Origin of the sequence: Microbacterium sp. ZOR0019, from assembly GCF_000800925.1 — a bacterium.
GTDB classification, from domain to species: domain Bacteria; phylum Actinomycetota; class Actinomycetes; order Actinomycetales; family Microbacteriaceae; genus Microbacterium; species Microbacterium aurugineum.
The window spans coordinates 1-57,671 of the sequence record NZ_JRKC01000050.1 but is presented as its reverse complement, the minus strand read 5'-3'; the positions used below and the strand labels follow the sequence as shown (position 1 = coordinate 57,671).

The following is a 57,671-nucleotide window of genomic DNA, read 5'->3' as shown; positions in this document are numbered from 1 at the left end:
GCCAGCCGCGTCCAGCTCTCCCGGGGCCAGTAGGTGACGGACAGGTCGGGATCGAACCAGACGCGGTGACCGGCCTGTCGGATGCGGAGGTTGAGCTCCCAGTCCTCGCCGCGCCGGATCGTCTCGTCGAAGAGACCCACCTCATCGAGAACCTCACGGCGCATGACGCCGAGGTAGGCCGACTCGGCCTCGCCCTCCTGCGAGCTTCCGTGGTAGGCGCCTCCGCCGAGTCCGACCGGGGAGTTGTAGAGGCGTGCGACGGACTTCTGGAACGGCGTACGCCCTTCGGCGTGCATGACACCGCCGACGTTGGCCGACGCCGTGCGTTCCAGCGTGGCCAGCGCTCGGGCGGCGTAGCCGGGGGAGAGTTCGGAGTGCGCGTCGACGCGGACGATCGTCGCGTAGCGGCTGGCGCGGATGGCGGCGTTCAGCCCCACGGGGATGTGCGCAGCCGGGTTGCCGACGAGCCGGATGCGCTCGTCCGTCTCTGCGAGCCGCTGGGCCAGCTCCGTCGTCCCATCGGTGGAGGGGCCGAGAGCCAGCACGAGCTCCGTGGGCACATCGACGTCTTGAGCGAGCACGGACTCGACCGCGTGCTCCAGGTAGGCGTGTTCGTTGAGCACCGGCATCACGAAGGACACCCCGGGCAGGGGAGCGGCTGACTCGTCGGCTGGCACATGACGATCATGTCACGGCGGCTTCCGGCTTTGCCTGAGGGGAAGCCGTCATGCGCGTCGCAGCCCGGATCGTTCACCGGCCGGGGCACCCCGCGTGGACGAACTACTCTGGAGGGATGGGTGCACTGTCTGACGCGAAGAAGGCGTACCGTCTGCTGAAGCGGGCGCTCGCATCCCGAACCGCCGTCCAGCGGGTGCGTCGTCGCCTCGCCGAAACCGAGCCGTATCCGACGGGGCACTTCAAAGTGGCGGTGTACTTCGCCGACGGTGCGGTCAACATGTACCAGATGCGGCAGTGGTACCGTCCGCTCGCGGAGCTCGCCCGCCGCTGGCCGGTCGTCGTGCTCTCGCGGCAGGCGACGGGCACCGAGAAGCTCCTGGACGAGGCCTCGCCTCCGGTCGCGTTCGTGCCGAAGGTCCGCGATCTCGAGCGCTTCATCGCGACGCAGGACATCCGCATCGTGCTGTACGTCAACCAGAACACCCGCAACTTCCAGATGTTCCGTTACGGGCGGCGGTGGCACGTGTTCATCAACCACGGCGAGTCCGACAAGATGTACATGACCACGAACCAGTACAAGGCGTACGACTATGCGTTCGTGGCCGGCCAGGCCGCGCGGGACCGCCTCTCGCGGACGCTCTGGGACTACGACGTGGATCGCCGCACGATCGAGATCGGGCGCCCTCAGGCCGATCACTACTCCGGCACGCTGCCCTTCGTCCCCGATGACCGTACGGTCGTGCTGTACGCCCCCACGTGGGAGGGCGACCGGCCCAGCGCGCACTACGGATCGATCGCATCGCACGGCGAAACGCTCGTGGCCCGCCTGCTCGCCACCGGACAGCACCGGGTGATCTATCGTCCGCATCCCCGCAGTGGCGTCGTCGATGAGGCCTACGGCGCCGCGCATCGACGGGTCATCGCGGCTATCGCTGCGGCGAACGCCGCGGACCCGCGCGCCCAGCACGTCTACGACGACGGCCCTGAGCTCGGCTGGCAGCTCACCGCCGCGGACGTCGCGATCGTCGACATCTCCGCCATGGTTTACGACCGGCTCGCGGCGGGGAAGCCGCTGATGATCACGCGCCCCACGGATGACCAGGCCTCCGTCGACACGCAGGGCTATCTGTCCGACTGCGAGTGGCTGACCGCCGAGTCGGCGGCGGACGTCGTCGCTGAGATAGAGCGGGTGCGGGACGACGAGGCGGCGATCGCCCGACTGCGGATGTGGGTGCAGCACTACTTCGGCGACACCACACAGGGGGTGGCGACCGCGAAGTTCCATGCCGCCGTGGACGGGCTGATGCAGGAATGGGAACGGTGGCAGGCCCACGAGGTCGGGGCGGTCCGCGAAGATGAGGATGACGACGACGAAGAAGCCGACGAAGAGGACGCATGAGCATCAGGTTCCCGCGCTCCACCGCGATCGTGCCGCGCCTGGAACTGGTGGCGCGAACGGGGTCGACCAACGCCGACCTTCGCGGGCATGCGCACGACGCGGACGGCTGGCCGCACCTCTCGATCCTGGCGACGCACGACCAGACCGCGGGTCGCGGGCGGCTCGATCGGACCTGGGTGGCGCCGGACGGTTCAGCCCTTGCGGTTTCCGTGCTGTTGCGCGCTCTTCCGGCGGAACCGGCGTCGCGGGGCTGGATACCGCTGCTCGCGGGACTGGCGATGGCGGAGGCCGTGGCCGCGCAGCTCCCGGACGAAGAGGTCGCGGTGAAGTGGCCGAACGACGTGCTCGTCGACGGTCGGAAGATCTGCGGAATCCTGGCTGAGGCGGCGTCGGACGCCATCATCGTCGGCGCCGGAGTGAACACGGCGATGACGGTGGAGCAGCTCCCCGTCCCGACGGCGACATCGTTCGCGGCGCAGGGCGTCGACGTCGACGAGGATCAGCTGCTCGCGACCTACGTGACGGCGCTCGACACCCGGCTCACGGACCTCGCCGCCGCCGCCGGAGACGCCGTCGCGAGCGGCGCCCACGGTGCCGTCACCGAACGATGCGCGACTGTGGGGCAGACGATCCGGGTGTCGATGCCGGGCGATCGCACACAGGAGGGCACGGCCGTCGGCCTCGACGCGGAAGGGCGGCTGCTGGTCGTCTCCGAAGGCGTGGAGCACGCGATATCCGCGGGTGACGTCGTGCACGTGCGTCCTGCGGGAAGCTGACACGCCGAGACACACACGGGCTTGTCGGGGATCACAGGCACAATGGTGGGGTGACCCAGCCTGTGACGCTCGGCGGACGGCCTCTGATGCCGCCGCCCGGCACGCCTTCGGAGGAGTTGCTGATCGCACGCTTCCGGGGCCATGCCCGTCGACTGTTCTGGTCTGCACTCGTCCTCATCGCGACATTCGGCGCGACGGCCTACTTCTACGGCAACCTCCCGGCGGGGTATGAGGACTGGATGCTGCTCTCCGCGGCGGGCGCGCTGGTGCTTCTCGCCGTGGTGCTGCCGTTCATCGTCTGGTACTCGCGGAGCACGACGGTCACCACGCGACGTGTCATCGCCCACCACGGCGTCGGCGCCCGTCGGCGCCGGGAGATGTCCCACGCTCGCGGCTACACGATCGCCGTCCGACGCGGGCCGCTGCAGCGCGTGTGGGGCGCGGGCACGATCACCCTGTCGAACGGCGTCGACGCGCCGATGCGTCTCGCGAACGTACCGAACGTGACGCTGGTCCATGAGACTCTCGCCGACCAGATCGAGGTCGGGCAGATCCTGGCGCATCGCGACGCGCAGGCGGGCGGAGACGAGTTCGACCCGGCGTGACCACGATCCGTCCTGTGGGCGATCGACGATCGCGCAGGGGAGACGTGTCCGATCCTCCTGTGCAGGTGCGGGAGAATGGGGGCGGACGAAGGGAGACGGCACATGGCTTTGCGTGTTGGCGTGATCGGTGGAGGGCAGCTGGCCCGGATGATGATCGCTCCGGCGGTCGAACTCGGGCTGGAGATCCGGGTGCTCGCCGAAGACGAAGGGATGTCCGCCGGACTCGCCGCGACGGCGGTCGGCGACTATCGCGATATCGACGTGGTGCGTGCGTTCGCCGCAGGAGTCGACGTCGTCACGTTCGATCACGAGCACGTGCCGCAGTCCGTGCTGCGTGCCCTCGTCGCCGATGGTGTGGTCGTGCACCCGGGCCCCGACGCTCTCCAGTTCGCGCAGGACAAGCTGGTCATGCGCGCCCGCCTCGCCGAGCTCGGCGTCCCTCAGCCGGACTGGGCCGCGGTGCGCGACGTCGCTGAGCTGCAGGCGTTCCTCGATGCCCACGCGGGCGCCGGTGTCGTGAAGACGCCTCGGGGCGGCTACGACGGCAAGGGTGTGCGCGTCGTCCGCGCGGCGGAAGAGGCGCAGGACTGGCTCGATGCGCTGGCCGAAGACGATGCACTCCTCGTAGAGGAACTCGTCCCCTTCGTCCGCGAGCTCGCCCAGCAGGTGGCGCGTCGCCCCAGCGGCGACACTGTCGCGTACCCCGTGGTGGAGACGGTGCAGCGCGACGGCGTGTGCGCGGAGGTCATCGCGCCGGCACCCGCGGCAGCCGAGCGCCTCGTGCAGGTCGCTGAGGAGATCGGACGCACCATCGCGGAGGGACTCGGTGTGACGGGCATGCTCGCCGTGGAGCTGTTCGAGACCGACGATGAGCGGATCCTCGTCAACGAGCTGGCCATGCGACCGCACAACAGTGGTCACTGGAGCCAGGACGGCGCCGTCACCGGACAGTTCGAGCAGCATCTGCGCGCGGTCGTCGATCTGCCGTTGGGGAGCACGGCTCCTCGTGCAGCCTGGTCGGTGATGGTGAACATCCTCGGCGGTCCGGCGGAGGGCACGCTCGAGGAGCGCTTCCCCGCGGCGATGGTCGAGCACCCGCAGGCGAAGATCCACACGTACGGCAAGGCGCCACGACCCGGTCGCAAGGTCGGTCACGTGAACGTCGCGGATGACGATCTCGACGACGCCGTGTACGTCGCGCGTGCGGCCGCCGCACATTTCGCCTGAATCCTGCACGCCGGCGCACCTCTCACGGTCGGACATGCGGGACAAGACGCGCGCCGTTCGGGGTTTCTCACAGCGGTAGACCGTAGCCTGATCTGGTGACTGAGCCACTGCACTCCTCCGCTGCCCCTCTGGTCGGCGTCGTGATGGGATCCGATTCCGATTGGCGCGTGATGAGCGATGCGTCTCAGGCGCTCACCGACTTCGGCATCCCGCATGAGGTCGAGGTCGTCTCGGCCCACCGCACACCGGACAAGCTCATGTCGTATGCGCGGGAGGCCCGGTCCCGCGGTATCCGGGTGATCATCGCCGGCGCCGGGGGAGCGGCCCACCTTCCGGGCATGCTCGCCTCGATGACGCCGCTTCCCGTGGTCGGCGTTCCCGTGCCGCTCGCCTACCTCGACGGCATGGACTCCCTGCTCTCGATCGTGCAGATGCCCGCCGGCATCCCCGTCGCGACCGTGTCCATCGGCGGCGCCCGCAACGCGGGGCTCCTGGCGGCCCGCATCCTGGGGACGGCGGATGCGGATCTCGCCGACCGGGTGGACGCATACGCCCGCGATCTCGAGACACAGGTCGAGGAGAAGAACGAACGGTTGAAGGGGTCGCTGTGACCCTTGCGCCTCCGCGCGCAACACAGCGCCCGCTCATCGAGACACGCCCTCTGCGGCACCCGGATGTCGCTGACCCGGGGATGATGGCCAAGCGCGGGTGGTGGCTCGTCGCCCTCAATCTCCTGGTCCCCGGATCTGCGCAGGTGCTCGCGGGCAACCGCAGGCTCGGCCGCTTCGGGCTCGGCGCGACTCTGCTGGCGTGGCTGCTCGTGGTGGCGGCGCTCGGCCTCGCCCTCTTCGCCCGCCCGGCCCTGCTGTGGCTCACGATCGGAGGCGGGCTGTTCTCCGCCGCGATCCTCACCGTCGTCCAGGTGCTCCTCGTCGGCTACATCGTGCTCTGGGTCGTGTTGACTTTCGATGCCCTGCGGCTGGTGCGACTCGTGAAGGTTCCCGGACCCTCTCGCCTCGCCATCCCGGTCGTCGCGCTGGTGCTGCTGGGGCTCGTGAGCGGTGGCGTCGGGTATGCCGCGACCGCGGTGGGGTCGGTGCGCAGCACGATCGGGGCGATCTTCGGACAGAGCGGACCGAGCGTCGAGCCGAGTGACGGCTACTACAACATCCTGCTCCTGGGTGCGGACAGCGGCGACGGGCGTGACTCGATGCGCTTCGACAGCATCTCGGTCGTCTCGGTGAACGCCGATACCGGGGCCGTGACGATCACCGGCATCCCGCGTGAACTCCCGAACGCGCCGTTCAGCGAGGGGAGCCCGATGCAGGAGCTCTACCCGAACGGCTTCGAAGGGCACGGATCTTCCACCTGCGGGTGGAACGGATGGATGAACCACATCCGCAACGCCGCGGAGGTCTGTCGAGAAGACGGCGGCACCGGGCTCTATCCTGACGCGAAGGCCAACGGCTCCGAGCCGGGTATCGAGGCGACGAAGGACGCGGCGGAGGGTGTTCTCGGAATCGAGATCCCTTACTACGTCTTCGTCGACATGCACGGGTTCGCCGAGCTCGTCGATGCGCTCGGTGGAGTGCAGATCAACGTCACCGAGCGTCTGCCCAAGGGCGGACCGCCGGAGGGCTGGACCGGCACCGATGTGAACGAGTGGGCTATCGGCTGGATCGAGCCGGGGGAGCAGCGGATGGACGGTGACACCGCCCAGTGGTATGCCCGTTCGCGCTACACGACGAGTGACTGGGATCGGATGAAGCGTCAGCGGGAGCTGCAGGAGGCGATCCTCGCGCAGTTCACCCCGCAGACGGTGCTCACGAGGTTCAACGAGGTGGCGGCGGCGGGGACGGCTCTGATCAGCACGGATCTCCCGTCGGACAAGCTGCCGGAGTTCTTCGATCTGATGCTCAAGGCGAAGGAACAGCCCGTCACGACGATCGAGCTCACCCCCGATTCCGGAGTGGATGAGCACCAGCCGGACTACGCGTACATCCACGATCTGATCCGGCAGACGTTGCACCCCCCGACGGAGACGCCGACCCCTGCGCCCTGACACGGTGCCTTCCAGTCATCGGGTGCACTCCGTCGCGGCGGGAACGGGCGAGGTGGGCGCCGGGTGCGCGACGAAGCCCACGGTCACCACCTTCGAGGAGGAGGAGGAGCCGTGGGCTGGCGGTGCGCCGGCCGGACGCACCAGACGACGGTGATCGGAGGGGGAGGGATCACCGTCGTCCAGTCGACCACCGCGCGAGGCGGCAGCCGGACCTAGGCGCGCTTGCGGCGAGATGCTCCGACGGCGACCAGGGCGCCACCGGCGACCAGCGCTGCGGCGCCACCGCCGAGGAACCACGGCGAAACGCTGCCGCCGGTGAGGGCGAGTTCGAACCCGCCGGCAGACGCCGCGTTGTCTCCGCCCGTGAGCGGCAGCTCGGTACCCGCCGGAGCCACACCAGGATCGTGGTCGCAGGACGTGGCCGCGTCGTGGCCGTGCGAAACCGTGATGGTGGCGGTGTACGAACGCGATCCGTTGAAGGAGACGGCGTACGAGCCCTCACCATCGGCCGGGGGTCGGAACGTGTAGGTCAGTCCGCCGTCTGCGCCAGCGGTGCTGCCCGAGCCCGCGGCCCGAGCGGCCTCGAGTCCGGAGATGGAGACGCTCACGTTCTCGGAAGGCAGGAAGTATCCTGCTCCGAAAACGATGGTCGAGACCTCGCAGGTGTCGATGATCGGGTCGCTGACCTTGACTCCCGGAGGCGTCGGGTAGTCGTTGGACGACGCGGTCGGAGCGAGCGTCGGCGCCGCCGTCGCTACGGCCGGCGCAGCGAGTACGAGCGCGCCAGCGGTGAGGCTGATGGCAGCCAGTTTCTTCAGCATGATTTCTCCCCAGAATTTCACGCGGAATCGCCTCCGGATACACCCCTGCATCCGACTGCGTGGAGCCTTCCTGCCCCCACGGCAGGTTTGCAGACCCCAGATATTCCCCAGTGAGTCGACAGTACCCTATCGAGCCAGGAAAGTCACGATGCGCAGGTCAGTGGTCTGCGTGTCGCATCCGGCTCGTCGACCAGCGGTGTGTGCAGGATCTCCGTGAGCCGCTCTCCGGCGCCGGTTCCCTGGTACTCCACGGTGATCGTCGTCGATTCGCCCGGCGCGAGCGAGACCTCGTGCTGCACCACGGAGCGGCCATCGAGCATGGCTGTCTGCACGCCCTCTTCTTCGCCGTCCCGGTCGATGTGGGAGGGCGTCGCGCCGGCAGGGCCGTAGACCGCGATGAGTGTGCGCACCGTGCCGGCGGGGACCCCGTAGTAGCCGTCCCCGGTGACGTAGGCGGGGAGGGACGTCGCGGCGTCCGCGGGCGCGGCGTTGGTCCACGTCACTTGCACCTGAGTCGTCGGCGCGCCGTTGCAGGTGCCCACGGAAGTCGAGAAGGCGCCGCGGGCGTAGTAGTCCATCTTCCCGCCGGTGCTGTCGTTGATCAGCACGCCCACGTAGGTGGCGTCCGCATCGTCCTCGGGGATCGTCCCTCCCAGCGCGGACGAGGCGAGGAACTCCTCTTCGTCCGCGTGCGCACTCCAGATGCGGATCCGGCCCTCCTCGGCGGATTCGGCCAGGGCTCCGATCAGCGCCTTCGGGTCCCCACCGGACAAGGCTGCGCTGAAGAGCGCACCGGCCGCTTGGGCGAAGATCTCATCCTGTACGGCGGGGTCGGGGACGGCCGCGTAGATCTCCGAGAGCAGGATGCCGGTGATGTTCTCGGCGGTCGCGGTGAACGGCCCGAACGTGAGGTCTCCCGTCACGGCCATCAGGTTCTCCGCGACGATGGCGTCGACGGCGATGACGCCATCGACCGTTCCACCGAATCGTCCCGTCCACCGCGCGGCGATGGTCTCTCCGGCCTCGGTGAAGTCCGGGATGCTGGTGATGTTCTGCAGGAAGCGGCCCGGCCGATCCTCGAACAGGGCGACCGTCGAGTCGCTGAGCGGCAGGGGGGTGTCGAGGGCGGGGAAGTCCCGTGTCGAAGCCTGCTTCTGGAGGGTGATCTTCCCGTTCTCCGCATGGAGCAGGGCGACTGAGCCGATGATCCCGCCGGACGAGCGCAGTTCTGCGTTGTTCTGCATCGCCAGCACGTAGTTGCGGGGGCCTTCCCCTCCGAGCATCGTCGGCAGGAGGACGGCGGCGCCGTGGAGTGCACCGACCGCGGTGGCAGCCTCGGTGACGGCGGACCGCATCTGATCGATGGCCTCTGCGAGCGGCGGCAGGGTGGCGTCGGCGTCGATCCGTCTGGCCTGCAGCTCCGCAGTTCCGAGCGCGGTGCTGGCCGTGCGGAGCGGCTTCTCGATCTCGGCGAACGGGGCGAGGTCGATGGTGCCGCCCACGAACCCGAGGCTTGCGAGATCGAGGCCGTCCGCCACCTCCAGTAGAGGGGCGAGAGCATCCGTTGAGACGCTGTCGGCGATGTCGGCGATCTCGCTCACGGCACGGAAGTTCGGCCCGAGCCAGGGGACGAGGCCGAACGCCTGCCACACCGGGTCCGAGGTCAGGTCGGCGGCTGAGGCTGCGCTGCGTGCGACGCTCCGGGCGACCGGCTCCGCGCCGTCGAGGTCTCCCGCCGCGATCGTCTTCTTCAGCTGCGTCGCCCCGTCTGCGACGTCCTGGAGGTCGTTCACCGCCCCGATCCCCCGAACGGTGACCCACCCGATCGCGATGAGGAGAAACGCGAGGAACGCGCCGATGGTCCACCCGATCCATCGGCGTCTGACGGGAAGCCGGCCATCGCTCACCCGAGCATTCAAGCATGAACGGTGGTGCCGGTGGTGGCCGGAAACTGTGGGAACGCTGATATTCATGCGCCACGGGTGGTGCGCTCCACGGGGGCGTCGCGGCCCGAGGATAGCCTGAGCGCATGGGAGCTCGGCTGCGTTTCGTTCTGGATCAACTCGGCCAGATCGTCGACCCCGATCTCGCCTCCGCTGCGGTGGATCTGGCCCACGGAGTGATTGCGACAGCACCCTCCGGTTGCACGGTGGACCTCATCGTTCCGGCGGGCTCCGAGGCGACGATCCGCGGAGTGGGAGAGGTGCGCACCCTCGGTCTGGCGCGTCGTGAGCTGGCGGCCTCCTGGCAGCTCGGCATCGCTCCCGGGGTCGGGGGCGGCATGATCCATTCGCCGAGCCTGTTCGCTCCTCTCGTGAAGCACGATCGCGTCCACGACGATGACCAGACGACGGTCACCCTGTGGGACCTGCGCGCGTGGGATGCACCGGAGCTGCTGCCGAAGAACCAGGTCTCCTGGCAGCGAGGGATGCTCCGCCGGGCGGTCAAGCATGCCGATGCCGTCGTGGTGCCCTCCCACGCGGTCGCTGCGCGGCTCTCCGAACTCGCGCGTCTGGGTGATCGCGTGCGTGTGATCGCGGGGGCGCCGCCTCGAGGGTTCGTCGTCCCGGATGACGCCGATCGGCGCCGGAGTGCGCTGTCGCTGCCGGGCGAGTACATGGTGCTCACCGGGTCGGAGTCGTCCTTGCGGGACGGTTTCCGCGGGGCCGTGGCGGCGGGGATCGAGGCTGTCGTGCTCGATGCTCCGGACGGGGCGGAGCCTCGCTACGTCGAGATCGCATCCGCAGCGGGCCTCCCGGAGCGTCGCACCCATGTGCGGGGTGTGCTGACGGTCGAGGATCGTGCGGCCGTGCTCGCCGGTGCGTCTGTCTTCGCCACGACTCACGAGTTCGCGGGCTGGCCGTGGCGGGCCGTCGAGGCGATGACGCTCGGCGTTCCCGTCGTAGCGGTCGACAGCGGCTCCCATCGCGACGTCATCGCCGACGGCGGCACTCTCGTCACGGGGGACGAGATCGCTGATGCGATCGAGCAGGCGGCGGGACCGGCGGCCGAGCGCCTCCGGATTCTCGCGTCCGACCGGTCGAGGGCGTTCTCCTGGGCCAGCTCGGGGGAGCGCCTCTGGAGCCTGCACGCCGACCTGTGATCCGCTGAGAACCACCTGCGCATCAGGGCGACACGCCGAAAACTTGCGTCGCGAACGGCGCAACAGTGGCATCATCGCGCAACTTCCGTCACACTGGTCACATGTCTCGACGTGCCCCACGCTCGCGAAACACCCTGAGGACCTACCCACTCCTCACCTGTTTCCTCGCTGTCTCCGCTCTGGTGATCGGCACGGTGGTCCCCGCCACCGCCGCCCAGGCCTCCGTCTCCGCGCCCACGGCGAGTGTCTCGAGTGCCGTGGCCGATCCGGCCGCGACCGGAATCGCGAAGAGCACGCTCGTCGGCTTCACGCCGGGCAACATCATCAGCGACGCCGTGTTCACGAACAAGAGCACGATGACCGAGGCGCAGATTCAGAGCTTCTTCAACAGCAAGGTCTCGCGCTGCCTCGGCGGGCGGGATGAGAACAACGAGCCGATCGTCTGTCTCAAGGACTTCCGGATGAACACCGTCACGCGTCCCGCGGACGCGTACTGCTCCGGCTACTCCGGCGCCGCGAACGAATCCGCGGCCCGCATCATCTATCGCGTCTCCCAGGCCTGCAACATCAACCCACAGGTGTTGATCGTGATGTTGCAGAAGGAGCAAGGGCTGATCACTCACGTCTGGCCGAGCGCGTGGCGCTACCGGATCGCTCTGGGGCAGGGCTGCCCTGACACAGCGCCGTGCGACCCGAACTACATCGGCTTCTTCCACCAGATCTACGGCGCGGCGCGCCAGATGCAGATCTACATGGAGGGCAAGTGGTTCCAGTGGTACGCGCCGGGCAAGACCTGGAACATCCTCTACAACCCGAAGGCGTCTTGCGGGTCGGCCCCGGTGTATGTCGCGAACAAGGCGACCTCGGCGCTCTATTACTACACGCCGTACCAGCCCAATGCCGCCGCGATGCGCGCGGGCTACGGCGAGGGCGACGGATGCTCGGCGTACGGCAACCGCAACTTCTACAACTACTTCACCGACTGGTTCGGCTCCACGCAGGGCAAGCCGACCGCGGCTCCGCCGACGCTCGCCTCGGCCAACACTTCTCCCTACGTCCTCGCCACGTCCGCTGATGGCACGGTTTGGGGGTACCCCTTCGCCCGAGGGGTCTGGGGCAAGGCGGTCTCGCTGTCGACGGGCCTGACTGATGTCTCCTCGGTTCACCTCGTGGGCGATACGAACGGTGACGGTAACCGTGACATCCTTGCGGTCGGCAACGACAAGCGCGCATGGTCCCTGCTGGGCGCGGGCGACAAGACTTTCTCCGCCCGCACCCAGATCGCCGTCGACTGGTCGGGGAGCGTCATGGTGACGCCCGCGGGAGACTTCGATGGCGACGGTGTTCCCGACATGTTTACCACCGACAAAGCCGGAGCCCTGTTGCTCTGGCGCGGGGACGACCGTGGGGGCTTCCGCGCGCCGGTGACCGTCGGCTCGGGGTGGAACGGGATGAACATGCTCATCGGCGGCTTCGACTTCAACGGCGATGGCCGGCCGGATCTCGTTGGGCGCGACTCCGGGGGGCGGCTCACTCTCTACAAGGGGGACGGCCGCGGAAAGTGGGGCGGATCGTTCCGGATCGGAACCGGCTGGCAGAACATGACCGCGATCATGAGCCCGGGCGATTTCGATGGGGACGGGCGTCCTGATCTGCTCGCCCGCGACGCCGCAGGGACATTATGGCAGTACGCCGGCGACGGCCAAGGAGCACTGAAGGACGGCAAGAAGGTCGGGACCGGATGGCAGTCGATGGTCTCGATTCAGGGACCGGGAGTTCCCGTGACGAAGGCTCGCCCCATGAAGCCGGGAGCTGGCGACGTCGACAACGACGGGAAGGTGGATGTCGTCGCCACGGCAGCCAACGGCTCCGCGATGCTGTACTCGGGGAACGGGGCGGGCGGGTGGCTGAGCTCGCGGACGATCGCGAGCGGCTGGGGCACTAACGACAGGGTTCTGCCCCTGGGGGACTTCACGGGCGACAGCAAGCGTGACATCGGGCGCATCGACGAGTCCGGGCGGTTCCTCCTTCATAGCCAGGTGGGCGTCAACGGAGATGCGCAGCAGATAGGCCAAGGCTGGGCGGGTCTCGATCTCCTGATCGGGGCGGGCGATTTCGACGGTGATCGGCTCCCTGACGTCCTGGCCCGCGACGTATCGGGAAATCTCATTCTCTACTCCGGCAACGGCAAGGGGGGCTGGCTGGGTTCCAGCGTCGTCGGCAAGGGGTGGTCGAGTATGGACGCTGCCTTCTACGCGGGAGACTTCGACGGCGACGGCAAAGCGGGCGACATCATTGCTCGTCGAACGGATGGGACCCTGTGGCTGTACTCGCTCACTGGTAAGGGGACGTGGGGTGATTCGCGCCAGATCGGCAAGGGCTGGGGCGCGATGGCTCAGATCCTCTCCCCTGGTGACTTCGATGGCGACGGAAAGATCGATGTCCTTGCGCGCACAGTTACCGGCCAACTCCTGCTCTACAGCGGTGACGGCCGCGGTGGATGGCTGTCCTCGCGGGCTGTGGGCAGGGGCTGGGTATCGGTCGCGCCGATCGGGTAAGCACACAGGACACCGGCGCGCGTGTGGCATAGGATGGGGAAGTTCTGAGCGGCAACCGTCGCCGTCGCCGAATGAGTGGGCCTGTGACTGATACCCGAGATCTTTTCGCCGCCGTCCCGCGTTCCGAGTTCGACACCCCTGGCAAGAGCCGGGGACTGATCGATGTCGTGCGCTGGCGCTATCTGCTGAACCTGCTGGTGCGCACGGGAGTGACCACCCGGTACCGCAACTCGGTGCTCGGATGGACGTGGTCGTACGTGCGGCCCGCTGCCCAGTTCCTGGTGTTCTGGGTCGTGCTGGGCATCTTCATGGATCTCGATCGAGGTCTGCCCAACTACGCGGTCTACCTGTTCTCGGGGATCGTGGTGATCAACCTCTTCTCCGAGGGGTTCAAGAACGCCACGACATCGATCGTCGGCAACGCGGCTCTCGTGCGCAAGGTGTTCCTGCCGCGCCAGTTGTTCGCCGTTTCGGCGGTGATCGTCGCGTTCGTGCACTTCCTCCCGCAGGTGGGGCTTCTTCTCGTCGTGTGTCTGTTGATGGGATGGGTCGCCCACATCTCCCTCCTGTCGGTCCTGGCGATCTTCGCCGGGATGATCATCGTGATGGTGTTCAGCCTGGGCCTCGGGCTCTTCTTCGGTGCAGTCAACGTGCGATTCCGGGACGCTGAGAACATCGTCGAGCTGATGCTCCTCCTCGCCACCTGGGCATCGCCGGTGCTCTACGGCTGGACGCAGGTGCAGGACGCGATCGTGGATCGTCTCGGGTGGCCCCAGTGGATCGTCGAGGTCTACATGCTCAACCCGATCACGCAGGGCGTGGAGCTGTTCCACTACGCGTTCTGGCGGCCGGCCACGGAGGGAATGGTCTCCGCCTCCGGCATGATCGACATCCCGCCCGGTCTCGCCTGGAACACGCTCTGGACGTTCCTGATCGCCGTGGGAACCCTCCTGTTCGGCCAGTTCGTCTTCCGACGCCTCGAGGGAAGGTTCGCACAAGACCTATGAGCGAGCAGACCATCATCAAGCCCAGCATCATCATCGACGGGGTGCGCAAGCGGTTCACGCTGAACCACGCGTTCTCCCTCAAGGACACCGTCGTGGCCTGGATCAAGCGGCGCAAGCTGACGAGCCAGTTCGAAGCGCTCAAGGGCGTCGACGTCACGATCGGCGAGGGCGAGTCCGTCGCGATCCTCGGCTTCAACGGATCGGGCAAGTCCACCCTGCTCAAGCTCATCTCCGGCGTGATGGAGCCCGACGTCGGCGAGGTCCTCACCCGTGGCCGTGTCGCCGGGCTCATCGAAGTCGGCGCGGGGTTCCATCCAGAACTCTCCGGCCGCGAGAACGTCTTCCTCAACGCAGCGATCCTCGGTATGAAGCGACACGAGATCGAGGCCCGCTACGACGAGATCGTCGCCTTCAGCGAGATCGAGCAGTTCATCGACCAGGAGGTGAAGCACTACTCCTCGGGGATGTTCATGCGCCTCGCCTTCTCCGTCGCGATCCACGTCGAACTCGATGTCCTCCTGGTCGACGAGATCCTCTCCGTCGGCGACGCGCCCTTCCGTGAGAAGTGCCGCCTCAAGTTCGAGGAGCTGATCGCCGAGGGCAAGACACTCGTCGTCGTCAGCCACGACATGGAAATGGTGCGTGAGCTGTGTACCCGTGGCATCGTGATCAACAAGGGCGAAGTCGTGTATGACGGCGAGGTGGGGGGCGCAATCGCGCTGGTGGACGTATGATCCTGCATTGGCTGGCAGAGACCCCGGCGCTTCTCGTCGCGACAGCGGTCGTGTTCGTGCCGGGGATACTCGGGCTCTACACGATCGGGCTGCGCGGCCTCGCGCTGCTGGCAGCAGCTCCGGTCTTCGGCGTCGCCGCGACAGCCGTGCTCGCCCTGGTCTTCGGCGCTGTCGGCGTGCCGTGGTCTCCGCTGAGCTGGACGATCGGCGTTCTCGTGCTCGTCGGAGCCTCATGGGGGGTGGGGCGCTTTCTGGGGGCTGAATCGCATAGGACGAAGGCCGAGTGCCCGGCATGGTTCCTGCCCGCCGCGATCGGGGGAGGAATCCTGATCGGCATGTCGCGCCTCATCGCGTACATCGTCGATCCCGCCGGTATCTCGCAGACGAATGACGCCGTGTTCCACATGAACGCCGTGCGGTTCATCGTCGAGACGGCTGACGCGTCCTCCCTCCATGTCAGTGAGGTCGTGGGCGGGTCCGGCTTCTACCCGGCGGCCTGGCACGCTCTGGTCTCGCTGATCGTTGGTTTCACCGGGACCAGCATCCCGATCGCAGCGAACATGCTCACCGTCGTCATCGGCGCACTGATCTGGCCACTGGGAATCGCGTGGCTCTCGCAAACGATCACAAGTTCGCGTGCGGTCGCGGCATATGCCGCAGTGCTGTCGTCCGCCCTGCAGACCTTCCCGCTGCTCATGTTCCAGTGGGGCGTGCTCTTCCCTAACGCTCTCTCTACCGCACTCGTGCCCGCCGCCGTGGCCTGGGTGATCCTGCTGGCTCAATGGCCGAGTTCGGACCGCGTCCGGGGATTCATCCGCGCGACCCTCGTGGTCGCGGTCGTCGTCGCGGCGCTCGCGCTCTCGCAACCCGCAGCTCTGCTCGTCTGGGTGGCCATCTGCGTCGTCTGGGCGACATCCCAGCTGCTCAGTGTCGTGTCGAGAGAGGGGCTCGCTCTGCGCATCGGACTCGTCGTCGTGTTGTGGGCTACCCTCGGAACGGTATGGTTTGTGCTCGCCAAGGGCACCAGCGGGTCTCACTGGCCCCCGTTCCGAGGCAAGCTCGAGGCGTTCGTCGATGTTCTCCTCAACGGCCAGGTGCTGATCCCGTTCGCGTGGACGATCAGCGTCCTCGCGCTCCTCGGCGTGGTCGTGGTCGTGCGCGACACAAGTAGTCGCTGGCTCGTCGGCATCTGGGCCGGGGTGTCAGCGCTCTACGTCCTGGTGGCATCCGTCGGCCATCCACTCGTCCGTGATGTCCTTCTCGCCCCGTGGTACGCAGACCCCTACCGGCTGGCGGCGCTCGCTCCGATCGCAGTCGTTCCACTGGCGGCGATCGGAGCGGATGCCTCGACCAGATGGATCACCGGGCGGATTCGTCCCCGCATCGCCGATGTGAGGATCGCGCCGATCGGTGTGGCGGCCGCTGTCGTCCTCATGCTGATCCTCGTGCTGGTGCGGCCCGTCGCGATGCCGGCGTTCCTGGATGGCACCTATGATCGCGAGTCGCGCTATGTGCTGACATCCGACACGTTCCTCGACTCCGACGAGCGCGAGCTGCTCGAGTCGCTTCCGACGCGCGTCGACCCCGGTTCGCGCGTGATCGGAAACCCGTCGACGGGCACCGGATTCGGGTACATGCTGAGCGGTGTCGATGTCTACCCCCGCACGTGGTCGCAGCCCACATCTGCGGCATGGGTTGTGCTCTCCGAGCGACTCCGCGATGCGGGCGGTGACCCCGAAGTCTGCGACGCGCTCGCGACCCTCGGGGATGCGCGGTATGTGCTCGATTTCGGCTTGGGTGAGGTTGGTCCAGGACGTTATGAGCTGCCCGGAATGACCGACTTCGAGGGTCAGGACGGCTTCGAAATCGTCGCTGCCGAGGGGGACGCGTCACTGTGGCGGATCACAGCGTGCGGACCGTAGGCCTTCCGTGCGCCCGGCTAGGATCGAGATGATGGGTGCGACAGAACAGCGTGTCCTCGTCGTCATACCGGCGTGGAACGAAGAAGAGTCCGTCGCGGACGTGGTCGGCGACGTCGTGGCTGCGGTTCCCCGCGCCGTCTGCGTCGTCGTGGACGACGGGTCGGCGGACTCCACGTCGGAGGCCGCCCGCAACGCGGGAGCCGTCGTTCTGACGCTGCCATTCAACCTCGGCGTCGGCGGCGCGATGAGGACCGGCTTCCGCTATGCACGAGCCAACGGCTTCGAGGTCGTCGTGCAGGTGGACGCGGACGGTCAGCACGACCCGGCCGCCATCCCGGCACTGATCGACGGTCTGAAGGACGCGGATCTCGTGATTGGGGCACGCTTCGCGGGAATCGGCGACTACAGTGTCGCGGGACCGCGACGCTGGGCGATGAGGATGCTCGCCGGGGTGCTGAGTCGAGTCACCCGTGGACGGCTGACCGACGTGACGAGCGGATTCAAGGCCTCGGGACCGCGAGCAGTGCGGTTGTTCGCCGACAACTTCCCGGCCGAGTATCTCGGCGACACGATCGAAGCGCTGGTGATCGCCGCGCGCGCGGGTCTGAGCATCCGCCAGGTGCCGGTGGAGATGCGCGTCCGGCAGGGCGGCGAGCCCTCGCATCATCCTGTCAAGGCAGCGATCTATCTGATCAGGGCCTGCGCGGCGTTTGGGCTGGCGATGATGAGGCCGCGCACTCGTCTGGAGGGGATCTCGTGAACGGTGTGACCTATACCTTCGGCATCGTCGCCGCGCTCGTCGCGCTGTTCGCGATCGTCGAGCTCATGCGCAAAGGCACGCTGCGCGAGCGTCATGCGGTGTGGTGGTTCTTCGGCGGCCTGTTCGCCCTCGTTATCGCGGTGTTCCCCCAGACTCTCACCTGGGCGGCCAAGCTACTCGGTGTCGCGGTACCTTCCAACCTCGTCTTCTTCGTCGCGATCGGACTTCTTTTCCTGGTGAGCCTCCAGTACGGAGCCGAACTCACGAGGATTGAAGCGCGGATGCGAAACCTCAGTGAGCACGCGGCATTCGTAGACCATCGTCTGCGCGTGCTCGAGCGGTCGAACCCGAGAATCGACGCCGTGAGGGGCGATGCTGATGCGGAGTCGCACGGCAGTAGTTCCGCCGCGCGCCCTGACGGCGACGACCCTGAGGATGTGGAGCGGTGAACGTTCAGAACTCGGAGCAGCCGATGCGGGTGACCATCGTCACCCGCATCTTCACGCCGGAGCCCTCCGCCGGTTCCCTGAGGTTGCAGGCGCTCACGGACGAGCTGGTCCGACGCGGTCATGACGTGCGGGTGATCACGACCAGGCCTCCCCACTGGATCCCTCTCAAACCGTATACGGGGGAGACGATCTCGCGCTGGCCCGTCCTCCGGGATCGCGACGGCTACGTGCGCGGATACCTTCAGTACTTGAGCTTCGACGTTCCGCTCGCTTTCCGGCTTTTGTTCGGGCGGCGAACGGATGTCTATGTCATCGAGCCACCTCCGACCACCGGCGCTGTCGCACGGGTGCTCGCGTGGGTCCGCCGCCGTCCCTATGTTTATTACGCGGCGGACATCTGGTCCGATGCCGCTCATATGACGGGGGCCGCATCCTGGGTCATCGGCGCCGTGCGGATGGTCGAGAAGCTGGCTATCCGGCGCGCCGCGGACAATCTGGTCGTCTCGGAGGGGGTCTCTCGGCGGATCGAGGAGCTCGTTCCCGGCGCAGCGATGACGCTGGTGGGGCACGGGGTCGACACGGACCTGTTCTCCCCTGACGGCGACAGGGTGACCTCGCCGTCAGATGTGGTCTACGTGGGGACTATGAGCGAGTGGCATGGTGCCGGAGTGGCGATCGACGCGCTGGCCATAGTGATGGCTGAGGACCGTTCGATCACCGCGACGTTCATCGGACAGGGAGCAGACCGCCAGTCGCTCAAGGACACAGCAGCTCGACACGGCATTGCCGATCGTGTGCAGTTCCTCCCGCCTCTGCCTGCTGGGGAGGCGGCCCGGTGGGTGCGGTCTGCGAGGGTCGCCCTTGCGACCCTCAAACCGGGTGCAGGGTATGACTTCGCCGTGCCGACGAAGCTCTACGCGGCGATGGCCGTCGGAACGCCGGTCGCGTTCAGCGGGCCGGAGCATCTGCAGGCTCTCGTGACGACGGAGCGGCTCGGCGAGGCAGCGTCCTTCGATGCCGCAGACTACGCACGTGCGATCTCGGCTGTGCTCGCACGCAGTGACGGCTCACCCGTCGAGCACCTGACCGATTGGGCCGTCCGTAACGTGTCGGCGCGATTGGTGGCCGAGAGGTGTGCGGATGCTGTGAGTCGCGTCGTAATCGATGATCCGGATCGACGAGTGTGATCGCGCCCCAGCGGGCTCGCAGACACCCACAGATAGAATCTCAGATTGTCGTCCACGCGATCCGACGATGCCGACCCGAGGAGTTCCATTGACACTGCGCAGCCACGTGCGGATCTTAGACTCCGCTGATGTCTCGCCCGACGCCACCATCGGTCAAGGGTCTGCGATCTGGCACCTCGCGCAGGTGCGTGAGAAGGCGCAACTGGGCGAGAACTGCATCGTCGGACGCGGAGCATACATCGGCACCGGCGTCGTCATGGGCGACAACTGCAAGGTGCAGAACTATGCGCTCGTCTACGAGCCGGCGAAGCTGGGCGACGGCGTGTTTATCGGACCGGCCGTCGTTCTCACCAACGACACCTACCCCCGGGCGATCAACGCCGACGGCTCGATCAAGAGCGCTCACGATTGGGAGCCGGTCGGCGTCACGATCGAGCGCGGTGCGGCGATCGGCGCCCGCGCCACCTGCGTCGCCCCCGTCACGATCGGTGCATGGGCCACGGTCGCCGCCGGTGCCGTGGTGGTCAAGGACGTTCCGGCATACGCGCTGGTCGCGGGCGTGCCGGCTCGCCGTCTCGGGTGGGTGGGCGAGGCTGGTGTGCCCCTCACTGCCGGCGGCGACGAGAACACCTGGGTGTGCCCTTCGACGGGCGCGCGCTACATCGAGACTGACGGAACACTGACCAAGGAGATCGTGTGAGCGAGTTCATTCCCCCGGCAAAGCCCATCATCGGCGACGAGGAGCGCGAGGCCGTCGACCGCGTGCTGCACAGCGGCATGGTCGCGCAGGGGCCGGAGGTCGCCGCCTTCGAGCAGGAGTTCTCGGCGCATTTCGTGCCCGGTCGGCCGTCCGTCGCGGTGAACTCGGGCACGGCGGGCCTGCACCTCGGCCTCCTGGCTGCGGGTGTCGGTCCGGGCGACGAGGTCATCGTGCCCTCGTTCACGTTCGCCGCGACCGGCAACTCGGTCGCGCTCACGGGCGGAACGCCGGTGTTCGTCGACATCGAGCCGGAGACGTTCACGCTCGACCCTGCGGCGGTCGCAGCCGCGATCACCCCGAAGACCAAGGGGATCCTCCCGGTGCACCTTTACGGGCACCCCGCGCGGATGCGTGAGCTCGAGGCGTTGGCGGCGGAGCGCGGCGTCGCTCTCTATGAGGACGCGGCGCAGGCGCACGGTGCGTCGCTCGACGGTCGTCCGGTCGGCTCGTTCGGCGAGTTCGCGATGTTCAGTCTCTACCCGACGAAGAACATGACCAGCGGCGAGGGCGGGATGGTGACGACCGCGACCGATGAGCTCGCGCGCCAGGTGAAGCTCCTGCGCAACCAGGGCATGGAGCGCCAGTACGAGAACGAGGTCATCGGCTTCAACGCACGCATGACCGACATCCACGCCGCCATCGGTCGCGTGCAGCTGACCAAGGTCGACGCCTGGACGAAGACCCGCCAGTCCAACGCCGCGTTCCTCGACGCGAATCTGGAGGGCGTCGTCGTCCCGCCGGTCGCCGATGGAGCGGTGCACGTGTACCACCAGTACACGATCCGGGTCCCCGAGGACCGCGATGGATTCGTCGCCGCGCTCAAGAGCGAGTACAACGTGGGTGCGGGCGTGTATTACCCGATCCCGAATCACCGCCTGCCGTCCCTGACGCACTTCGCGCCGGGTCTCGACCTGCCGGAGACGGAGCGTGCCGCGCGCGAGGTCGCATCGCTGCCCGTGCACCCGTCGCTGAGCAGTGACGACCTCGAGCGCATCGTCGCCGCGGTGAACGCCGTCGCGAAGGCGGGCGCCTGATGGCTCTGCGCGCGGGACTCCTCGGCGTCGGGATGATGGGACGCCACCACGCACGTGTGCTCAGGGAGATCGATGGCGTCGACCTCGTCGCGATCGCCGATCCGGGCGGAGATCCGCACGGTGTGGCCGGTGACCTGGAGATCCTGCCCGATATCGATGCACTGATCGCTGCCGGCATCGACATCGCCGTGGTCGCGGTGCCGACACGCTTCCACGAGGATGCTGCACTGAAGTTGGCCGCGGCCGGGGTGCACACTCTCGTCGAGAAGCCGATTGCACACAGTGTCGAGGCAGGCCAGCGGATGGTGGACGCCTTCGCTGCCGCCGGGCTGGTCGGAGCGGTGGGGCACATCGAGCGTTTCAACCCGGCTGTGCAGGAGCTGCGCCGCCGGATCGAGGCCGGGGAGCTGGGAGCGGTCTACCAGGTGGCCACCCGCCGTCAAGGGCCCTTCCCCTCGCGCATCGCCGATGTGGGGGTCGCGAAGGATCTGGCCTCCCACGATGTCGACCTCACAGCCTGGGTCGTGCAGAGCGACTACGAGCGTGTCTTCGCGCAGACGGCGTTCAAGAGCGGCCGCGAGCACGAGGACATGATCACCATCACGGGCCGCACGGCCTCGGGCGTCATCGTGAACAACATCGTCAATTGGCTGAGTCCGATGAAGGAGCGCGTCACCGTGGTCACGGGAGAGAAGGGTGCTTTCGTCGCCGACACCTCGACCGGAGACCTGACGTTCTACGCCAATGGCACGATCCCTCTGGAGTGGGAATCCGTGTCGTCATTCCGCGGGGTCTCGGAAGGAGACGTCACGCGCTACGCGTTCGCCAAGCGCGAGCCGCTGCGCGTCGAGCACGAGGCCTTCCGCGATGCCGTGCTCGGGCAGAAGACCGACGTCGTGACCATGGAGCAGGGCCAGCGGACACTCGCGGTCATCGAGGCAGCCCTCGAGTCCGCGCACAGTGGCGCTGTGATCCACCCAGAAATGGCGCTGTGATTCTCCTCGCGAGTTCAGAAGTGGGGTGCCGCTCGTGAAAGCGCTCTGGTCGACGCTCAAGGAACTACTCGAGCTGCTTCCCGGGGATGCCCGCGCGTTCCTCATCCGATACTCCGTGTCGTCGTCAGCGCTTGCGCTGATCGACATCCTCGCGCTCGGACTCCTCGCTCTGATGATGGCGCCGCTCGCCTCGAACCAGCCTGTCCGGCTTCCGATCATCGGGGTGGTCCCACCGGACAACGTGATCTGGGTGCTCGCAGGCGCCTGCGCGCTCATGGTGCTGAAGTCGCTGATCGCACTCGCGCAGCAGTGGTACGTCACTCGGCGGATGGCCCACTTCGAACTGGCGATCGGCGATCGTCTTTTCAGCGCATACATCCGTGCGCCGTGGCTCGAGCGTATGAAGCGCAACTCGGCCGAACTCGTTCGCATGGCCGATGTTGGCATCGCTAACACCACGTCAGGGCTGCTCCTGCCCGTCGCTTCGCTGCCGTCGCAGGTCGTGACGTTCTTCTCCGTATTGGTGGTGCTGTTCGTCGCTCAGCCGATGATCGCAGTCGCCACCATCGTGTACCTCGGCATCGTGGCTGCACTGCTCTACGGATGGGTGTCGCGACGAGCTGTCAAGAATGGCCGAATGAACCGTGATTTCTCCTTCCGCACGGCGACGCTTATGACCGAGATGGTGCAAGCCCTGAAGGAGATCACGCTCCGGGACAAGGCCAGCGAGGTGGCGGCGTTGGTTAACCAGAACCGAGCGGTGGCGGTAAGAGCCCGAGCGACGATCGGCTTCCTCGGGGCGATTCCGAAGTTCGTGATCGATTCAGCCGTCATCATCGGCTTCCTGATCATCGGTGGCGTCGGTTTCCTGACCGGTGGACTCAGTGGCGCGTTCTCGTCCATCGCGCTGTTCGGTATCGCGAGCTTCCGAATGGTACCGTCGATGTTGCAGTTCCAGGGCGTGATGACGTCCACTGCATCGACCCTCCCGCACGCGAGGGCGGTGATCCGCGATATCAAGGCCGCCGAGGGTTACATCCACAAGGCAGAGGTGATCGGAGACGGAGCGCTGCAGGAGCATCCTGTGGAACTGGTCTTCGAGGACGTCGCCTTCACTTACCCTGGGTCTGATCAGCCCGCTCTGCGGGATGTGAATCTGCGCATCCCGTTGGGCTCGCACGTCGCGTTCGTCGGAGCATCCGGGGCCGGGAAGTCGACGATGGTGGATCTGATCCTCGGGCTGTTGACCACGAAATCGGGCCGGATCCGCGTGGACGACACGGATCTTGCCGACGTCCTCGGCGCTTGGCGCAGACGCGTGGGCTACGTCCCGCAGGACGTGGCGCTCTTCGACGGGACAGTCGGACAGAACATCGCGCTCACGTGGAGCGAGGAGTACGACAGGGACGCAGCATGGCGAGCGGCCAACGGGGCGCAGCTCGACGCCGTGGTGCGCGCTCGCACCGGCGAATTGGACGCTCAGATCGGTGAGCGCGGACTCGCTCTCTCCGGTGGCCAGCGTCAGCGGCTCGGAATCGCACGTGCGCTCTACACCGACCCCGTGGTTCTCGTCATGGACGAGGCGACGTCTGCACTCGACACGCAGACAGAGGACGCGGTGACATCGGCGATTCGCGAGCTCCGTGGTGCAGTCACAGTGATCACCGTGGCGCATCGACTGGCCACAGTGCGGGACGCGGACATCGTTTGCTTCTTCGCCGGCGGCAGGATCGTGGCTCAGGGAACGTTCGACGAGGTTGTGGCGGCGGAGCCGGAGTTCGCTGCGCAGGCTCGGCTCGCCGGTCTTGCGTGAGAGCAGGTCAGCGGGAGATTCGCCGATAGGTCTCCTGGATTCCGGTGATCTGTCCGCGGGCCGTATGGTTCTCCAGAGTCCAGCGCTGGGAACCGAGTTCCCGTGCTGCGGACTCGGGGTCTGCGAGGTCGTCCATGATCGCCGAGAAGACGGCGTCCACGTCCCCGTTCCGGATGGGCAGAGGTCTTCCGTCCGGGCCGGGGTAGTGGTCGCCCACGGCCGCGAGGGGAGCGCCAATCGCCATCGCCTCCAGTTCGGAGACGGACAAGATGCGCGTGGCCTGTCCGACGACGACGGATGCGTTGGCGAGGAACTGCAGGTAGTCGGCGTGGGGTGCCTTCGGGATGAGCTTTACACCGAGACGCGCTGCGTCGCCGGCACCCGGACCCCAATCGAGGCCTTGTACGGGGACGCCTGCCGCGATCAACCTCGATGCGACCTGGAGCATGCCCTCCAGACCCTTGACGGCTTCCCAGCGGGATGCGAACGCGACGTAGCCCTGAGGATCCCATGAGGGCAGCGAGGTCGGGTCGAACACCACCGGAAGATATTCGGCATCGGGGCGAGCGGTCGTCGCGTCCTCCGCGTTGTCCGGTGTCGAGTAGTAGACGTGCGCGGCACCATCGATGTAGCTCTGCAACCGGGCATGCCTCTCGGGCTGGTGCCAGAGGGTGCGAATGTCAGTGCCGTGCAGGTGTAGCGCATAGGGCCTTGTTGGGATGTAGCGGGGCGCGATGCGCGCGACTGTCGTGGCGTAGTGGACATGGATGACGTCGGCTCGCGCGGCGGCGACGCCGATACGCGCGAGCGTCCGATAGGTCTCGAAGCGCGTCGGGCGAGACTTCCCAGGACGAACGGGGGGCCAAGTGAGCTCGGGAGGCAGGAGACGCCACTGCAGTCCTTGCGCTTGCGCGGCCCTGACGAGGTTGGCGCCCACGAAGGCGCAGTCGTTCAGGTGCAGCACGCGTGGGTTGGTTGGCATGCACCCATGCTAGAGGGCGGGGGCGTCCACCCGGACCAGGTCGATCGCGAAGGGAACAGCGCTCGGCTTGATAGTCTTCGTGGGTGCAGATCGTCGTAGTGACCACTTGGTTCCCTACGGACCGCAATCCCGGCGCCGGTTCGTTCATCGCCCGTGATGTCGCCGCTCTCTCCCAAGACCATGACGTGCGCGTCGTGCACCTGGTGCCACCGGAACTCGATGATGGTTCTCGAGAGCGTCGGATCGGCTCGGTCGGAGTGCGATCGGTCCCGGTCGACGTGCGCACTCCGCGCGGGCTCGTGTCTTCGACGCGCGGGCTTCCGGCTCTGCTGGCGGGCAGCGACGTGGTTCACACCATGGCAGCACCTGGTCTACTGCCCTTCGTGGTGCGAAAGCCGTCGCAGCCCTGGGTCCACACCGAGCATTGGAGCGGAATCGCGAATCTGCGAGCAACGCCGAAGGGCCGTGCGGTCGGACCCCTCATCCGCCGGACATTCAACGCTCCAGGCCGTGTGGTCGCAGTGAGCGACTACCTCGCTGATGCGATCCGTTCCTATCGGACGGCGCCCGTCGACGTCGTCGGCAACATCGTCGATCTGCCAGATGCGGTCTCGGCTGACGGTGTCCCGTTCTTCCGAGGCGACCGCCTGAAGGTCCTCGGTGTCGGCACGGTGAACTCCAACAAAGGGTGGCGCTTCGCCGTGGAGGCGATCAGGGAGCTTCAGGCCTCTGGAGTGCCCGCAGAGCTCGTCTGGCTCGGCGGAGGCGCCGAGTACGACGAGCTCGCCGCCGCTGATCCCGAGCACGTGCGTGCGCCGGGACATGTTCCTGCCGGTGCGGTGGCATCGGCGATGGCTGAAGCGGATGTCTTCCTGCTCCCGACCGTCTCGGAGACCTTCTCGCTCGCCACCGTCGAGGCGCTCACCGCAGGTCTGCCCGTCGTCGCGACCGGCGTCGGAGCGCACGGGGCTTTCCTCACTCCTGATTCCGGGAGGCTCGTACGGAGGGAACCACGCGCGATCGCAGAAGCACTGCGGGCCGCATCCGTACTCGATCGCACCGGCGTGCGAGCTCGCGGACGGGAACTGGCGGAAAGGTTCGACGAGTCGAGCTTCCGACGTCGCTACAGCACGATCTATGAAGAGGTGGTTCGATGAGTGACTCACGACGCGAGAACGCGGCGGCCCCGACCGTGGACATGATCGTGGCCGTGCACGACACGCGGCGGAACATCCGCCGCGCCGTGGGCTCGATCGTCGATGTCGAGGATCCCACGATCCGGGCTTTCGTCGTCTGCCACAACCTCACGCGTGCGGAGGTCGAGAAAGAACTCGCGCCACTGATTGATGCGCGCCCAGGGCGCATCCGGATCGAGGTGCTTGCTGATGGCATCCCGAGTCCGTCGGGGCCCTTCAACTTCGGCATGGCCGCCTCAGACGCCACCTACGTCGGAATCATGGGTTCGGACGACGAGCTCGACAGCGACGCGATCTCGCAGTGGCGCTCGCGGGCCGAGGCGACGCAAGCGGACGCCGTGATCGCCAAGGTCGTGCGAGGACCCTTGCGGAATCTCGTCCGCTCACCCCCCAAGCGGTTGTGGCGGACAGGCACGCTCGACTTCGCGCGGGATCGCCTCTCCTATCGAAGTGCTCCGCTCGGACTGATGCGGCGAGATGCGATCTCGCGCCTCGATCTGCGGCTGCTGGACGGCGCCCGCAACGGTGGCGACCTGCCTTTCGTTACTCGTCTGTGGTTGGGCGGCAAGATCGTTCCTGCGTCGGGTCTCGCGGCGTACGTCGAACATGCCGACGCGCCGGTGCGGGTGACGCACGTCGCGAAGCCGGTGGCTGAGGAGCTGACCGCGATCAGGGCGACCCTCGACGATGTTGTCGTGCAGAGGATGGGTGTCTCCGAACGGACGGCGCTGGCCACCAAGATGCTTCGACGCAACCTCACCGACTCCGTTCGCAAGCGCAACGGGGGGAGCGCGTTCACCGTGGAGGACTGCGCGGCGATGGCGGAGTTCATCGGCCGCATCGATGCGTTCTCGCCGTCGGCGCGACACATGCTGTCACGCGCTCAGGCTCGGATGTTCGAGGAGCTCACCCGACCCGAGCCCGATCTCGCCGTGGTCGCAGAGCACGATGCGGCATCGAATCGGTACCGAACCCTCGATGCGATCCTGCCCGCCCGGACGAAGTACCTCTTGCATCCGCAGGGGCAGCCTCGTTTCATGGCGGCGACGGCGCTCATCAAGGTCGGCTCGTCCCGGTACTTTCCCGCCGCCCGTGCCGTGTTCGTCGCTCTCGTCTCAGCCGCCATCGTCGGCGTTCTGGCTCTGGCCTTCTGGCGCAGCTGAGCCGGTGCCGCGCCCGGGCGCAAGCCGCCAAGAATAGGATCCATGCGTATCGCCGTCGTGGCCCTCGGAAAGATCTGGCTCCCTCTCGCCGTCCAGTTCGCCTCCTCCGGTCACGATGTGATCGGCGTCGCCGTCAACCAGAAGGCGGTCGACTCAGTTCCGAAGACAGGACTCGCTGATCTCGAGATCACGCGCGGTCTCGCCGACAGAGTTTCCCTGGGCGACCAGGTCCAGGGCTCGACGCCGGAATTCCGGCGAGTGGGCAGCAGGCATCTCACGGACTACTCTCTGAGACGATCATCGCCTCAGAGAGGAGTCCGGGAAACCGGGTCAAGCTCCGAGGCTCTCGGATGCGCGGTCGATGCGGGAAGGCATCATCTACCGGTATCGGCGTGGGATCGCGTGGCGCAACCTGCTGGATGTATTCGGTCCTTGGCAGACGGTATGGACCTGGCATCGGCGTCGCGCCACCGCGGGGCGTGGGACGCCATCGTGTCGATGCTAATCGTGCAGGCCGATGCCGAAGGGCTGGTGGACCGGTCCGTGTCAGCGGACTCCACGATCGCCCATGCGCATCAGTACGCGACGAACACGACGCGACCCACAGGGGCCTGGATCGAACTACACGAATCCGGAAGTCGAGCCGCCTGATCACGGCATCGGCCGCTCGAAGGGCGGCTTGTCGTCGAAGAGCCATCAGCTCGTCGACGGCAACGGCCTCCCGCTGGTCACCGTTATCACGCTGGGCCAGGCTGGCGATTCACCGATGCTGATCCCGATGTTCGAGCATCTGCGCGTGGCGCGCGACATCGGCCTCCCCCGCACCCGCCCGGATGCCGTCCGGGGCGACAAGGCGTATTCGTCTCGCGTGATCCGGGCGCACCTGCGCGGCCGCGGGACCCAGGCCGCGATCACGGACCCACGCTACCAACACGATCACCGCAAGGCGTCTGCTGCGCGAATAGGTGTCAAGATGTCACCTATTCATGCAACAGACCCCCTCGAGATAGTCGCCGCGCGACTTCCGTACAGTGATGCCGGCGAGGTACACCTCAGCGTTGTCGGGGGTGCGGAAGACGGTAGGCGACTGACTCGAGGGGGGCAGAATCCACTTCCAAGGCCGTTGCGCGGGCGCGCCGTAGATCTGAGCGCACCGAACGCGTACGAACGCCCCCACCTCGCCATGGCGCATGGGGGCGTCCATGGGCCTCCCGAACCATCCCGGATCTAAATGTTCCCGAAGTTCAGACTCATCTTTGCAACGCGTGTTTGGTTTACCCCGCCTTGCGGGCAGCGGGCTGCGACGAACAGGTGATTTCCGGCCGGGACCGCGATCATGGTGCTGAACTCGACGGAAGAAGCTCCTCCGACGACTCCGGGGAAGGTTGCGCTGAATCCACCTGAATAAACACTCGTCGTCGCGTTCAAGAGGAAGTACTGAAGCATCAGTACTTTCTCGGGCGTGTGTCCGGCGAAGCCAGCGTGTGTTGTGATCTGATAGAGGCCCGATCCGCCGGCACCCGCCGCCATGTCGAACGACCCATCCGCGAAGTAGAGGCGAGTATTGGCGCTCGTACCGATCGGTACGTTGTAGTTTCCTTGACGGCGGTGGTAGATGGGCACAGAATCATCCTCCGATGGTGGTGTGGTGGCGTTGGCCAGCGGCGCATTGTGAAGTAGTGGATAGGGATCGATGCAGGCGCCGGGGTAGCTCATGCTGCCCCGGCGGATCTCCATGTGGAGGTGCGGACCGGAAGATCGTCCGGTCCTTCCGACCTCGCCGAGCAGCTCCCCGCGCGGGATGTAGGTTCCCACGCTCGCGCGAGTGTTGCTGCCTTCGAGCATGTGGCCGTAGATGGAGTAATACCCATCTGCGTGGCTCAAAATGACATGTTGGCCGTACGGCCCTTGGAACATGTTCGTGTGCACGTAGCCATCTGCGACCGCATGGATAGGGGTTCCGAGCCCGGGGGTGTAATCGATGCCGTAGTGCGGTGCCCCGGGATTGAACCCGCGGCTTTGGGAGGAGCGAAAAGTGAAAGGATACCCCCAGGTAACTGCCGCTTGCGCAGTCAGCGGGCCACCAAGCGTCCCGACTGCGGTAGCGACGAGGGATACACCGGTAGCGGTCATGAAGGTTCGTCGGGTGAACCGGGTGTGCGAAACAGGGATCTCGCTCATTGATGATGTCGCTCTCATTGCGGGGGTTTCGGGGTGCGTTCCGGATGCCATGGATTCACTCCGTCGGCCCGGGTATCCCGGCAATCCATTCGGCGATCTCAGCATCAGAGAGGGGCTGAGTGGCACCGTACGCATCGAAAACGGGCTCTTCGCGCGTGCCACCGATGACGCAAAGGGAAACGGCGTCCCGCTCCATCGACCGAGACGGCACAATCACCAGCCAAGATCCCTCTACGGCTCGGGGTTCAACTCGACCCGATGCTCGGTCGTACTCGACATCCAGCTCGTAGGACTCAACGCTTCGATCAATGCACAGATCGACGAGGCCCTCGTTCGTAAATCCGTTCCCGAGCTCTCCTGACCCGATGGGGCTGGTTGTCGAGGTCGGGATCGGAGCGGTACCGATCGATGTGCACCCCGAGAGCATGACGCTGATGATCGCTGCTGCGCCTAGTGCCGTTGTCTTGATCTTGCGTGGCGGACTCATGACGCAACCGTATTGAGTAACCGACGCCGCGCGCTGTCCTCACTTTGGTCTACAGACAACCTCGCAACGAGTCGTTACAGTGCGGCCCGACATTCGTTCCGTTCTTCAAGTAAGGCTGGAACATCATGAACAGGAAGCGCTCGGCGCGGCCCGTGGCGGACCATCGAGCAGGTCGAACTCGCGACCCTCGAATACGCTTGGTGGTGGAACGACTCTCGCCTTCACGGTGAGCTCGACATGCGCACCCCACTCGAGGTCGAGAACGCGTACTACACTGACTTCCAATCAGCCCAAACGCCAACTGCTGGACAAGGTTCCCGATACGAACCAAAGCCAGGCCGATTCAGCAGGTTGACTGAGCGAGAGCCGGTGTGAGTACCCTGTACCTCGAGCCGAACCGACTGCCGGCGTGGCAGGGAACCGGGGAGGACGGCCTAGACTAGAAACCATGCGTATCGCCGTCGTCGCCCTCGGAAAGATCGGGCTTCCCCTCGCCGTCCAGTTCGCTTCGTCCGGTCACGAGGTGATCGGTGTCGACGTGAACCAGAAGGCCGTCGACACGATCAACGCCGCGCAGGAGCCCTTCCCGGGCGAAGCCGAACTCCAGGAACGACTCAGCGAGCTGGTCCCGTCCGGACGGCTGCGGGCCACCACCGACTACGGCGACGCGATCCCCGGTGCGGACGCCGTCGTGCTCGTCGCACCGGTCTTCGTCGACGACGCGACCTGGGAACCGGACTTCCGGTACATGGACTCGGCGACGACCTCTCTCGCCGAGCACTTGACCCCCGGTACCCTCATCTCCTACGAGACGACATTGCCCGTGGGCACCACGCGCGAGCGTTTCACGCCGATGCTCGAAGCCGGCTCCGGACTCACGGAGGGCAAGGACTTCCACGTCGCGTACTCGCCCGAGCGGGTGCTCACCGGTCGGGTGTTCGCAGACCTCCGCAAGTACCCGAAGCTCATCGGCGCGCTCTCCGACGAGGGCAACCGTCGCGCACGCGAGTTCTATGAGGCGGTGCTGCAGTTCGATGAGCGCCCCGACCTCCCGCGTCCGAACGGGGTCTGGGACCTCGGCACGACCGAGGCCTCCGAGATGGCCAAGCTCGCCGAGACGACCTACCGTGATGTGAACATCGGCCTCGCGAATCAGTTCGGGCTCTTCGCAGCGTCCCACGGAATCGATGTCTACAAGGTCATCGAAGCCTGCAACTCGCAGCCGTACAGCCACATCCACCGACCCGGTATCGCCGTCGGCGGGCACTGCATCCCCGTCTACCCGCGTCTGTACCTGTCGACCGACCCCGATGCCGACATCGTCCGTGTCGCGCGTCAGTTGAACGCCTCCATGCCGGAGCGGCTCGTCGCGCAGGCCGAGGGCATTCTGGGCGACCTGAGCGGTCAGCGCGCGGTCGTGCTCGGCGCGGCCTATCGCGGTGGCGTCAAGGAGACGGCTTTCTCCGGCGTCTTCCCGACGGTGAAGGCCCTCGAGGATCGCGGAGCCGAGGTTGTCGTGCACGACCCGCTGTACACCGACGAGGAGTTGCGGGGCCTCGGCTTCGAGCCTTACGCGATCGGCGGAGAAGTCGACCTCGCGATCCTGCAGACGGACCATGCCGACTACCGTGAACTCGGGCCCGAGCAGCTCCCCGGTGTGAAGCTTCTCGTCGACGGACGCGCCGCGACCGATCCGACGCGCTGGGCAGGTACTCCGCGTATCGTGGTCGGCACCGCGGCATAGACCGCTGTCCGTCAGGCTCCTCTGGCAGAAGCTCCCAGCCGGACGCCGATACGATTGGTGACATGGATCTTCTTGTCGTCGGGTCGGGTTTCTTCGGCCTCACCATCGCCGAGCGTGCCGCCGAAGCCGGCCGCAAGGTGACAGTCATCGACCGCCGCCACCACATCGGAGGAAACGCCTACAGCGAGGCGGAGCCCGAGACGGGCATCGAGGTCCACCGCTACGGAGCGCATCTGTTCCACACCTCGAACGCGACGGTGTGGGAGTACGTCAACCGCTTCACGAGCTTCACGAACTACGTGCACCGCGTCTACACGACGCACAAGGGCACGGTCTTCCCCATGCCGGTCAACCTCGGCACCATCAACCAGTTCTTCCAGTCGGCGTACACGCCCGATCAGGCCCGCGCGCTCGTGAAGGAGCAGGCGGGGGAGTTCGACGTGAAGACGGCCTCGAACTTCGAGGAGAAGGGCATCGCCCTCGTGGGACGCCCGTTGTTCGAGGCGTTCTTCCGCGACTACACCGCGAAGCAATGGCAGACCGACCCACAGAAGCTCTCGGGCGACATCATCAGCCGCCTGCCGGTGCGCTACACGTACGACAACCGCTACTTCAACGACACGTGGGAGGGTCTTCCGACTGACGGCTACACCGCGTGGCTGGAGCGCATGGCGGATCACCCCAACATCGAGGTGAAGCTGAACGTCGACTACTTCGACGACACCCAGCCGCTCAGCAAGAAGGCGACCGTCGGACAGGTCCCTGTGGTCTACACCGGCCCGGTCGACCGCTACTTCGACTACGCCGAGGGGGCACTCAGCTGGCGCACGCTCGATTTCGAGCAGGAGGTGCTGAACGTCGGCGACTTCCAGGGCACCAGCGTCATGAACTACCCCGACATGGACGTGCCCTACACGCGCATTCACGAGTTCAAGCACTTCCACCCGGAGCGCAAGGACGTGTACGACTCGGACAAGACGGTGATCATGCGGGAGTTCTCGCGCTTCGCCGAGCGCGAGGACGAGCCGTATTACCCGGTCAACACCCCGAGCGACCGTGAGGGGCTGCTGGCCTATCGCGAGCTTGCGAAGGGGGAGGACGGCGTGCACTTCGGCGGACGCCTCGGCACGTACCAGTACCTCGACATGCACATGGCCATCGGCTCGGCGCTGTCGCTCTGGAACAACACTCTCTCCTAGACTCGACATCGTGAGTCACGCTGCTGTCGGGGCGCCCGGGACGCCCCGGCGTTATCTGCATTCGCTGTGGCTGCTCTCGGCTCGCGACCTCAAGGTCCGCTACGCCACGAGCTCCCTCGGATATCTTTGGTCGATCCTCGACCCTCTGGTGATGAGCGCGATCTACTGGTTCGTGTTCACGCAGGTGTTCAACCGTGACGTGGGGGAAGACCCCTACATCGTCTTCCTCATCGTCGCGCTGCTGCCGTGGGTGTGGTTCAACACCTCGGTGTCCGACTTCACCCGCGCGTTCAAGAAGGACGCCCGGCTCGTCCGCTCGACGGCGATCCCGCGCTCGATCTGGGTCAACCGCATCGTGCTGAGCAAGGGCATCGAGTTCCTCTTCTCGATGCCGGTCCTGGTGCTCTTCGCCGTGTTCAGCGGTGCGCATGTGAACTGGCTGCTGCTGTGGTTCCCGGTGGCGGTCCTCTTGCAGACGATGCTTCTGGTCGGGCTCGGACTCCTGGTCGCGCCGCTCTGCGCGCTCTACACCGACCTGGAGCGGACGACGGCGCTCATCCTGCGGGCCCTGTTCTACGCCTCCCCGGTGATCTACAGCTTCCGGGACCTGCCGGCGCCGTTCGACGTGATCGGCGCCTTCAACCCGCTCGCCGGGATCTTCACCCTCTACCGTGTGGGCTTCTTCGCCGATCTCTGGGATCCGATGCCGATCCTGATCAGTGCGGTGATGTGCGTGGGTATCCTCGCGCTCGGGATGTGGACGTTCGGACGCCTGGAGCGACCCGTGCTGAAGGAGCTGTGATGGCTGCGGCGATCGAAGTCACGAACCTCGGAGTGCACTTCCGACGGAACCGGCGCGGGCGCCGCAGTTTCAAAGATCTCTTCGCCGGTGCATCCCGCAGGTCTCGGCCGGGGGAGTTCTGGGCGCTGCGCAATGTCTCCTTCACCGTGCAACCCGGGGAATCGATCGGCGTCGTCGGGCGCAACGGTCAGGGCAAGTCCACGCTGCTTCGTCTGGTCGCGAAGGTGCTGCTCCCCGATGAGGGGACGGTCAGCGTCAACGGCGGCGTGGCCCCGTTGATCGAGATCACCGGTGGCTTCGTGGGCGACCTCACCGTGCGCGAGAACGTTCGCCTCACGGCGGGCCTGCACGGGATGTCCCGTGACGAGGTGTCGCGTCGTTACGACGACATCATCGCGTTCGCCGAGTTGGCGGGATTCGAGGAGACGCCCTACAAGCACCTGTCGAACGGCATGAAGGTCCGTCTGGCCTTCTCCGTGGTATCGCAGCTCGACGAGCCCATCCTGCTCGTGGACGAAGTGCTCGCGGTCGGCGACAAGGCGTTTCGGGACAAGTGCTACAAGCGCATCGACGAGCTGCTCGCCGACGGACGCACCCTCTTCTTCGTCAGCCACAACGAACGCGATCTTCGTCGGTTCTGCACGCGGGGACTCTACCTCGACAAGGGCGCGCTCGCGCTCGATGCGCCGATCAACGAGGTTCTGGACCGCTACAACGCCGATTATGCGGCGTGACGGTCGTTCAGAGTCCGGCCGTGCTCCGCAGCTGCTGAACCGACGACCGGGCAGCCTCGACGGCTGCGGCGACGCCGGAGCCGTCGGTGATCGCGCTGCGCAGCTGCGTGAGGCGGGTGGCGTAGGTCGACACTCCTTCGCGCCACTGCTGCTCGATCGAGGACGGAGGGAGCGCGTCCGACAGCCGTTGCGCGTCCTGCTGCAGCGTGTCGAGGACCGGCAGTGCGTCCTGGCCGCTCGCACCGGCGATGATGTCGAGCCCTCGGGGCGCGTCGCCCAGCCATCCGCTGACCCGTTCGCGGAAGACCTCGATCGAGGGATCAGCCACCGGCGGCGCTGTGACCTGCGGCGTCTGCACCGGTTCGGGGGTGGGTGAGGAGGTCGGCGTCGGTGTCGCAGTCGGGGTTGAGGAGGCCGAGGGCGACGGCGAGGCGGAATCCGTCGGTGTCGGCCCGTCCCCGCGCGGGAGGAAGAAGAACAGGAGAGCACCGACGATGGCGAGTGCTGCGACGACGAGCCCGACGATCAGCCAGACCTTTCCGGTCTTCTTCGGCTGCGGGGGCAACGGGGCCCAGCGGAGCTCGGGCTGCGGTTCGTCCATCGTCACGCCTCCAAGGGGGCCATCGGCTGCCAGCTGCGGTCGCGGCCGACCTTGCCGCCGTCACGGATGCCGCGGAAGAGGTTGCTGGTGCCGCGTACGGTCCGCTCCACGAAGACGAGGCGGATGAGCTCCTTGAAGAACGTCGCCGTGGTGCCGAGGCCGAAGAGGAGCGGGTTGTAGACGCCGTGGACCCGGTAATACTGCTTGATGAAACCGCGGTTGCGCATGATGTAGTACCGGTACGCGTTGCTCGAGGCGTTCATGTGGCGGATGCCCATGTCCCACTGCTTGATCTCCCGCGTGCGGCGCAGCACGAACTCATCGACGATGACCGCGGTGGTCAGACGCGATGCCAACCAGCCGTACATCTGGTCGTCCCAGTAGATGAAGAAGCGCGGATCGGGCAGACCGATCTGCTGCACCAGCGAGCGGTGGATGAACATGCCCTCGAAGCAACCGCTGTTCATCTCCTTGTATCCGCTCTCATCGAAGGCGGAAGGAGCGAACGGAATCGGGATGCCCATGCGCTCGGCGATGCGGTACTGCCAGTAGAACTCGCTGCCGTCGTAGTCGAATCGACGGCCCTGGATGCTCTTGAACCGGCTGCTCCAGGCTCCCATCCTCGCGAGCCCCTCGGGAAGGACCTCGACGTCGTCGTCCATCATCCAGATCCACTCGGAGCCGAGGTCGTATGCGGTGCGCATGCCCTCGCTGAAGCCCCCCGAGCCGCCGGTGTTCGTCTCCAGACGTCGGTACACGATCTCGGTCCCGATGTCATCGCGGAACGACTCGACCACGTCGGTGGTGTCGTCAGCCGAGGCGTTGTCGATGATCACGACGTGGCCCGGCTTGGGGTCCATCGCGGTGATGCTCGTGAGCAGGCCAGAGAGAAGGTGGGAACGGTTGAAGGTGACGATGACGATCGTGGCGGCCTTCGGGTCGAATGCAGCGGGCGCCGCGGTCATGCCTTCTCCTCGAAGATCTTCTGCCAGGACTGGGGGGAGACGAGATCGGGCAACGCCTGACGGTACTGCTGCTGCAATTCGGGCCATCGGCGACGGAGCTCCGCATGCAGTCGCATCGTGTCGCGAAGCATGCGCCGATACTTCGCGCGGTCGCGGGTGTAGATGTTCTTGCCGGATCCGTCTGCGGCGCTCACCAGGGCACTGTCGAACGCGGGGACGCGCCACCAGTGCGCGTCCTCCTTGCCGAACTCGACCTCGGGCTGCGCGATGTTCGCCGGCTCCGGCCGGTGCATCCAGTGGGAGACGAGGGTCGACAGCGTGAACCAGCGCAACCTCATGCCCTTGGGGCTGTCGAGGTCATTCTTCGACAGCTGCTTGTAGACCTGTCTGCCGTGCCGCGAGTGCAGGACGGCGGAGGGATCGCGGTGCACGACCGTCTCGGGGTACTCGGCGGCGAGAGAGCGGGCCTCCGGCATGGCCGTGCCCAGGTTCTGCCGCATGTGGTCCGGGCCGGAGAGCACGTCGCGCAGAGCTTGCGCACGGAGGGCGACAGGGTAGTACTGCATCATCATGAGGTGCTTCAGGTCGACGCGTCGGCTGTGCCGGATCAACCGCCCGCCGCGGGGGGCGTTGGAATGCAGGAGCCCGGCGACGATGCGGTTGCGGGCGTGGAAGTAGGCCTGCCAGTCGATGGTGTCGTCCTTGTTGACCCAGGAGACATGCCAGAGGGCAACGCCCGGCATCGACACGGTGGGGAAGCCGGCTTCCCCCGCGCGGAGGCAGAATTCTGCGTCGTCCCACTTGATGAAGGCGGGGAGCGACAGGCCCACCTTCCTGATCGCGTCGAGGGGGATCAGGCACATCCACCAGCCGTTGTAGTCGGCGTCCATGCGCATGTGGAGGAGCGTCGACTGGCGCAGGTTCGAGACCCCGAAGTCATGCGGCATCCTGTCCTGATAGAGGTTGCGCCACATGAAGGGGCCCTCGTCGACGACTTCCGCCCAGCCGTGCAGCTTCGGGCGGTCGAGCAGATCGAACATGTGACCGCCGACCAGGACAGGAGAGGTCGCGTACTGACCGAACACGATGGATCGACGCAGCGACTCCGGCTCGAGACGGACGTCGTCGTCGAGCAACTGCACGAAATCACTCTCCGGACGCTGCAGCGTCTCGTGCATCGCCCGGGCGAATCCTCCCGAGCCGCCCAGATTGTCCTGGCGGATCACCTGGAGCGTCTCGCCGAGGCTCTCCGCGACGTCGTCGTAGCCATCTTGTTCGGCCACGATCTGTGTGCCCTGGTCGATCAGGAAGATGCGGTCGATGAACTCCAGCGCGTCGGGCGACGCGGCCAGCGCGCGGAGGGTCTCGACGCAATAGTCCGGCTTGTTGTAGGTGGTGATCCCGAGAGAGGCCTTGCCCCTGCGAGCGGGCTCCTGTTCGGTGGTCCACTCCGCGCCTTCGAGCACGGCCGGCTTCTCATCCGCGACGATGTCGAACCAGATCCACCCGCCGTCGCTGTACTGCGTGAGCTCGAGGTCGAACGAGGTCGACGCTTCGCCAGTGACCTCGCGCGTGGCGACGCGCTGACGGACGCCGGATCCATTGGAGCGGTACACCAGGATCGTCGCCGGGCCGGTGGTGCGCACGGTGAGCTGAACCTGGCGGACACTCGTCCAGTGCTGCCAATAAGACGCGGGGAAGGCATTGAAGTACGTCCCCATCGACACGCGACGTCCGGCGACGATACGGGCACGATTCCTGGCCAGGATGTTCCCCAGGTGTGCGCGGTTCGAGACGCGGACGGGTTCGTCCTCGATCACGGACCACGTCTCCGGATCGGCATACAGCGGAAGGAGGTCGGGGTCGCGATCAAGTGGGAAGACGACGTTCTGAAGGACGTGGGCCACTGGGAGGTTCTCCGATGTTGATGCCGCAGGCCGCTGTCAGCGGACAGCGCGGGACTCGACGAGCAGTGAGTAGCCTACCGTCGATGACCTCTGCATCTCCGGAGAGTCTCCCTCAGACGCTTCGGATGCCCTGACTAGACTGGCCGCGATGAAGGTACTGATCACCGGCGGCGCCGGCTACATTGGCTCGACCATCGCGACGGCGTGCATCGAGGCGGGTCTCGATGTGGTCCTCCTCGACGACCTCTCCCGCGGGCTCCGGTCCTTCGGTGAGGGGCGCGATCTGTACGTCGGCGACATCGCCGACGTCGCCGTGGTGGACCGACTTCTGGCCGATCACCCCGACATCGATGCGGTCATCCACTGCGCCGCACGCATCGTCGTCCCGGAATCCGTCGCCGACCCTCTCGGGTACTACGAGGCGAACGTCGGCAAGACGATCGTCCTTCTCCAGCGCTTGCGGGACGCGAGCATCCCTCGCATCGTGTTCAGCTCCTCGGCGGCGGTGTACGCCGGTGAGGGCGGCGACGGCGTGGATGAGGCCGGCCGACTGGCGCCGGCGAGCCCGTACGCCACGAGCAAGGCGATGGTCGAGCAGATTCTCGACGATGCAGCGAACGCCGGCGACTTCCGCGCGATCGCGCTACGGTACTTCAACCCGATCGGAGCCGACCCGCAGTTGCGCACCGGCCTGCAGAATCCGACTCCTTCGCACGCGCTGGGAAAGATCATGCAGGCCAGAGCGTCCGGAGAGCCCTTCACGATCACCGGAACCGACTGGGCCACACGCGACGGCTCGGGTCTCCGCGACTACATCCACGTCTGGGATCTCGCTCTGGCACATGTCGCGGCGGTTCAGAAGTTCGACGATGTCGCCACCCACGATGAGCCGTACCAGGTGATCAACCTCGGCACCGGCGACGGTGTGACGGTCCGAGAGCTCGTGGCCGCGTTCGAACGCGTCACCGGTGAACCTCTCGCGGTGATCGAGACCGATCGCCGCCCCGGTGACCAGGCGGGTGCCTACGCGATCGTCGACCGCGCGGCCGAGGTGCTGGACTGGCGTGCCGAGCGCTCGGTCGACGACGGTGTGCGCGACGCGATCGCCTGGGCCGAGAAGCTGCGCTCGCTGAGCTGAGGGCGCCGCGGCGCCCTCAGACGCCCCTGTGCGCGGTCACTCCTGTGGGCGGAGCGTCGGGATCGCGCCCGTGTGCACAGCGTCGATGTTCTCGCGCCAGGACCGCGATTGTCCGGCGCGCAGCGCGCAGAGCACCAGCATGAACCACCCGGCGCCGACCAGCGTGAAGCTCTCGAACATCGAGTCGACGGCCAACGTCACCAGCATGATCGGCGTCCAGGCGTAGACGACGGATCGTCGCACGCTGGCCACCAGCCAGGAGCGGATCAGTGCGACGCCGCCCAGCAACAGGAACAGCACCAGACCGGCCGCGCCGAGCTGGAGCAGCACATCGAAGAACGCGTTCAGTGCGCTCTGGTGATGGTCGTCCAGCTGGAAGTTGATGAAGGTGAACGGGTATTCGCCACGGGCCCACTCACCGAACCATCCCCACCCGTTGATCGGTCTGACGGCGACGAAGTCGAGGATCGTGTTCCACAGAGACGCGCGGATCGAGAAGTCCGATCCGGCGTCCAGCAGCGCGATGATCTGGTGGCGCAGCGCGAACGCGATCGCGAGCGTCAGGGTCACGAGGATCCCGAGGACGAGCTGCACGATGTTGCGCCGCGCGGGTGACGTGTGTCGCACGATCGTCAGTGCGAGCGTGACGGTGCCCACGGCGACGGCGAGCACGAGCACGGTCGGCGATGCCGAGAGGAAGGCCAGGGAACCGGCGAGGCCGATCGAGACCACGGCGAGCGGCGGGTTCACGGACTGCGTGCGCCACTCGATGACGAACGTGATGAGGGCGATGACCGCGATGAACCCGAGCATGTTGCGGCTGCCGAACAGGCCCTGGATCGGACCGCCTTCCGCCAGGTTTCCCTGGATGGCGAGAAAGGTGAACGGGAGATCGAGGAGGATGCCGGACAGGATCTCGAGTCCCAGCGAGACGGCGAGGAGGGCGCGCAGGGTGTCGCCGATCGCGCGAACGGTCTGGAGGGTGTCGCGGATGTGGCCGATCGTGATCGCGAGGAACGCGTAACCGAACAGCGACATCCAGCCGAACAGCGTGTCCGAGCGGTCCGTCGTCCACACCAGGCTCACCAGAGCCCAGCCGAGGAAGGCGATGAGTGACGACGGGGCGATCCGGAGGAGGGACAGCTCGTCCCGTCGGACCCACAGGATCGCCGCGCCCAGGAGGCAGAGCACCGTGATGATGGTGGCCAGCGTGACCTTCGACGTCATCCGCTCGATCGCGTACGAGGCGAAGACCGTGGTCAGAGTGGCGAGGGCGAAGGCGCGAGCCAGCTCGACCGATCCGAGCAGCCGCACCAGGGGGCGCGACGACGTCACGGAACCCGCCGTTGCCGGGCACCGCGCTCGAACACGAGGTCGCGCTCGCCGACCCCGACCAGCGGGACCGACTTCAGCTTGAACGACAGGAGCACCACGAGCATCCAGCCCCACAGCATGATCGGCGTCGACTCGGCGAACCCCTGGACGAGGAGGACCACGGTGAACAGGCTGGGCAGCAGAGTCAGCGGAGAGAAGGGGCGCGCGGAATCGAGGTCCCACCGGGGACGATCGACGGCGAAGAACCACGAGCGCCACAACAGGCTCAGGTACGCCACGCCCATCAGGATGACGCCGACGACGCCGAGCTGGAACAGGACATCGAGCCACATGTTGTGCGCGTGGAAGACGGTGATGCCGTGATCGGTGATCCAGTGATCGAACGACGGGTCGGTGGGGATCCAGGGGCTGGAGAAGCCGTTGCCGAGAATCGGGTGCTCGCGGACCCGCTCCAGGACCTTCGCCCAGATCAGATCGGAGCGTCCGGTGAGATCGGAGGTGCGGCCGACGAGGCCGAGGAGTGGCTCTCGAAGCAGCCAGACCACGGCCGCGGCCAGAGCCGTCCCGCCGATGGCGACGACGTAGATGCGCGTGCGTGCGCCGGGGGTGCGGGCGCGACGCATGAGGAGTGCGACCACGAGGACGACCAAGGTCGCGGCTGCGCAGATGAACGCGGTCACGGAGGACGTGCGGAACAGGAAGTATGCCGCGAGGAGCATCCAGAGCGCGAGCGTGGTGCGCCAGCGCGCGCGGGCGACGAACAGCACTCCGAAGGTGATGATCGAGAACAGCGAGATGATCGCGAGCACGTTCGCATTGCCGACGATCCCCTGGATCCTGCCGCCGTCGAAGAGGTTGTCGCGCACCCAGTAGAGCTGCGGGTCGATCCGGCCGTCCGGCAACGTCGCGAAATTCGGCAGGAGCGGACTGTGCAGGACGAGTGAGACCCACAGCTCGAGGGCGAGCGAGAGGCCGAGGATCCACTTGAACGCGGAGGAGAGGGCCCGCACGATCTCATGCCAGGTGAGCACGTGCGCGATGAAGAGGCCGTTGACGGTCACCGCGGCGAGGAGGAACCAGGTGATCAGAGTCGGCCCCCGCCATTGCGACCAGGCGACGGACAGGAGGGCGAACGCCGTGTAGCCGATCGCCGTCCAGGGCAGGCGCCGCCAGCGGAACGGCTGCGGGTGATTGCGGGCCAGCATCGGGACGCCGATGGCCAGCGTCGCGAGTGTGAAGGCGACGAGAGTGGCACCGGCCCCCTCCATGCCGACGAGGTTGTACACCGCGGTGTGCGCGAACGTCACGATCAGCACGAGGATCACGTAGCCGCGCAGCATCAGATGCCCCGTCGACTCGCGCTCCGGCGGTGTCGGCGGGGCTGCCACCGGGTGCTTGGTGTACTGGGCCATCGCGTTCAGGCTACCGCGCCGCGCTCGGCGCGTCGCTGAACGCCGCAGTGCACCCTACGCTGGGACCATGCTGCTGAGCCTCACGAATGCTCCCCGCGACTACGCGTGGGGATCCGACTCCCTCCTCGCCGGACTCGAAGGGCGCACGCCGACAGGCGCGCCGGAGGCCGAGGTCTGGTTCGGGGACCACCCCGGGGATCCGGCCGATGTCGCCGGAGGGGGAACCCTCGATCAGGTCACCGGCGGGACCCTGCCGTACCTGCTCAAGTTCCTCGCAGCCGGGCGTCCGCTGTCGATCCAGGTGCACCCGACGATCGCGCAGGCACGCGCGGGCTGGGAGCGCGAGAGCGAACTCGCCGCGGACGATCCGCGGCGCAACTACCGGGACGACAACCACAAGCCCGAGCTCATCGTCGCCCTCAGCGAGCGGTTCGAGTCGCTGAGCGGTCTTCGTCCGGTCGACGAGACACTCGCGCTGCTGGGGCTGCTCGACGACAGCGAGGGCGTCGTTCAGCTGCGCGACCGACTCGGCGCCGGCGACGATTCCCTTCGGGACACGATCGGCTGGCTGCTCGGGGGCGGAGCGAACGCTGCGGTCGACGACATCATCTCGGCCGTCGTGGCCGCGTCCGTGCGTGGAGACGGTGACACGGGGGAGTGGGGGACGACGCTCCGTGCCATCGCGAGCGTCGCCGAGAACTATCCGGGGGATCCGGGCGTCGTGGTCGCGCTGCTCATGAACCACGTCGTCCTGCGACGCGGCGAGGCGGTGTTCCTGCGCGCCGGTCTGCTCCACGCGTACCTGTCCGGACTCGGGGTGGAGATCATGGCGGCGAGCGACAACGTGCTGCGGGGCGGGCTCACCCCGAAACGCATCGATGTCCCCGAACTGCTCGCGATCCTCGACGCGACTCCCGGTGAGGTTCCGGTGCTGCGCCCCCACGGTGACGGCGGAGTCACGGCGTATCCGGTTCCGGTGCCCGACTTCGCGCTCACGAGGATCGAGCTCGACGGTACCCCCGTCGCCCTCGACGTGTCCGGGCCGACGATGGTGCTCGCGACGGGCGGGCAGGTCGCCGTCGCCTCTGCGGACGGCGAGCGAATCGACGTCGTGGTCGGTGCAGCGGCGTTCGCGAGTGCCGACGAAGACACCCTCACCGTTTCCGGCGTCGGCGAGGTCTTCATCGCGAGCCCCGGGCGCTGAGCAGACCCGACCGCGCGACACGCCGATCGACCCTCAAGAACCTTAAAGAGCCGCTTGAGGGTTTACGATCCGCGACTTGACCGGAGCGAATGACACGGGTGTAATTAGTCATGAGCACGGCCCGCCGGGGGGCGGAGACAGGGTTGGAGATCGAGATGACGGGATACCGTTCCGACGTACCGGAGAACTGGTTCGTCGATCCGATCAACCTCGGTGTTCCCGGGGTTCGACGGACCGAAGCATCCGACGATGACAACGCCCTCGCCTGGCAGAGCGACGCACTCTGCTCGCAGACGGACCCGGAGGCGTTCTTCCCTGAGAAGGGTGGATCCACCAGGGACGCCAAGCGCATCTGCACGACGTGCGACGTCCGCAGCGAGTGCCTCGAGTACGCGCTCAACAACGACGAGCGCTTCGGCATCTGGGGCGGTCTCTCGGAGCGCGAACGCCGCAAGCTCAAGCGCCGCGCCAGCTGATCGTCCGCATCGTCTCCGCGTGGCACGGCTTCGCGGGCGCGCCGCACGGGCTGCTCCAGCGCCGCCGGACCCGCGCATAGGCTGACGAGGACATGCCAGCCCGAGTTCACGCCATCATCGTCGCGCGCCCCGGATCCGCCTCCCGCGCGCAGCTCCTCCGCACTCTCGACGCCGTGCGATCCCAGACCGCACCCGCGGACGCCGTGACGCTCGTCGTCTGCGGGGATTCGTCTTCGATGCGGGAGAGCGAAGCGGTCGCCGCGACGGTCGAGGGCATCATCGAGGCACGCGCCAGTACTTCCTTCGCCGAGGCGGTCGACCTCGCTCGGCCGCGGGTGCTCGACGACTCAGCGATCTGGTTGCTCGCCCAGGACACGGCCCCGCATCCGCGCGCACTGGAGCGTCTTCGCGGAACGCTGGAACGCTCGCCCTCCGCGGCGATCATCGCGCCCAAGCTCGTCGCGACCGACAACGACCGCGAGATCGTCTCCCTCGGGGTGACGATGACGGCTCTCGGCCGCTCGGTCGAGCTCGCGGCCGGCGAACTCGACCAGGGCCAGCACGATCGCATGGATGACGCTCTCGGGTCGGATGTGCGGGGCATCCTCATCCGTGGCGAAGTCCGCGATGCTCTGCGTCTCGACCCCGCTCTCGCCGGCGCCGATGAGGGACTCGACCTCGGGGTGCGGGCACGCCTCGGCGGTGGCCGCGTCGTACTCGCACCGAGCGCACGAATCTCGGCCGCTCCCGGCGGTCCTGCGGCGCTGCCGTCCGGGCGGTCGCGCCGGGCGTACGTCACGCGGCTCGCCCAATTGCATCGACGCCTGGCCTACGCTCCCGCCGCGGCGGTGCCGCTGCACTGGCTGAGCCTGCTTCCGCTCGCGCTGTGGCGCTCCCTCACCCACCTCATCGGCAAGCGGCCCGAGGCCGTGCTCCCTGAATGGGGGGCAGCGCTCACCGCGATGATCCGCCTCGGAGCGATCGCGCGATCGAGGTCGCGCATCCGCGCCTTCCGAACGTCGACGTGGGCGAGCATCGCGCCGCTGCGCATCACCTCCTCGGATCTGCGTCGGCACCTCGACGACGGGCACGGCAGCGAGGGCGGCGCGGTCAGCGAACTGCGCTTCTTCTCCGGAGGGGGAGCGTGGGCCGTGCTCGGGGCGCTCGTCGTCAGCATCGCCTCGTTCACCACCCTCCTGGCGTGGCCGGCACTCGGCGGCGGCGGACTGCTCCCGCTCCGTCAGACCGTCGCCGCGCTGTGGAGCGACGCGGCCTGGGGCCTGCGGGGCACCGCCGTCGACCTCATCGGACCTGCCGATCCGTTCGCAGCGATCGTGGCGGTGCTCGGCACCCTGTGGCCTGCTGGTCCGTCGTTCGCGATGGTGCTCCTGTGGATGCTCGCCCTCCCGCTCGCCGTCCTCGGGGGATGGTTCGCCGCGACTCGGGTGACCGACCGGTCGGGCTTGCGCATCTTCGCCGGCGTCGCCTGGGCGCTCACCCCTCCGTTCCTCACGGCGCTCGTAGAGGGGCGTCCGAGCGCCGTCCTCGCACATCTCCTCCTTCCCTGGCTCTTCCACACCGCCGTGGTCGCCCACCGATCGTGGGGAGCCGCCGGCAGCGCGTCGCTGCTGCTCGCGGCCGTCCTCGCGTGCGCGCCCTCGCTGGCGCCCGCGCTGGTCCTGCTGTGGGTCATGGCGCTCGGCATCGTGCTCGGCACGGCGCAGTTCCGGGGGGCCGCGCGTCTGCTCTGGCTGCCGGTGCCGACGGTGGCGCTGTTCGCCCCCCTCGTCTTCTGGCAGTTCGCGCACGGGACGCCGTGGGGTGTCCTGGGCGACCCCGGTCTGATCTGGGCGGGCTCGCAGGCCTCAGCCGACGCCGCGGGGAGGTTGGCCCTCGCGATGGGCTTCCCGACCACGGACCTCGCCGGGTGGGCATCGTTCGCGCCCGAAGCAGTCACGCCCTGGGTCTGGGTCCTCTGTGCCCCGACCGCCCTCCTCGCTCTGGGTTCCGCCCTGGCGCCGCGGTGGCGGGCGGGGATCACGCTTCTCGTCGTCGCGGTCACCGGCCTCGCCACCGCCTTCTTCGCCGTGGGCGTCACCGTGAGCTTCGACCAGGGCGCTGGAGTGGCGATCTGGCCGGGGGCAGGCCTCAGCCTGGCCTGGATCGGGGTGCTCGGCGCTGCGCTCGTCACGCTGGACACGGCCATCACGGCGCCGCGCCTGAGAGGTGTCGCAGCGACCGTCGCGGCCCTGTCCCTGGCGGTCTGCGCGGTCCCGGCGCTCACGGCTTTCCACACGGATCGCTCCCTCCTCACGAACGGTCCCGAATCCACTCTGCCCGCCTACGTCGCAGCCCAGGCAGCGGGTGATCGCGACGTCGCGACGCTCGTCCTCACCCCGAAGAACGACGGCGGACTCGCGGTCGAGGTCGTCCGGGGGGCGAGCAAGACCTTGGGGTCGCAGACGACCATGACCTCGACGGCGACGGAACCGCAGGGGGCGGACGTCTCCACCCTCGCGGTGGACCTGCTGTCCGCTCGCGAGTTCGATGCGCCGGGTGAGCTGGCGGTGAAGGGGATCAGCTACGTGCTGGTCGCTCAGGGCGCCGGCAGCGACGGAGACAAGGCGCGTGCCCTCCGTGCCATGGCCATCGCCTCGATCGATCAGCGGCCCGGGCTCGTGCATGCGGGCCGCACGGATCGCGGGGTGCTCTGGCGGCTGGAGGCGGAGGCTGCGGCCTCTCCTGCCCTCAGCGCCGCTCAGCAGGGGACGGTCAGGCTCGTCCTCACGCTCCAGCTGATGGCGGTGCTCGCCGCATTGCTGTTGTCGATCCCCACGCGCGCCTCGCGCCGCGCGGCGCGCGCGCAGTCCCGGATCGTCGGGCGCGCTCCGGATGAGCCTCTGGTGCTTCCGCGGCATGCGGAGGACCGGCACGATCTCGAGGAGCAGCCCCCGGTCGGCGCTCTCGAGGAGCCGCAGGATGCCGCTGCCCTGAACGACGAGGCGCTGGTGCCGATCGCTGAACCTGAGCCCGACCCCGAGCCGAGCGGCGATGAGGCTGCCGCAGCGGACGACGCGTCCCCACCGGCAGGCGCTGATGAGGACGGCCCCGACAGGTCCGTGGAGGGAGACCGATGAGCCGCTCACGCGCAATCCGCGTCGCCGCCACCAGTGCGCGCCTGGTCACGGGAGGCGTGGTCATCGTCGCCTGTGTGGCAGGGGTCGCTGCGGCGGTGCATGCGCCCTGGCCGAGCATCAGCCACGACGCGGCCCAGATGCAGGTCACGCCCCTTCCCGGCGACAGCGTGCTCGTCTGCAACGGGGACCTCCGTGCGCTCGGTCGCGACGCGATCGATCCGCTCAGCATGTCGTCCGCCGCGCGGCCGAGCGTGACCCTCGGCGGAACTGCGGGAGACCCTGCGTCCGAGGGTCTCGCCGTGAAGGATGTGCCGGATGCCGGCGAGGTCCGCGTACTGACCGGCACCGTGGAAGGACGCACTGCTCCGTTGATCGCCGCCGCCGAGTCGGTCAGCATCGCGACGGAGGATCTCGCCGGATACGCGGCCGCCCCCTGCGGTGTGCCGAAGCTGGACTCGTGGCTCGTGGGCGGCAGCACCGCGACCGGCACCGAAGACATCGTGATCCTGACGAACGCGGCCGAGGTGCCGTCGACCGTCACGCTCTCGGTCTATGGAGAGACGAGGAGCGCGCGCACCGTGATCGTGCCCGCTCGCACGCAGACCGCGCTCCCACTGACGTCGATCGCGGCGGGGAACACCACGCCGGTGGTTCGCGTCGGGGCAGTGGGGGCACCCGTCCGTGCCGTCCTCCAATCCTCCCTCGTGCAGGTCCTCGACCCGGCGGGTATCGACCTGCAGGACGCCGTCGCGGGCCCGCAGGAGAACCTCGTGCTGGCCGGGGTCCAAGTCTTCGCGTCCGCAGGGGACGATGCCGAGATGGCCGTCCTCCGAGTGCTGTCACCGGGAGTGGATGCTCGGGTGCAGGTCCGGGTGCGGGCCGAGGGATCGTCCGCCGTGGTCGATGAGTTCTCGGTCCCCGTCGAAGCCGACCTGCCCGCGCAGGTCGCGCTCACCGGCCTGGCACCGGGTTCGTACACGGTCGACGTCGTTTCGGACGCTCCGGTCGTGGCCGCGCTCCGGGAGCAGGACGGCTTCGGTCGCGACTCCGACTTCGCCTGGATCACCCCGGCGCCCGAGATCGAGGGCGATGTCCTGTTCGCCGTGCCGTCGGGACCGGCGCCCCGGGTCCAGCTCGCGAACACGTCGGATCAGGATGTGACCGTGACCCTCGAGACGTCGGACGGGGGTCTGCCCGAGGAGATGGTCATCGCCGCAGGCGAGTCGCTCGGCGTGGAAGTCGATCCCGGCGCCACCTACCGGATGAGGACGGACGGCTCGATTCGCGCCGCCCTGGCCCTCACCGCCCCGGGAGCGATCGCCGTGTCACCCGTGCAGGCCAGCGCCGGCGTGGAGAAGGCGATCACGGTCTACCCCTGATCTCCCGCGGGGAAAGGTCAGTGCTCGTGGCCCAGATCCCACGGCTCGCGACCGACGTACTCGGCGGCGGCCCGGAATACGGCGCTCTCGATCGCCATCCGCCGATGCGGCGCGTCGTCGTGACCCGGGGGAAGCAACCGTTCGATGGGCAGGCGGAACAGCACGATGCGTCGGTTCTCACGGTCGAGGTACCAGCGTGGAACCTCGTCGGTCGCGTCGAAACCCGGGATCGCCCCGATCTCGAAACGCACCTCCTGCAGCTCCGGCCAGGTTCCGCGGAGGAACTCGACCGCCGTGCCGACCGTGAGGTCGAATCGGTCCAGGCGCCCGTCGAGAGGCGCGAGGGGAGGCCGTACGACCTCGCTGCGGCCCAGACGTCCGTGACGTCCGTGCCGGGCACCGCGCCGAGGGGCGGCGGAGGTGTGGGCATTGCGACGACGGGGCATGACGAAAGTCTAGGTGGTGTCCGCGTCTGCGGCGCGGCATCCCGAGCGTCGACGGACGGCAGCCGTACGCTGGCGGAGATGGACGGACGACTGTGCTCGAAGGTCGGCTGCGTGCGAGAAGCCGTGGCCACCCTCACCTATGACTATGGCGACCAGATGGCGGCGCTCGGACCGCTCGGTGCCGCGAACGACCCTCAGGCCCACGACCTCTGCTCGCCGCACGCGGATCGACTCTCGGTCCCGGCCGGCTGGCTCGTCGTCCGCCACGAAGCCCTCCGCGTCTGACGAAGCCCTCCGCGTCTGACGAAGCCCTCCGCGTCTGACGGCGCCCGTTCGGGCCGGACACGCGGTGTCCGCCGCCCCAGGAGAACGCCTGCGCCTGGATACGCTGTCCCGAGGCGTGCCAGGGCGGCGCAGCCGGAAAGGCACTCGTGATCGTCTGGCGTCGCTGGATCTTCCCCCTGCTTCTCGTCGTGGTCTTCGGTGCGTGCGCCGCCGCGCTCGTCAAGATCGCCTTCTTCCCCGACAGGGCCGAGACCATCGTCAGCCCTGATGCCGGGATCACCGACCCGATCATCGCCGTGGAACGTGGTTCGGTCATCAATGCTCTGACCCTGACCGGCAACATCGCTCGCGACGAGACCTTCGGGGTGCGCAGCGAACTCGACGGGACGGTCACGGCCGTCCACGTGAGCGAAGGCGCGGCGGTGAGCGCCGGTCAGAAGCTCTTCACCGTTCGTCAGGAGTATCCCCGGAAGGACATCGACGTGCTCGCCCCCGAAGCCGGCGACGTGTCGGAGATCGCTCTCGTGAAGGGGCAGACGACGTCCGTCGGTACCGAGACGTACAAGCTCACGCCCGCGCGCTACCACCTGCTGGCGACCGTCGACCCGGTCCAGCTGTATCGTCTCGTGAACGCGCCGAGCGAGGCCACGATCACCATCACGGGCGGACCGGCCCCGTTCGCGTGCACCGGCGTGCGCGTCCAGGTCTCGGCAGAGGGGACAGCCAGCGTGCGGTGCGCCATCCCGAAGGACCAGACGGTCTTCGCCGGGCTTCCCGCGACCCTCGACCTCGCCCTCGGCCAGGTCGACGACGCACTCGTGGTCCCGGTCACCGCGGTGCAGGGCGGTGCCGGATCAGGCACGGTCTGGGTCGACGCGGCTGACGGCTCCGAGCCGGAGGAGCGCACGGTGACGCTCGGAGTCAATGACGGGGTGATCGTCGAGGTCACGGAGGGACTGGCGGAAGGCGACAGCATCCGCGAGTTCGTGCCCGGTTTCGTCGCCCCCGTCGAGGAGTTCTGCTACGAAGTGTCGCCGGGGGTCGAACAGTGCGACAGCGGGATGAGCTGGTGAGCCTCGTCGCTCTCGAGGACGTCGCGAAGAGCGTTCTCCTCCCGGACGACTCGCGGCTCGAGATCCTTCGCGGTATCACCGTGGAAGTCGGCGCCGGGGACCACGTGTCGATCGTCGGGCGCTCGGGTTCCGGCAAGTCGACGCTGCTCAACATCCTCGGGATGCTGGATGCGCCGACCTCCGGTTCCGTCTCCTTCGAAGGGCGTGAAGTGCGCCGGATGCGATCGGGGCGCCTCGATCGGCTGCGTGGCGACAACGTGGGCTTCGTCTTCCAGCAGTTCAATCTGCTCCCCGGGCGCACCGCGCTCGACAACGTGACGATGCCTCTCGGACATGCGAAGGGCCGGATGTTCTGGAACCGCAGACAGATCGCCGCGGACATGCTCGAGCGTGTCGGCCTCGGCCATCGCGTCGACCAGATCGCCGACAAGCTCTCCGGGGGTGAACAGCAGCGGGTCGCGATCGCCAGGGCGCTGGTGCGGAAGCCCGTCCTGATCCTCGCGGATGAGCCGACGGGCGCCCTCGACATCGATACCGGGGCCTCCGTGATGTCCCTTCTCGACGAGGTCGCCACCGAGACCGATGCGGCGCTCGTCACCATCACGCACGACCTGCACGTCGCCGCGCGCGCACGCAGGCACTACCGCCTGGACGCCGGACGCCTGGAACCGGTGGACCTGGGCCGCGCCTTCGAGGCTTCGACGCTCGCGGCGTCCGTGCCCTCGGAGGGGACACCCGCGGTGGCGGAGTCCGTCTCGTGACCGGGTTCCTCGGCGCGCTCTCCGACGCCTGGGCGGAAATCCGCGTCCACAAGCTGCGCGTGCTGCTGAGCCTGATCGGCATCGCCGTCTCGGTCGGCGCGCTCACCGCGGTCGTGGCGATCTCGGAGTACCAGCGCCAGTTCCAGGCGGAGCAGTCCGACCGGTGGGGCGGACGCGCCGCGACCATCGCCGTCTCGGCGAGCACGGCCGACGGCACGCCGATCGACGCCGACGAATTCGACGATCGCTTCACCCGGGTGTCCGAGCGGTTCGGCTTCAGTCACACCACCCGGATCGCGCAGGGCGTCATGCTGGATGTGCATCTTCCCGAGGGCGTCACCCCGGTCCCCGCGCGCATCATGGACCCGGCATTCCCACAGATTCATCGCGAGAAGCTCCTGGAGGGACGCTGGTTCCTCGACTCCGACCTGGAGGCGATGGCACCTCCGGTCGTGATCACGGAGGCGCTCTGGGACCGTCTGGGGAGGGTGCCGCTGTCTCAGCACCCCACGGTCGAGTTCGGCGGCGCGGCAGGCGGCACCTATCAGGTGATCGGCATCGTTCCCCGGCAGGGCTTCGGGGACGAGGAGTTGCGGGTCGATCTGCTGTACGACGACTATCGCGACAGAGTGGACGCTCTGCCCGCGGAAGTCTCGACGCAGTACGAGGTGTGGGTCGGTGTCGACCAGGCCGATCAGATCGGCCCGGTGCTGGCGATGGATCTACGCGCGGGGCTGCCCGAGGGGCAGACGATCTCGGTGAGTCGCACCGACTGGGCGGCGCAGCCAGGAGCCCTGGACGTCCAGGCGACCTTCGAGATGATCACGGGAGGAATCGCCTCGCTGATCCTCGCCCTCGGCGCTCTCAGCCTGATCAACATCCAGCTCGTGGCGATGCGGCAGCGCGTGCGGGAGATCGGCGTGCGACGCGCCTTCGGCGCCAGTTCGGGCCGGGTGTTCTTCTCGGTCTTCCTCGAGAGCCTCGTCGCGACGACCGTCGCCGGAATCATCGGGATCGCGATCGTCGTCGCCGTCCTGCGATCGGACTGGATCGTGACCACGATGTTCTACGGGATCCAGGACGTCCCGCCGTTCCCGATGAGGGCGGCGCTGGTCGGACTCATCGCCTCGGTCGTCGTGGGCGCCGTGTCGGGGTTCATCCCCGCGCTCGTCGCTCTACGGGTGAAGGTGATCGACGCGATCCGCTTCTGACACACACGGTCGTGAGGGGCCGACAGGATGGAAGAATGAGCGCATGCCTGAGCTCGAGTACCGTGTGGCCGATCTTTCCCTCGCCGAAGCCGGCCGTCACCAGCTGCGGCTCGCGGAGAACGAGATGCCCGGACTCATGGCACTCCGGGAGGAGTTCGGCGGTGCTCAGCCGCTGAAGGGCGCCAGGATCGCGGGCTCGCTCCACATGACGGTGCAGACCGCAGTCCTCATCGAGACGCTCGTGGCCCTCGGCGCCGAGGTCCGGTGGGCGAGCTGCAACATCTTCTCCACGCAGGACGAGGCGGCCGCCGCCGTCGTCGTGGGTCCCGAAGGCACCGTCGACGCCCCGGCAGGCGTGCCCGTCTTCGCCTGGAAGGGGGAGACCCTCGAAGAGTACTGGGCCTGCACGGCGCGGATCTTCGACTGGTCGTCGAGCGGGTTCGACGGACCCAACCTGATCCTCGACGACGGCGGCGATGCGACTCTGCTCGTGCACAAGGGCGTCGAGTTCGAGAAGGCCGGAGCAGTACCTGCACCGACCGAAACCGACTCACAGGAATACTCGATCATCCTCGACCTCCTGCGCCGCTCCCTCGCGGAGTCGAGCGATCGCTGGACGGCGCTCGCCGCAGGGCTGATCGGGGTCACGGAAGAGACCACGACGGGCGTGCATCGTCTCTACGAGCTCGCCGCCTCCGAAGATCTGCTGTTCCCGGCGATCAACGTCAACGACTCGGTGACCAAGAGCAAGTTCGACAACAAGTACGGAATCCGCCATTCCCTCCCCGATGGGCTCAACCGCGCGACCGACGTGCTCATCGGCGGCAAGGTGGCCTTCGTCTGCGGGTACGGCGACGTCGGCAAGGGGGCGGCAGAAGCCCTCCGTGGACAGGGCGCCAGGGTCATCGTCAGTGAAGTCGATCCGATCTGCGCGCTCCAGGCCGCCATGGACGGCTTCCAGGTGGCGCGTCTGCTCGACGTCGCGGGCGAGGTCGACATCGTCGTGACCGGGACCGGCAACCGCGATGTCGTCACGACCGAGCACATGCTGGCGCTGAAGCACCTGGCGATCGTCGCCAACGTCGGGCACTTCGACAACGAGATCGACATGGCGGGTCTGGAAGCCCTCGACGGCGCGGAGAAGATCGAGATCAAGCCGCAGGTCCACGAGTGGCGTCTGCCCCACGGGCGCAGTGTGCTCGTGCTCAGCGAGGGCCGCTTGATGAACCTCGGCAACGCCACCGGCCACCCGTCCTTCGTGATGAGTGCGTCTTTCACGAACCAGGTTCTGGCGCAGCTCGAGCTCTACACGAACATCGAGGCGTACCCGATCGGCGTGTACGTGCTTCCCAAGTCCCTGGACGAGAAGGTGGCCCGCCTCCATCTCGACGCGTTGGGGGTGCAGCTGACCACGCTCAGCGCCGCGCAGGCCGCATACATCGGCGTGCCGGTCGAGGGGCCGTACAAGCTCGAGCACTACCGCTACTGACCGCGTCCGCGTCGGCGCTCGTCCGCGTCGGAGCTCGTCCTCCGGCGGGACTCAGACGCCGACGTGACGTCCGGTGAGCCGTTCGGCGCGGCGGTCGGCGTTCTCCAGCGCTCGGCGCTCCCGTTCGCGGCGTAGCACGGTGATGCCGACGAGAACCTGCTCGGGTGACACGGGCGGCACCGGCGACACGAACGGTGTCGCTTCCGTCAGCAATTCCTGCGCGACGCGGGCCCGCGCGGCGGGGATCATCCGCGGAGCGCTCACCAGGAACTGCGAGATGCGCCGAGCCAGCCGGTCGGGCATTCGCGCGACGTCGGCGATCTGCGCCCACCCGGCCAGCGCCGGGGGCAGCACGGGGGCGTGCGAGATGAGGGCCGGAGTGCGGACGCGCTGGCTGTAGGTCCCCGCGACGAGGTCGCCCAGCCGCTGGGACCGCGCCGTGAAGGCGCCCGTGAGCACGGCGATGCCGCCGAACGTGATGTAGATCTCCAGCACGCCGATGAGCGCGCGGATGAAGGCATGGCGGAATCCGGCGGCGCCTCCGTCCACGCGGACGATGCGTCCGCCGATCGCGAGCTTGCCCAGACTGCGGCCCTTGAGCGCGACCTCCATGGTGATCGGCAGCACCACGAAGCTGACCACGATCGCCGCGACCGTCGCGATGCGGTCGGTGGCATCGTCGAGCACGCCGGCGTTCAGCAGCCAGATGCGCAGGAAGAGCCACAGCGCGAACACGGCGTATCCGAGGAGCATGTCGATGGCGGCACCGAGAGCGCGCAGCAGGAAGCCGACCGGCTGCACATCGATGGCGACGGCTTCGCCGGAGAGCACCTCGTCGGAGACGTCGATCGGGGTGGACATGAGTACAGTAAATCAGGTGGATGCCGACGCGTTGACCGATGCACGCCGTGCCGAGTGGGAACGGCTCGACGAACTCAGCCGCGCCCGACTCGACGGCGCCGGAGTGGATGAGCTCATCGTCCGCTACCGCGCCGCGTCGGCCGACCTCGCCGAACTGAAGACCTCGGTCGGCGACTCGCCGCAGGGTGCGTACCTGTCCACGATCCTCGTGAGAGCCCGGCTCCGCCTCACCGGCGCGTCCGACAGCATCCTCACCCAGACGGCACGGTTCTTCCGACTGCAGCTTCCTGCCGCTCTCTATCGCCTGCGATGGACCACTCTGGTGATCGCGGTCGCCTTCATCGCCGTCGCGGTCGGCACAGCCGCATGGATCGCGAGCGACCCGGCGCTGATCGCGACCCTCGGTCCGCCCGACGCCCTCGAGCAGTACGCGGACGAGAGCTTCACGGGCTACTACACCGAGAACGCCGCGGCCACGTTCATGGGCATGGTGTGGACGAACAACGCCTGGATCGCGATGCAGTGCGTGCTGTTCGGCGTCACCGGGATCTGGCCCGTCTACATGCTCGTGCAGAACGCGATGGGGATCGGCACTGCCGGCGCGATCATGGCGGCGCACGACAAGGCCGATCTGATGGTGCTCTACATCCTCCCGCACGGCATGCTCGAGATGACCTGCATCTTCGTCGCCGGCGCCGCGGGGCTGCACATCTTCTGGGCCTGGGTCGCTCCCGGGCACCGCACCCGCGGGGAGGCTCTCGCCGAGGAGGGGAGGGCACTCGCCACGGTCGCGATCGGACTCATCTTCGCGCTGTTCCTGTCGGGGCTCGTCGAGGGCTTCGTGACCGGCTGGGGTCTCCCATGGCCGGTGAAGATCGGGATCGGTGCGGCCGCGCTCGCGGTGTTCCTGATCTACATGCTCGTCATCGGAGGGCGTGCGCACCGGGCGGGGGAGACCGGCGACCTCGTCGAGTACGAGGCAGGGACTCCGCGGCTCATCTCCGGCTGATCGCCCTCAGTGCACGGGCACGGCACAGGTCAGAGGCGTCCTGCGGCCTTCAGTTCGAGGTAGCGATCCGCGATGCGAGGGGGGAGTTCCTCCGGGTCGGCGGCGATCGCCTCTCCACCGGCTCTGCGGATCGCGTCGGCGACGTTCTCCGCGTCACGGAGGGTGCGTTCGGCCGCGGCAGCGAGGTACACCTCTTCCCGGGAACCGCGTTCTCGGGCCAGGGCACCGATGCCGTCGTCCGTCACCGAACCGACGAGGACCGTCGTCGCCCGTGACGCCCGCGGGAAGGCCCCGAGGAAGCCGCGCGCCGATTCTGCGGCATCCTGCGCGGTCAGCGCGACGATCAGCGACGGTCGTGTGGTGAGCGAGCGGACTGCGGCGAAGGCACCGTGCCAGTCGGTGTCGACCAGGCGTGCGTGCACGGGGGCCATCGCGTCGGTCATCGCCGGGAGCAGCGCGCTGCCGTCGACACCGGTCACCCTGCCACGGACGACGCGGTCGTACAGGAGCAGGTGCACGTGATCGCCGGCACGGGAGGCGAGCGCGGCGAGGAGCAGAGCGGCCTCGAGGGAGGCATCGACACGGGTGCCGTCCCCGACTCGGGCAGCGGCTGTGCGGCCCGTGTCGATGATGATGACCACGTGCCTGTCGCGCTCAGGACGCCACGTGCGCAGCATCGTCGTTCCGGCTCGAGCCGTGGCCCGCCAGTCGATCGAGCGCACGTCATCACCCCGTACGTATTCGCGCAGCGAATCGAACTCGGTTCCCTGACCGCGCACCTGGATGCTGGTGTTGCCGTCCAGTTCGCGCAACCGTGCGAGGCGCGAGGGCAGGTGTTTGCGTGAGGAGAAGGCAGGCAGCACCCGGATCGCGCCGCGGACGACGTGTCGCGCTTGTCGCCCGGCGAGGCCGAGCGGGCCGCGCGAGCGGATCATCACGAACTCGCTCACCAGTTCCCCACGTCGCCGGGGGCGGAGGGTGATCGAGACCCGGGCGCGTTCCCCCTGCGCCACACGCAGGTGCTGGCGTTCGGCGGGAGCGCCGGCCGTGGGCTGCCAGGCGTCGCGGATCACGCCGTTCAGTGTCCTGGTGCCGTGGTTGTGGACGGCGACGCTCACCGGGACCTGCTCGCCCAGACGAGCTCGCTGGGGCACCCGGCGGCTCACGGTCACCGATCGGGGGTTCGCGGCGAGAGCGACATCCAGCGCGACCAGCAGCACGCACAGGCCGATCCAGGCCCCGAGGGCGGGGTACGCCGGATAGCCCGCCAGTCCGATGAGGACGAGCGGGAGGACGCCCACGGCGAGGGCGATGGTGAGCCGGCCGGTGATGAACACCTAGATCGGCACCCGGGTCTGCTGCACCACGGAAGTGAGGACCGCATCGGCCGACACCCCTTCCATCTGGGCGTCCGGCCGCAGCTGGAGCCGGTGGCGCCAGACCGGAACCAGCATGGTCTGCACGTGGTCGGGGGTCACCGCGGAGGAGGCATTGAGCCAGGCCCAGGCTTTGGCCGCCGCGAGCAGCCCCGTCGAGGCGCGGGGACTGGCCCCGAGCTCGACCGAGGGGGACTGGCGTGTCGCGCGCGCGAGGTCTACGACGTAGCCGAGGACGTCGTCGGTGACCTCGACCGCTGCCGCGCGCTCCTGTGCGGCACGGATCTCGTCCGGCGAGACCACGGGGTCGATACCCGTCAGCTCGCGGGGGGAGAAGCCGTCGGCGTGGCGGCGCAGCACCGAGAGCTCGGCATCGCGTTCGGGCATGCCGACGACGAGCTTCATCAGGAAGCGGTCCAGCTGTGCTTCGGGCAGTGAGTAGGTGCCCTCGTGCTCGATAGGGTTCTGGGTCGCTGCGACGAGGAAGGGATCCGGCAGAGGACGACTCACTCCGTCGGCCGACACCTGGCGCTCCTCCATGGCCTCGAGAAGCGCGGCCTGCGTCTTCGGGGGCGTGCGATTGATCTCGTCCGCAAGCAGGATGTTGGTGAAGACGGGCCCGGCCCGGAAGTCGAACTCACCGGTGCGAGCGTCGTACACGAGCGAACCGGTGACGTCGCCCGGCATCAGGTCGGGTGTGAATTGGACGCGCTTCGTGTCGAGGCCGAGCGCTCGAGCGAAGGATCGGACCACCAGCGTCTTCGCGACCCCAGGCACACCCTCGAGGAGGACATGGCCCCGCGCGAGCAGGGACACCAAGAGGCCGGTGACGGTGCCGGCCTGGCCGACGACGGCCTTGTCGACCTCTGTGCGGACCCGATGCATGGCCTGACGAAGCGCGGCGTCGTCGGCGGGGTGATTCTCAACGGTCACGGGGTTCCCTCGGCTTCTCTGGGGTGGATGGAAGGTTCGGCTCGTTCATCATTCGTCGCGTCTCGCACTGCGCGTGCTCGACTCCACCGCAGCCTCGAGGTCGTCGAGTCGGCGTGCGAGATCGATCAGGGCCGCGTCGTCGGTGGGCAGGGGGCCGGCCAACAGGGCTTGCAGGGTGCCGCGCGGGATCCGAAGCCGGTCGGAGGCCGCGTCGGCGACCTCGTCCGCGCCGGCGTGTGCGGCGAGCCCGAGTCGGCGTGCGAGTCGGCGCTGGGCGCCATCGCGGAGCGCTTCC

At 67.6% G+C, this 57,671-nt stretch carries 50 protein-coding genes and 2 pseudogenes (1 of these 52 running past the window's edge); 36 read left to right on the top strand and 16 right to left on the bottom strand.

Going from position 1 to position 57,671, the window contains the following annotated elements:
- On the bottom strand, positions 1–677 hold the 5' portion of the coding sequence (locus L978_RS10695) for a glycosyltransferase family 2 protein (protein WP_047523039.1). Its footprint begins 397 nt before the window's first position; only the first 677 of its 1,074 coding nucleotides appear in the window; the start codon lies at positions 675–677; the stop codon falls past the left edge of the window.
- A gap of 116 nt (positions 678–793) precedes the next feature.
- Between L978_RS10695 and L978_RS10690 the strand changes: the two genes are divergently transcribed.
- The 6 genes from L978_RS10690 to L978_RS10665 all read left to right on the top strand — a co-directional run bounded on the left by L978_RS10690 (position 794) and on the right by L978_RS10665 (position 6,747).
- Positions 794–2,077, top strand: coding sequence for a CDP-glycerol glycerophosphotransferase family protein (locus L978_RS10690; protein WP_047523038.1), 1,284 nt, complete (start codon positions 794–796; stop codon positions 2,075–2,077).
- Positions 2,074–2,853: a biotin--[acetyl-CoA-carboxylase] ligase gene (locus tag L978_RS10685; RefSeq protein ID WP_047523037.1), complete on the top strand. Its 780-nt coding sequence runs from the start codon at positions 2,074–2,076 to the stop codon at positions 2,851–2,853. Before L978_RS10690 ends, L978_RS10685 begins: the two co-directional genes overlap by 4 nt.
- 86 nt (positions 2,854–2,939) lie before the next feature.
- Entirely contained in the window at positions 2,940–3,458 is a 519-nt protein-coding gene (locus tag L978_RS10680) for a PH domain-containing protein (protein WP_197055652.1), read from the top strand.
- 102 nt (positions 3,459–3,560) lie between these two features.
- Complete coding sequence (locus tag L978_RS10675; RefSeq protein WP_047523035.1) at positions 3,561–4,685, top strand: 5-(carboxyamino)imidazole ribonucleotide synthase; 1,125 nt, start codon at positions 3,561–3,563, stop codon at positions 4,683–4,685.
- Positions 4,686–4,828: 143 nt separating this feature from the next.
- Positions 4,829–5,296, top strand: coding sequence for a 5-(carboxyamino)imidazole ribonucleotide mutase (gene purE / locus L978_RS10670; RefSeq protein WP_047523092.1), 468 nt, complete (start codon positions 4,829–4,831; stop codon positions 5,294–5,296).
- The gene (locus L978_RS10665) at positions 5,293–6,747 is read left to right on the top strand and encodes an LCP family protein (protein WP_047523034.1); all 1,455 of its coding nucleotides are present in this window, start codon (positions 5,293–5,295) and stop codon (positions 6,745–6,747) included. Before purE ends, L978_RS10665 begins: the two co-directional genes overlap by 4 nt.
- 212 nt (positions 6,748–6,959) lie before the next feature.
- On the opposite strand, the gene L978_RS10660 is transcribed toward L978_RS10665, so the two are convergent.
- Both L978_RS10660 and L978_RS10655 read right to left on the bottom strand, forming a co-directional pair.
- The gene (locus L978_RS10660; RefSeq protein ID WP_047523033.1) at positions 6,960–7,568 is read right to left on the bottom strand and encodes a hypothetical protein; all 609 of its coding nucleotides are present in this window, start codon (positions 7,566–7,568) and stop codon (positions 6,960–6,962) included.
- Positions 7,569–7,711: 143 nt separating this feature from the next.
- On the bottom strand, positions 7,712–9,475 hold the full coding sequence (locus tag L978_RS10655) for a DUF4012 domain-containing protein (protein WP_047523032.1): 1,764 nt from the start codon (positions 9,473–9,475) through the stop codon (positions 7,712–7,714).
- Positions 9,476–9,597: 122 nt separating this feature from the next.
- Between L978_RS10655 and L978_RS10650 the strand changes: the two genes are divergently transcribed.
- The 12 genes from L978_RS10650 to L978_RS10590 all read left to right on the top strand — a co-directional run bounded on the left by L978_RS10650 (position 9,598) and on the right by L978_RS10590 (position 23,890).
- A complete protein-coding gene (locus tag L978_RS10650; protein WP_047523031.1) occupies positions 9,598–10,671 on the top strand; it encodes a glycosyltransferase in 1,074 nt (357 codons plus the stop codon).
- Positions 10,672–10,772: 101 nt separating this feature from the next.
- Entirely contained in the window at positions 10,773–13,229 is a 2,457-nt protein-coding gene (locus L978_RS18390) for an FG-GAP repeat domain-containing protein (RefSeq protein ID WP_081997014.1), read from the top strand.
- Positions 13,230–13,312: 83 nt separating this feature from the next.
- Complete coding sequence (locus L978_RS10635) at positions 13,313–14,236, top strand: ABC transporter permease (protein WP_047523030.1); 924 nt, start codon at positions 13,313–13,315, stop codon at positions 14,234–14,236.
- Positions 14,233–14,970 (top strand): ABC transporter ATP-binding protein, encoded by a 738-nt coding sequence (locus L978_RS10630; RefSeq protein WP_047523029.1) that lies wholly within the window; start codon positions 14,233–14,235, stop codon positions 14,968–14,970. Before L978_RS10635 ends, L978_RS10630 begins: the two co-directional genes overlap by 4 nt.
- Positions 14,967–16,892, top strand: coding sequence for a DUF6541 family protein (locus tag L978_RS10625; protein ID WP_047523028.1), 1,926 nt, complete (start codon positions 14,967–14,969; stop codon positions 16,890–16,892). Before L978_RS10630 ends, L978_RS10625 begins: the two co-directional genes overlap by 4 nt.
- A gap of 31 nt (positions 16,893–16,923) precedes the next feature.
- On the top strand, positions 16,924–17,652 hold the full coding sequence (locus tag L978_RS10620) for a glycosyltransferase family 2 protein (RefSeq protein WP_047523089.1): 729 nt from the start codon (positions 16,924–16,926) through the stop codon (positions 17,650–17,652).
- The gene (locus L978_RS10615; protein ID WP_081997013.1) at positions 17,649–18,101 is read left to right on the top strand and encodes a DUF2304 domain-containing protein; all 453 of its coding nucleotides are present in this window, start codon (positions 17,649–17,651) and stop codon (positions 18,099–18,101) included. The genes L978_RS10620 and L978_RS10615 overlap by 4 nt, the downstream gene beginning before the upstream one ends.
- Entirely contained in the window at positions 18,098–19,288 is a 1,191-nt protein-coding gene (locus L978_RS10610; RefSeq protein ID WP_052193585.1) for a glycosyltransferase family 4 protein, read from the top strand. Before L978_RS10615 ends, L978_RS10610 begins: the two co-directional genes overlap by 4 nt.
- An 88-nt stretch (positions 19,289–19,376) precedes the next feature.
- Entirely contained in the window at positions 19,377–19,988 is a 612-nt protein-coding gene (locus tag L978_RS10605) for an acyltransferase (RefSeq protein ID WP_231555042.1), read from the top strand.
- A complete protein-coding gene (locus L978_RS10600; RefSeq protein ID WP_047523027.1) occupies positions 19,985–21,082 on the top strand; it encodes a DegT/DnrJ/EryC1/StrS family aminotransferase in 1,098 nt (365 codons plus the stop codon). Before L978_RS10605 ends, L978_RS10600 begins: the two co-directional genes overlap by 4 nt.
- Positions 21,082–22,077 (top strand): Gfo/Idh/MocA family protein, encoded by a 996-nt coding sequence (locus L978_RS10595; protein ID WP_047523026.1) that lies wholly within the window; start codon positions 21,082–21,084, stop codon positions 22,075–22,077. Before L978_RS10600 ends, L978_RS10595 begins: the two co-directional genes overlap by 1 nt.
- 25 nt (positions 22,078–22,102) lie before the next feature.
- Complete coding sequence (locus L978_RS10590; protein ID WP_231555041.1) at positions 22,103–23,890, top strand: ABC transporter ATP-binding protein; 1,788 nt, start codon at positions 22,103–22,105, stop codon at positions 23,888–23,890.
- A 7-nt stretch (positions 23,891–23,897) separates the two neighbouring features.
- Here L978_RS10590 and L978_RS10585 read toward each other — a convergent pair whose 3' ends face one another.
- Positions 23,898–24,872 carry a hypothetical protein gene (locus L978_RS10585; protein WP_047523025.1) on the bottom strand — a complete coding sequence of 325 codons (975 nt, stop codon included), beginning with the start codon at positions 24,870–24,872 and terminating at the stop codon, positions 23,898–23,900.
- Between the two features lie 83 nt (positions 24,873–24,955).
- Here L978_RS10585 and L978_RS10580 point away from each other — a divergent pair, with 83 nt between their 5' ends.
- Together L978_RS10580 and L978_RS18385 are read left to right on the top strand one after the other, a co-directional pair.
- A complete protein-coding gene (locus tag L978_RS10580; RefSeq protein WP_047523024.1) occupies positions 24,956–26,029 on the top strand; it encodes a glycosyltransferase family 4 protein in 1,074 nt (357 codons plus the stop codon).
- Complete coding sequence (locus tag L978_RS18385; RefSeq protein WP_052193576.1) at positions 26,026–27,231, top strand: glycosyltransferase; 1,206 nt, start codon at positions 26,026–26,028, stop codon at positions 27,229–27,231. Before L978_RS10580 ends, L978_RS18385 begins: the two co-directional genes overlap by 4 nt.
- 153 nt (positions 27,232–27,384) lie before the next feature.
- Here the strand turns inward: L978_RS18385 and L978_RS19300 are convergent, their stop codons facing one another.
- Positions 27,385–27,504: a transposase gene (locus L978_RS19300; protein WP_442921820.1), complete on the bottom strand. Its 120-nt coding sequence runs from the start codon at positions 27,502–27,504 to the stop codon at positions 27,385–27,387.
- Between the two features lie 31 nt (positions 27,505–27,535).
- Between L978_RS19300 and L978_RS19145 the strand changes: the two are divergent.
- Positions 27,536–28,198 (top strand): annotated as a pseudogene (locus L978_RS19145) (IS5 family transposase); the annotation flags it as partial.
- A 260-nt stretch (positions 28,199–28,458) separates the two neighbouring features.
- Here L978_RS19145 and L978_RS18570 read toward each other — a convergent pair.
- Complete coding sequence (locus tag L978_RS18570; RefSeq protein WP_197055649.1) at positions 28,459–29,412, bottom strand: M23 family metallopeptidase; 954 nt, start codon at positions 29,410–29,412, stop codon at positions 28,459–28,461.
- Positions 29,413–30,347: 935 nt separating this feature from the next.
- On the opposite strand from L978_RS18570, the gene L978_RS10555 reads away from it, so the two are divergent.
- From L978_RS10555 to L978_RS10540, 4 genes are all read left to right on the top strand, one after another.
- On the top strand, positions 30,348–31,643 hold the full coding sequence (locus tag L978_RS10555; protein ID WP_047523022.1) for a nucleotide sugar dehydrogenase: 1,296 nt from the start codon (positions 30,348–30,350) through the stop codon (positions 31,641–31,643).
- Between the two features lie 62 nt (positions 31,644–31,705).
- Positions 31,706–32,842: a UDP-galactopyranose mutase gene (gene glf, locus L978_RS10550; RefSeq protein ID WP_047523021.1), complete on the top strand. Its 1,137-nt coding sequence runs from the start codon at positions 31,706–31,708 to the stop codon at positions 32,840–32,842.
- A gap of 10 nt (positions 32,843–32,852) precedes the next feature.
- Positions 32,853–33,644, top strand: a complete 792-nt coding sequence (locus L978_RS10545; protein ID WP_047523020.1) for an ABC transporter permease — start codon at positions 32,853–32,855, stop codon at positions 33,642–33,644.
- Positions 33,644–34,378 carry an ABC transporter ATP-binding protein gene (locus L978_RS10540; RefSeq protein WP_047523019.1) on the top strand — a complete coding sequence of 245 codons (735 nt, stop codon included), beginning with the start codon at positions 33,644–33,646 and terminating at the stop codon, positions 34,376–34,378. Before L978_RS10545 ends, L978_RS10540 begins: the two co-directional genes overlap by 1 nt.
- A gap of 7 nt (positions 34,379–34,385) precedes the next feature.
- Here the strand turns inward: L978_RS10540 and L978_RS18375 are convergent, their stop codons facing one another.
- The 3 genes from L978_RS18375 to L978_RS10525 are packed head-to-tail and all read right to left on the bottom strand — an operon-like array spanning position 34,386 to position 37,851.
- Positions 34,386–34,979, bottom strand: a complete 594-nt coding sequence (locus L978_RS18375) for a hypothetical protein (protein WP_081997010.1) — start codon at positions 34,977–34,979, stop codon at positions 34,386–34,388.
- Positions 34,980–34,981: 2 nt separating this feature from the next.
- Positions 34,982–35,944, bottom strand: a complete 963-nt coding sequence (locus L978_RS10530) for a glycosyltransferase (RefSeq protein WP_047523018.1) — start codon at positions 35,942–35,944, stop codon at positions 34,982–34,984.
- Complete coding sequence (locus L978_RS10525; RefSeq protein WP_047523017.1) at positions 35,941–37,851, bottom strand: glycosyltransferase; 1,911 nt, start codon at positions 37,849–37,851, stop codon at positions 35,941–35,943. The genes L978_RS10530 and L978_RS10525 overlap by 4 nt, the downstream gene beginning before the upstream one ends.
- A 148-nt stretch (positions 37,852–37,999) precedes the next feature.
- Between L978_RS10525 and galE the strand changes: the two genes are divergently transcribed.
- The gene (galE, locus tag L978_RS10520) at positions 38,000–38,989 is read left to right on the top strand and encodes a UDP-glucose 4-epimerase GalE (RefSeq protein WP_047523016.1); all 990 of its coding nucleotides are present in this window, start codon (positions 38,000–38,002) and stop codon (positions 38,987–38,989) included.
- 36 nt (positions 38,990–39,025) lie between these two features.
- Here galE and L978_RS10515 read toward each other — a convergent pair whose 3' ends face one another.
- Together L978_RS10515 and L978_RS10510 are read right to left on the bottom strand one after the other, a co-directional pair.
- Positions 39,026–40,324, bottom strand: coding sequence for an O-antigen ligase family protein (locus L978_RS10515; protein WP_047523015.1), 1,299 nt, complete (start codon positions 40,322–40,324; stop codon positions 39,026–39,028).
- The gene (locus L978_RS10510) at positions 40,321–41,736 is read right to left on the bottom strand and encodes an O-antigen ligase family protein (RefSeq protein ID WP_047523014.1); all 1,416 of its coding nucleotides are present in this window, start codon (positions 41,734–41,736) and stop codon (positions 40,321–40,323) included. Before L978_RS10510 ends, L978_RS10515 begins: the two co-directional genes overlap by 4 nt.
- Positions 41,737–41,803: 67 nt before the next feature.
- On the opposite strand from L978_RS10510, the gene manA reads away from it, so the two are divergent.
- From manA to L978_RS10490, 4 genes are all read left to right on the top strand, one after another.
- The gene (gene manA, locus L978_RS10505) at positions 41,804–42,940 is read left to right on the top strand and encodes a mannose-6-phosphate isomerase, class I (protein ID WP_047523013.1); all 1,137 of its coding nucleotides are present in this window, start codon (positions 41,804–41,806) and stop codon (positions 42,938–42,940) included.
- Positions 42,941–43,095: 155 nt separating this feature from the next.
- Complete coding sequence (locus tag L978_RS10500) at positions 43,096–43,416, top strand: WhiB family transcriptional regulator (protein WP_081997016.1); 321 nt, start codon at positions 43,096–43,098, stop codon at positions 43,414–43,416.
- Positions 43,417–43,508: 92 nt separating this feature from the next.
- Complete coding sequence (locus L978_RS10495) at positions 43,509–46,553, top strand: glycosyltransferase (protein WP_081997009.1); 3,045 nt, start codon at positions 43,509–43,511, stop codon at positions 46,551–46,553.
- Positions 46,550–47,932, top strand: coding sequence for a DUF5719 family protein (locus L978_RS10490; protein ID WP_047523012.1), 1,383 nt, complete (start codon positions 46,550–46,552; stop codon positions 47,930–47,932). Before L978_RS10495 ends, L978_RS10490 begins: the two co-directional genes overlap by 4 nt.
- 17 nt (positions 47,933–47,949) lie before the next feature.
- Here the strand turns inward: L978_RS10490 and L978_RS10485 are convergent, their stop codons facing one another.
- On the bottom strand, positions 47,950–48,378 hold the full coding sequence (locus L978_RS10485; protein WP_231555040.1) for a hypothetical protein: 429 nt from the start codon (positions 48,376–48,378) through the stop codon (positions 47,950–47,952).
- A 78-nt stretch (positions 48,379–48,456) separates the two neighbouring features.
- On the opposite strand from L978_RS10485, the gene L978_RS10480 reads away from it, so the two are divergent.
- The 5 genes from L978_RS10480 to ahcY all read left to right on the top strand — a co-directional run bounded on the left by L978_RS10480 (position 48,457) and on the right by ahcY (position 53,197).
- Positions 48,457–48,663 (top strand): DUF3499 family protein, encoded by a 207-nt coding sequence (locus L978_RS10480; RefSeq protein ID WP_047523011.1) that lies wholly within the window; start codon positions 48,457–48,459, stop codon positions 48,661–48,663.
- Positions 48,664–48,809: 146 nt separating this feature from the next.
- The gene (locus L978_RS10475) at positions 48,810–49,736 is read left to right on the top strand and encodes an efflux RND transporter periplasmic adaptor subunit (RefSeq protein WP_047523010.1); all 927 of its coding nucleotides are present in this window, start codon (positions 48,810–48,812) and stop codon (positions 49,734–49,736) included.
- Positions 49,733–50,497, top strand: a complete 765-nt coding sequence (locus L978_RS10470) for an ABC transporter ATP-binding protein (protein ID WP_047523078.1) — start codon at positions 49,733–49,735, stop codon at positions 50,495–50,497. The genes L978_RS10475 and L978_RS10470 overlap by 4 nt, the downstream gene beginning before the upstream one ends.
- Entirely contained in the window at positions 50,494–51,708 is a 1,215-nt protein-coding gene (locus tag L978_RS10465; protein ID WP_047523009.1) for an ABC transporter permease, read from the top strand. Before L978_RS10470 ends, L978_RS10465 begins: the two co-directional genes overlap by 4 nt.
- A 43-nt stretch (positions 51,709–51,751) precedes the next feature.
- Positions 51,752–53,197, top strand: a complete 1,446-nt coding sequence (gene ahcY / locus L978_RS10460) for an adenosylhomocysteinase (protein WP_047523008.1) — start codon at positions 51,752–51,754, stop codon at positions 53,195–53,197.
- A 51-nt stretch (positions 53,198–53,248) separates the two neighbouring features.
- On the opposite strand, the gene L978_RS10455 is transcribed toward ahcY, so the two are convergent.
- Positions 53,249–54,058, bottom strand: a complete 810-nt coding sequence (locus L978_RS10455; RefSeq protein ID WP_047523007.1) for an RDD family protein — start codon at positions 54,056–54,058, stop codon at positions 53,249–53,251.
- Between the two features lie 16 nt (positions 54,059–54,074).
- Here L978_RS10455 and L978_RS10450 point away from each other — a divergent pair, with 16 nt between their 5' ends.
- Complete coding sequence (locus L978_RS10450; protein ID WP_047523006.1) at positions 54,075–55,067, top strand: stage II sporulation protein M; 993 nt, start codon at positions 54,075–54,077, stop codon at positions 55,065–55,067.
- Positions 55,068–55,096: 29 nt separating this feature from the next.
- Here L978_RS10450 and L978_RS10445 read toward each other — a convergent pair whose 3' ends face one another.
- The 3 genes and pseudogenes from L978_RS10445 to L978_RS18940 all read right to left on the bottom strand — a co-directional run.
- Positions 55,097–56,404 carry a DUF58 domain-containing protein gene (locus L978_RS10445; RefSeq protein ID WP_047523005.1) on the bottom strand — a complete coding sequence of 436 codons (1,308 nt, stop codon included), beginning with the start codon at positions 56,402–56,404 and terminating at the stop codon, positions 55,097–55,099.
- Complete coding sequence (locus tag L978_RS10440) at positions 56,405–57,328, bottom strand: AAA family ATPase (RefSeq protein WP_227992070.1); 924 nt, start codon at positions 57,326–57,328, stop codon at positions 56,405–56,407.
- A gap of 96 nt (positions 57,329–57,424) precedes the next feature.
- Positions 57,425–57,671, bottom strand: a pseudogene (locus tag L978_RS18940) (DUF4350 domain-containing protein); the annotation flags it as partial.

Bases quoted from the DNA above. Each gene is read 5' to 3' on its own strand.
- ahcY (WP_047523008.1), top strand. From the start codon at position 51,752: ATGCCTGAGCTCGAGTACCGTGTGGCCGATCTTTCCCTCGCCGAAGCC.
- L978_RS18390 (WP_081997014.1), top strand. From the start codon at position 10,773: ATGTCTCGACGTGCCCCACGCTCGCGAAACACCCTGAGGACCTACCCA.
- L978_RS10485 (WP_231555040.1), bottom strand. From the start codon at position 48,378: ATGCCCCGTCGTCGCAATGCCCACACCTCCGCCGCCCCTCGGCGCGGT.
- L978_RS10585 (WP_047523025.1), bottom strand. From the start codon at position 24,872: ATGCCAACCAACCCACGCGTGCTGCACCTGAACGACTGCGCCTTCGTG.
- L978_RS10440 (WP_227992070.1), bottom strand. From the start codon at position 57,328: ATGCATCGGGTCCGCACAGAGGTCGACAAGGCCGTCGTCGGCCAGGCC.
- L978_RS10510 (WP_047523014.1), bottom strand. From the start codon at position 41,736: ATGGCCCAGTACACCAAGCACCCGGTGGCAGCCCCGCCGACACCGCCG.
- L978_RS10455 (WP_047523007.1), bottom strand. From the start codon at position 54,058: ATGTCCACCCCGATCGACGTCTCCGACGAGGTGCTCTCCGGCGAAGCC.
- L978_RS10620 (WP_047523089.1), top strand. From the start codon at position 16,924: ATGGGTGCGACAGAACAGCGTGTCCTCGTCGTCATACCGGCGTGGAAC.
- L978_RS10660 (WP_047523033.1), bottom strand. From the start codon at position 7,568: ATGCTGAAGAAACTGGCTGCCATCAGCCTCACCGCTGGCGCGCTCGTA.
- L978_RS10650 (WP_047523031.1), top strand. From the start codon at position 9,598: ATGGGAGCTCGGCTGCGTTTCGTTCTGGATCAACTCGGCCAGATCGTC.
- L978_RS10625 (WP_047523028.1), top strand. From the start codon at position 14,967: ATGATCCTGCATTGGCTGGCAGAGACCCCGGCGCTTCTCGTCGCGACA.
- L978_RS10500 (WP_081997016.1), top strand. From the start codon at position 43,096: ATGACGGGATACCGTTCCGACGTACCGGAGAACTGGTTCGTCGATCCG.
- L978_RS10495 (WP_081997009.1), top strand. From the start codon at position 43,509: ATGCCAGCCCGAGTTCACGCCATCATCGTCGCGCGCCCCGGATCCGCC.
- glf (WP_047523021.1), top strand. From the start codon at position 31,706: ATGGATCTTCTTGTCGTCGGGTCGGGTTTCTTCGGCCTCACCATCGCC.
- L978_RS18570 (WP_197055649.1), bottom strand. From the start codon at position 29,412: ATGAGCGAGATCCCTGTTTCGCACACCCGGTTCACCCGACGAACCTTC.
- L978_RS10685 (WP_047523037.1), top strand. From the start codon at position 2,074: ATGAGCATCAGGTTCCCGCGCTCCACCGCGATCGTGCCGCGCCTGGAA.
- L978_RS10530 (WP_047523018.1), bottom strand. From the start codon at position 35,944: ATGACCGCGGCGCCCGCTGCATTCGACCCGAAGGCCGCCACGATCGTC.
- L978_RS10630 (WP_047523029.1), top strand. From the start codon at position 14,233: ATGAGCGAGCAGACCATCATCAAGCCCAGCATCATCATCGACGGGGTG.
- L978_RS10680 (WP_197055652.1), top strand. From the start codon at position 2,940: ATGCCGCCGCCCGGCACGCCTTCGGAGGAGTTGCTGATCGCACGCTTC.
- L978_RS10480 (WP_047523011.1), top strand. From the start codon at position 48,457: ATGGACGGACGACTGTGCTCGAAGGTCGGCTGCGTGCGAGAAGCCGTG.
- L978_RS10690 (WP_047523038.1), top strand. From the start codon at position 794: ATGGGTGCACTGTCTGACGCGAAGAAGGCGTACCGTCTGCTGAAGCGG.
- L978_RS10490 (WP_047523012.1), top strand. From the start codon at position 46,550: ATGAGCCGCTCACGCGCAATCCGCGTCGCCGCCACCAGTGCGCGCCTG.
- L978_RS10675 (WP_047523035.1), top strand. From the start codon at position 3,561: ATGGCTTTGCGTGTTGGCGTGATCGGTGGAGGGCAGCTGGCCCGGATG.
- manA (WP_047523013.1), top strand. From the start codon at position 41,804: ATGCTGCTGAGCCTCACGAATGCTCCCCGCGACTACGCGTGGGGATCC.
- L978_RS18375 (WP_081997010.1), bottom strand. From the start codon at position 34,979: ATGGACGAACCGCAGCCCGAGCTCCGCTGGGCCCCGTTGCCCCCGCAG.
- galE (WP_047523016.1), top strand. From the start codon at position 38,000: ATGAAGGTACTGATCACCGGCGGCGCCGGCTACATTGGCTCGACCATC.
- L978_RS10540 (WP_047523019.1), top strand. From the start codon at position 33,644: ATGGCTGCGGCGATCGAAGTCACGAACCTCGGAGTGCACTTCCGACGG.
- L978_RS10595 (WP_047523026.1), top strand. From the start codon at position 21,082: ATGGCTCTGCGCGCGGGACTCCTCGGCGTCGGGATGATGGGACGCCAC.
- L978_RS19300 (WP_442921820.1), bottom strand. From the start codon at position 27,504: ATGCCTGCTGCCCACTCGCCGGAATTCCGGCGTCGAGCCCTGGACCTG.
- L978_RS18385 (WP_052193576.1), top strand. From the start codon at position 26,026: ATGAGTGACTCACGACGCGAGAACGCGGCGGCCCCGACCGTGGACATG.
- purE (WP_047523092.1), top strand. From the start codon at position 4,829: ATGGGATCCGATTCCGATTGGCGCGTGATGAGCGATGCGTCTCAGGCG.
- L978_RS10555 (WP_047523022.1), top strand. From the start codon at position 30,348: ATGCGTATCGCCGTCGTCGCCCTCGGAAAGATCGGGCTTCCCCTCGCC.